Source organism: Pseudomonas sp. RGM 3321, from assembly GCF_022836805.1.
Taxonomy (GTDB): Bacteria; Pseudomonadota; Gammaproteobacteria; order Pseudomonadales; family Pseudomonadaceae; genus Aquipseudomonas.
In genome coordinates, this window is sequence record NZ_JALHBH010000115.1 from 1 (window position 1) to 57,671 (window position 57,671).

Below are 57,671 nucleotides of genomic sequence, written 5' to 3' on the forward strand. Positions count from 1 at the left end.
CAACCTGGTCTACGACCGATAATTTAAAGGCTAGCGTGTAATCGCGTTGGCTGCGCCTTTTACCCGAATCCATTAAGTCCTCCTGAGGAAAGGTCAGAAGGTGTAAACCTTATTCAGGACGGGACACTGAAAATAAAAAAGCCTGTTCCCGATCAGGTTCGGGAACAGGCTTCAGGGCTCAATACTTATCGCACCTTGAATTCAGGCGACCTGAGAGTGTGCCTGCAGACGGCTCTTTTGCCATTCGCCTTTCAGCGCCTGCAGCGTATTTTCCACATACGTGCGGTCGGCCGCCGCTTTTTTGCCGACATAACCCTGACCGCGGCGAAACATCTTCAGCGCAGTGCGCATCTGTGGATGAGCGTCACGGAATTCGTCTTCCTGGGTGAATGGCGACATGGCGTCGACATGGACTTCACCCGAATCGGCAATCCATACGATGTGGTTGTCCAGCGTGTCTTTGCATACTGCAAACAGACGAGCCAGTTCATCAATAGTCGGTTGCTTGTTGATATTCATGTTGATGCTCCTTCGCTCGTAGACCGTTCAATAATTGATACATCAAGTTCATGCGCCAGAGCGTCGTCAATGCAACACACGTAAGTGTTGGTCGAATGTCGCTCCAGCCCCTCAAGGACATGCAGGTAGCCTTGATGAAGAGCCGCTACACCGCGGCATCAGCGCAGAGAGAAGAAGTCACGAAACCCAAAGACCTGGCCCAGGATCGGCAATCGATCCATTACAAGCATCATGAGGACGTTTCGCCAGCTTCTCGCCCTTATCGACGACAAATGCCAGTTCAGCTCCATCAATCTGCCTTGTGGGCAGCCTACATCCGGGAACATCTCGACGGCTTGCCGAGCCTGTTCATCACACCTTTTGCAGTGCTCCCGATCAGGGAGACAGCTGCATAATGCAAGGGCAAATGGAGTGCGTCAACGATTATGTAGTGATTATTTTTAGTCACTACATAATCGTAAGCGGGACGTGGGGTTACGTGAAAAGGTGACTGAAGGGTCATGGCTGACGGACTATCGATGGTGATCAGAGACCGCGGCACGACAGTGTCCGCAGACCAACAAAAAGGCCTGAAAACTTTCGCTTCCAGGCCTTTTCACAACACACAAACAGCTTACTGTCAGCTCACCTTGAAGCGACCGACCAGCCCCTGCTGGTGCTCCGCCAGACGCGCGAGTTCGCGACTGGTGACGGCGGTCTGCTCGGCACCTGCACTCACCTGGATGACCAGCGAGTTGATGTCGTCGACGTTGCGGTGGATCTCTTCGGCCACCAGGCTTTGCTCTTCAGCGGCCGACGCGACCTGGATGTTGCGGTCGCTGATGGTCGCGATGCCTTCGGCGATCTCTTCCAGCAGTTCACCAGCGCGTACGACGTTGCTGGCACCCTCCTGCGCCTTGCCCAGGGTTTCCTGCATCGACGCGGCAGCGCGTTCCGAGCCGGACTGCAGGTTGGCGATCATTTTCTGGATGCTGACCGTGGAGTCCTGAGTCTTCTTGGCCAGATTGCGCACTTCGTCGGCAACCACCGCGAAACCACGGCCCTGCTCGCCCGCGCGGGCGGCTTCGATGGCGGCGTTGAGGGCCAGCAGGTTGGTCTGGTCAGCGACGCCTCGAATGACATCGAGCACCGAGGAAATGGCGTTGCTCTCGCCCTTGAGTTCGTCAATGATTCGTGAAGTCTCTTCAGCCTGGACCGAGAGCCCTTGAATCAGGCCGATGGTGTTGTCGATCTCGGTCTTGCCCTGCACGGTACTGTTGTTGACGCGTTGCGACATCTCGGCCGCGTCGGTGGTGCTGCGCGCGACGTCCTTGACGGTGGCGCTCATCTCGCTGATGGCCGTGGCGACCTGATCGGTGCCCTGGCGCTGCTGCGCGACGTTCTGGCTGGTCTGCAAAGCCACCGCAGAAGACTGCTCGGCGGCGGTGGCGACTTGTGCGGTAGCGCTGCCGATTTCGCGGATGACCTCGCTGATCTGTTGCGCCATGTTGTCCAGATTGCGCGAGATCTCGCCAAATTCATCCTTGCCGATATAGCGGGTTCGCGCGGTCAGGTCGCGGGTAGAAAGTGCCATCAATGTACGGTTAACATCGACAACCGCAATCTTGATATTGCGGATGATCACCGAAGCCAGCCACAGCACTACGATCAGCATCAGGACGACAGTGGCAACCGCCACGTACAGACTGCTTTGAGCGGAGCTACGCGCATCCGTTGCCACGCCGACGACGTTCTGGCCGAGCTCTGCTTCTACCTGAGCCATCATGTCGATACGCACGGTTGCAAGGTTGAACCAGTCTTCCGGCTTGACGTTGAGCGGATCACCCATCGGTGTATCGAAACCCAGGCGTTGCAAGCGCGCTACTTCCAATGAACCCGGCTGCTGCATGACGTCATTGAGTTTGGCCTTGAATACTTCAGGGGACCAGCGCTGAAACGCTTCGAGGTAACCGGAGAACTCTCCCAGGTTACGACTGAAGCGCGATAACAGTGGCGCATCAAAGCGGTTCTGGTTGAATGCCTGAACGAGCAGTACGCGCTCGCGACCGGCACGCTCCTTCATATCCACGAACTGGTTGAGCGAACTCAAGCCACGCAGTATTTCCGGATCTTCGATACTCGCTTCCAGCGAATAGGAGAACCCGACGAGTGTTTTGATAACGTCGGTGAACCGCGTAGAAGACTCGGTGTTGCTGATCCCCAGCGTATCGATCTTGAGGCGCAGCGCGGTCAGGTCATCCAGTGCGCGGTAGACTTTGTCCGGACCGGGAATACCGTCGGTCGACTGGGCGCGCATCTCGCTTATCGCCTTGTCGGTTTCCTGACGGAAGGTCTTCAATTTGTCCTGCATGGACTTGCCGCCGCTGCCCAGAAACACGCCGCTGGCGCCGCGCTCACGCTGGATGGTGGTGACCACGTTACTCAGTTTCTGTGCAACCGCGGTGGCCGTCACTGCGCGCCTCATGTCACCGAGGTTTTCGCTTTTGTCAGCGACGAACAGACCTGCAAAGGCCAGGAAGCCCAATAGGGGGAATATTAAAATAAGCAGCAGTTTCATACTCAAAGGAGCATTTCTAAGCATTGCAGACCTCATGACGTGCAGACTTTTCTATAAAGAATATCCAGGGCGTAACGTTCTGTAGCGTCGACGTTTTTTTGTCGCCAGGGACTGTTCGGTAATCAGCCTGCCGTAGCCGGTCTTGCTTCCGTAACACTGTCTCGGCTGTCTGCCGTGAAGCTTTACCCACTATTTGAATTTGTTAGTTCAAATAGCGAACTCTATAAAGCACAGGGTGCGAGAAGTTTGGATCCACAAAGAAATGACCGCCTTGGGCAGTCATCGTGAGAAAAGAAATATAGAGACACCGAGATTATCACCTGTAACAGCGGTGACAATCTCGGCGAATAGAAGTTGCAACTTTTTCTATTCGCCCCATACGTTTTTATAATGTATTAACGCAGGTTGGTTTTGGCCAGTTCCACCACTTCACTGCCGCGCCCGCTCATGATCGCGCGCATCATGTACAGGCTGAAGCCCTTGGCCTGGGCGAGCTTGATTTTCGGCGGGATGCCCAGCTCCTGCTTGGCAGTGACAACGTCGATCAGCACCGGACCGGGATGATCGAACGCCTTGCGCAACGCCGCTGGCAGCTCTTCGGCGTTCTCCACGCGCAAGCCGAGAATGCCTGCGCCCAAGGCAATACCGGCGAAGTTGGTTTCATGTAGGTCGGTGCCGTGCGGCACATAGCCGCTGGCTTTCATTTCCATGTCGACAAAGCCCAGCGAGCTGTTGTTGAACACCACCATTTTGATCGGCAGGTTCAGTTGGCGGATGCTCAGCAGGTCGCCCAGCAGCATCGACAGACCTCCATCGCCACACAACGCCACCACCTGCCGATCAGGGTGCTCGGCCTTCGCGCCCAGTGCCTGAGGCAAGGCGTTGGCCATCGAACCGTGGTTGAACGAGCCCAGCAGGCTGCGTTTGCCGTTCATGTGCAGGTAGCGCGCTGCCCACAGCGTAGGCGTGCCTACATCGACGGTAAAGATCGCATCAGCGTCCGCTTGCTCGTCGACCAATCGGGTGAGGTATTGCGGGTGGATAGGCGTACCGTCTGGCGTAGGTGTGGCCAGTTCGTCCAGCTCTTCGCGGGCCTTGGCGTAGTGCTTGAGGGCCTTGTCGAGGAAGCGGCGGTCGGCGTGCGGCTTGAGTTTTGACTGCAATGCGTCGAGGGTTTCCCGTACCCCGCCGACCAGACCGAGCGCCACAGGCGTGCGACGGCCCAACTGCGTAGGGTCGAGGTCGATCTGAATAATATCGGCTTTCTCGGGGTAGAAATTGCGGTACGGAAAGCTGCTGCCGAGAATCACCAGCGTGTCGCAGGACAGCATGGCGTGATAGCCGGAGCTGAAGCCGATAAGGCCGGTCATGCCGACGTCGAACGGGTTGTCGTACTCAACGTGCTGCTTGCCGCGCAAGGCATGAACAATGGGGGCGCCCAGCGTGTCGGCCAGTGCGAGGATCTGCTCGTGAGCACCCGCACAGCCTGCACCGCACAGCAAGGTCACGGCTTTCGAGTCGTTGAGCATGTCGGCCATCGACTGCAAGTCGTTGTCCGCTGGAACGACAGTGGGCGGCGTGGCCTCGATCCATTTCGCAGCTACATCAGGGGATTCGCTGAGCGCCACATCGCCGGGCAAGACGATAACCGCCACACCTTTCTGGCTGATCGCCGCGCGCATGGCACGTTCCAGCACACGGGGGAATTGCTCGGGGTTGCTGACCAGTTCGACGAAGTGGCTGCACTCCTTGAACAGCTCCTGCGGGTGGGTTTCCTGAAAGTAATCCAGGCCGATTTCCGAGGAAGGGATGTGCGCAGCAATCGCCAGCACCGGCACGCGGTTGCGATGGCAGTCGTACAGGCCATTGATCAGGTGCAGGTTGCCGGGTCCGCAGCTGCCTGCACAGACCGCAAGCTTGCCGCTGGATGCCGCCTGGGCACCGGCGGCGAAGGCTGCGACTTCTTCATGACGGGTGTGCATCCAGCGAATCGAATCGGTGCGTTCCAGGCTGTCGGTCAGGCCGTTGAGGCTGTCACCGGACACCCCCCAGATGTGGGAAACACCTGCCGCTGCGAGGGTTTGCGCAAGATGGTCGGCGATGGTCTTGGACATTAGGGGTTCCTTGTCGTGTCGAGGCAATAATGAATTCGGTAAAACGCGCGCAGCGCTCTGCCACGCCTGTTGTGGTCGACCCGATGAATTCTCGACAGTTCAGAAAACCTGAGCCCTGTTCAGGGCTCGGTCAGACAGTTTGCATTGGCAAACAACTCATGCGTGCGGGTTGCCCGGCGCCTTGGCAGGGACTGCGTATTGCGGTTTGAGCTTGCCCTCGCTGTCGAGCAGCCAGGCATCGAGAATTTCCCGGACCACAGGGCCCGCGACTCGACCGCCCGCCTCGCCGTTCTCGATGGTCACCGACACCACGATCTTCGGGTGATCGGCTGGCGCGAAGCCGACGAACAAAGCGTTGTCACGGTTACGCTCCAGGGTCTTCAGACGGTTGTAACGCTCACCCTGCTTGATCGCCACCACCTGCGCCGTACCGCTTTTGCCAGCGATGCGGTACTGCACGCCTTTGGCGGCATCGCGCGCAATGCCGCGCGGGTCGTGCATGACCATCTGCATGCCGGTGTTGACCTGATTCCATTCGTTGGGGTCGCGCAGCACGATGTTTGGCATCGGGTGCTCATCAAGCGGCACGTCGTGGCCTACTTCCATCGCCAGGTGCGGCCGATGCCAGACACCTTTGCTGGCAATCAGTGACGTGGCCTGGGCCAGTTGCAAGGGCGTGACCTGCATGTAGCCCTGGCCAATGCCGAGAATCACCGTTTCGCCCGGGAACCAAGCCTGGCGGCGTGTAGCGCGTTTCCATTCGCGGGACGGCATCAGCCCGGCCGATTCCTCGAACATGTCCAGCGAGACCTTTTGGCCGATGCCGAACATGGTCATGTAGTCGTGCAGGCGGTCGATGCCGAGCTTGTGCGCGACGGTGTAGAAGTAGGTGTCATTGGACCGCATGATCGCCGTGTCCATGTCCACCCAGCCATCGCCGCTGTGGTTCCAGTTGCGGTATTTGTGGTCAAAGTCCGGCAGCTGGAAGTAACCGGGGTCGAAGACCTTGGTCGAGGCCGTGACAACACCGCTGTCGAGACCGGCAATCGCCACTTCCGGCTTGACCGTCGAGCCCGGCGCGTAAAGGCCACGCAGCACCCGGTTGAACAGCGGCCGGTCAATGGAATCGCGCAGCGCAGCGTACTGCTTGAAGCTGATGCCGGTGACGAACAGGTTGGGGTCGAAGCTTGGTTTGCTGACCATCGCCAGCACTTCGCCGGTTTCCGGGTCCAGCGCAACCACCGAACCACGTCGATCACCCAGAGCGTTTTCCGCTGCGGCCTGCAAATGCGCGTCCAGCGTGAGGGTGATGTTCTTGCCCGGCACCGGGTCAGTATGTTTCAGCACCCGCAGCACGCGGCCCTGGGCGTTGGTTTCAACCTCTTCGTAGCCTACGTGGCCGTGCAGCTCGGATTCGTAGAAGCGCTCGATACCGGTCTTGCCGATGGATTGAGTGCCGCGATATTCGTTGTCGAGGTGCGACGCTTCTTTTTCGTTGATACGCCCGACATAGCCAATCGAATGGGCAAAGTGCGCGCCCAGCGGGTAGTGACGAACGAACTGCGCTGCCACATCCACGCCCGGTAGCAGGTACTGATTGACCGCGAGTGTGGCGATCTGCTCTTCGGTCAGCTCATACAGCAGGGTCGCAGGCTCGAACGGGTGACGAACCTGTTTCAGTTCCTTGTCGAACAGAATCCGGTCTTCGTCGGGCAACTCCAGCAGGGTCATCAGTTCATCGATCACCTTGTGCCAGTCACCGGCGCGTTCACGGGTCAGGGTCAGATTGAAACTGGGGCGATTGTCAGCGAGCACTTCGCCATTGCGGTCAAAGATCAAACCGCGCTCGGGCGGGATCGGCAACACGTGCACGCGGTTGTTTTCGGAAATGGTCGAGTGGTAATCGAACTCGGTGACTTGCAGGAAGTACATCCGCGCGACCAGGCAGGCGGCCAGCAGCGCGACCAGCACAGCGCAGGCAATCAGGCGCTGATTGACCAGCCGCGTCTCTTTTTCGTGGTCTTTCAGGGGGATTGGATTGGGCATTTCTACAGCTTCTCGATGAAGGGCGAACGGCGCAACTGAACATGTAAATGAAGATTTCGGCGCGCACCATACCAAGAAGCGGCTGATTGCAGGCGATTGAGCCGACAATCGCAGGATGAAAAATCTGTCAGAAACAGCTCATTAAAGCGTGGTCTGCGCCCTGTTCGCGGCCTCGCGGGCCTGCATGATGCGCGGCAGATTGGTCTCGATCCAGGTGGCGAGCGTTTCAACCTGCAAGGCGACTTCTTCGCCCATCGGGGTCAGTCGGTATTGAACATGCGGCGGCACCACCGGCAGTGACTTGCGGCTGACGAAGCCGTCCTGCTCCAGGTGCTGCAAGGTTTGCGCGAGCATTTTCTCGCTGACCCCGCCAATCTTGCGCCGTACCTCGCTGAAGCGATGCATGCCGCCGCGCAAAACCACCAGCACCAGCACGCCCCAACGGCTGCAAACATGGTTGAGCACCACTCGTGAAGGGCAGTCAGTGGCCAGTACCTGCCCCTGACGAACGAAGGCCAGCATAGACTCGACCGTTTCAGACTGTGGATGCGAGGCAGATTCACTCATAACACTTACCTTTTTGTACGTACTTACGAAAGGTGAGCATCATGACTATGCTGGCGCTTCCTATCAACCTGATTCAAGGAATCCTTCCATGATCGTTGTCACCGGTGCCACTGGCCAGCTTGGCCGTATCGTCATTGAACAGCTGCTCACTCGTGTACCTGCAGAGCAGATCATTGCCGCAGTCCGCAGCCCGGAAAAGGCCAGTGACCTCTCGGCAAAGGGCGTTCAAGTGCGTCACGCCGACTATTCGCAGCCGTCGACGCTGGACAGCGCGTTTGCCGGTGCAGATAAGGTGCTGCTGATTTCTTCCAGCGAAGTGGGCCAGCGCCTGCCGCAGCACAAGGCCGTGATTGATGCGGCAAAACGCGTCGGGGTCAAACTGCTGGCTTACACCAGTGTTCTGCATGCAGACGCCTCGGCTCTGGGCCTGGCCAGAGAGCACCGCGAAACCGAAGATTATCTGCGCGCCAGCGGGCTGCCTTGTGTCCTGCTGCGCAATGGCTGGTACACCGAAAACTACACGGCAGGCATTCCAGGCGCTCTGGGCCATGGCGCGGTCATGGGCAGTGCCGACGAGGGCCGCATCAGCTCGGCTTCGCGCCTCGATTACGCTGAAGCGGCGGCGGTGCTGCTGAGCTCCGGCGAGGATCAGAGCGGTCGCGTTTACGAGCTGGCTGGTGACGATTCCTACACGCTTGCCGAGTTCGCTGCCGAGCTTTCAAAGCAGGCCGGCAAGGCTCTGCCTTACGTCAACCTGCCGCAAGCCGAGTTCGAAGCCGCGCTGATTCAGGCAGGCTTGCCAGACTTCGTTGCGCAGTTGCTGGCCGATTCCGACGCGGCAGCAGCCAAAGGCGCGCTGTTCGATGACAGTCACCAGTTGAGCGCGCTGATCGGCCGCCCCACCACCAGGCTCTCTGCAACCATCGCCAAGACCCTGCAAGGCTAAGGCGCGGCAAACCCGATCGAATGATTTGCAGCCATGAAGGTCCCAGTTATTACGAGGCATTAAGCCATCGCCTGATACCAAAGACTGGGAGTTTTTACATGAATAGCAAATCGTTGATCGCCTGCATGACCTTGCTCGGCTGCTTCTCCGCCGTCACCCTGCCCGCTCACGCAGCAGAGACGGCGGACCCGAAAGTCAGCGAATCCAAAGACAATATGCACGAACTGGAAATCGGTTCCCGCGTGCCAGAAAAATATCGCCGCAGCGATCTGGAAGTAAAAGACTGGAAAAGCAAAGGCCTGGAAGCACCGGCCAAGGAAAGCGAATGGGTGAAGATCAATGACAAATACGTACGCTTTCAGAAGGTCAACGGCAACATCATGGATATCGTGCCGGTGAAGAAGTAAGTATCAACAAGTAAGCACAGCGCTGTGGAGCACAAGCCTGGCGTTAGTGATTCATATATAGGCTCATCGCAACTAAGCCCGGTGCCAATGCCACGCATTGGCACGCATTGGCACGCATTGGCACGCATTGGCACGCATTGGCACGCATTGGCACGCATTGGCACGCTGCACTGCGGGCATAGCTTGTCGCAAATAGCCCCGCCACCAACCAAAACCATTGCTTTTTTGTCCGCTTGCCTTACAAATGCGGTGTTGCCAGCCGGTAACATCACTGCCACCTTCTCTGCGAGCCTGCTCCATGTCCAGAACCGTCGCCATTGCCTTCGCCTGCCTGCTTTCATCAACAGCCCAGGCCGCCTGCCCTGCTGCGACCCCGGTCGATACAGCGCGCTGGGTCTACGAAAAGCATCAGGACTTCTACCTGAGTGGCAAAGGCTCGGCTGATTACCTGTCCAAACCTTTACTGGGCTTGCTGAGAAAAGACTGGGCCTGTCAGAACGGTGACCAGTGCGCAGTCAGCGCCAACCCCTGGACCGACGCGCAGGATGGCGATGTGCAGAAGCCCATCGACTGGAAGCTGGTGTCCAACTCCGACAAGCAGGCGGTGGTCGAGATGACCTACAACCTGGGCTACAAAGACGCCCCACAGCAGCCGGTCACCAGCCAGACCACTCGTCTGCTGCTGACTAAAAATGCCAGCAGTTGCTGGGTGCTGGACAATCTTCAAGGGCCGCAGGGTGTCGCACTGATGCAGACTCTGGAGGAATTTCCCTACGAAGGTGATTGATCGGCCTTGAAACAATCCGTCATTCTCGGTATCACAGGCACTTGAATTTCACGAGCGAGCACCATGAATACCTTTGAGCAATCGATTATTGAGGCTGCGCAGGCCGCCACGCCCAATAACACCGATGCCGAACGCGAAGCTGCAAGAGTTGCCGCCACGCAGGCAGTGGCCGAAATCATGTCCAGCCGCAGCGGGCTGGACCGTACCCTGGCATTGGCCGAGTTGCTGGATTCCTACTCGGAACATGACGATCAGGAAGACGATTAGGCCGGGCCGCAGCAGGCAAAAATTTATTAGCTGTTTATTTACCTGCGACGTTAAAGAAAGCTACTCTAGCGGCCGATAATTCGATTGAGTGATTTCATCACAGCCACCCAGTCATTTAGTCATTTAGTGCGCTCGGATGCGACCTATAGGGGAACCGTCCGTGCAAGTCGAACAACTGAAAGACATCCAGGCCTACGTCAGGCGCACCGCCGACGACCTTGAACGCGTCTCGGCCAATCTTGCCGGACATCTTTTGTACCTGGAACGTACCTCTCGCCCGCATGAAGCGCAGGAAGTCAACGAGCGAATCCTGGGCTTGCGTGCATCAGTCGATGGTCTTCGTGGTGTATTCCGGTAACTGACCCTCTACCTTTCCCCAGCCTGCGACAGCGGCCTCGCTACTTCTTCCAGAGACTTGCGTTCGGCAGCCGCGCCCCATATCGACTGCACCAGCGCCGCGAACAGCATCAACCCTGCCCCGATCAGATAGCCGATCAGCACATTGCTGCGTTCGCCGGTTTCTATCAACTCACCAAACAACGTCGGGCCTATCATCCCGCCCAGCCCCGTACCGAAGGCGTAGAACACCGCAATCGCCAATGCGCGGATTTCCAGCGGAAAGGTTTCGGCCACTGTCAGGTAGGCCGAGCTGGCCGCCGCCGAAGCAAAGAAGAAAATCACCATCCAGGCAATTGCCTGCTGAGTCACGTCAAGCAGACCTTGCTCAAACATATAGCCACTGATCGCCAACAGCACGCCTGATACACCGTAGGTCAGGCTGATCATGACCCGCCGCCCCACCACGTCAAACAACCTGCCCAGCAGCAGCGGACCGCAGAAATTGCCCAGCGCCAGCGGCAACACGTACCAGCCGACGCGCTCGGCCGGCACGCCATAGAAGTCGGTCAATACCAGTGCGTAAGTGAAAAAAATCGCATTGTAGAAAAATGCTTGGGCCGTCAACAGCGTCAGGCCAACCAGTGAACGCTGGCGAAACGTCACCAGCAACGTTCTGGCAACCTCCCCCAGTGGCGTGTGGTCGCGCACGTGCAGGCGCAAGGGTCTGCCCTGCACCGCGGGCAGCACATGGCCCTGGCGCTGCAAATCGGCCTCTATCTGCTCAACGATCTTCTTCGCCTGCGCGGCCTGGCCGTGAATCAACAGCCAGCGTGGGCTTTCCGGTAGCCACAGACGCATCAGCAGCACCAGCAGGCCCAATACCGCACCAATCCCGAAACACAGGCGCCAGCCCAGTTCGGCACCTACCCATTGCGGGTCGAGCAACACAATCGAGCCAATCGCGCCCAGCGCAGCACCCAACCAAAACGTGCCATTGATGGTCAGGTCGACCCAGCCCCGGTAACGCGCCGGGGTAAATTCCTGAATGGTCGAATTGATTGCGGTGTACTCGCCACCGATACCCATGCCGGTCAGAAAGCGGAACAGCATGAAGCTCCAGACACTGAATGAAAACGCCGTGGCGGCCGTGGCACCGACGTACAGCAGCAAGGTGATGAAGAACAGTTTGCGACGCCCGAGACGGTCCGCCAGCCAGCCAAAAAATAACGCGCCGAGTACGGCACCGGCGATATACGCGGCACCCGCCAGGCCCACGTCACTGTTGGTCAGGTTGAGCGATGGACTGGCTTTCAGGGCGCCAGCCACCGAGCCTGCAAGGGTCACCTCCAGGCCATCGAGCAACCAGGTGATACCCAGCGCCACAACCAGCAAGGTGTGAAACCGCCCCCAGGGCAAGCGGTCCAGACGGGCCGGCAAATCGGTTTCGAACACTGCACCCTTTTCATCGGTTGTGGTCATTTCCGGCTCCCTGACAGCGAACATTGGTGTCAGGTTTGAGAGTGGCTTGCGGCGATCAAGTTCAGCTCACCCAGAACCACAGCAACGTCAGATTGGCGGCAGAGATCAGACCGAACAGTCCCCAGGCGGCAAACTTGACCAGTCGACTGTTGACGAACGGCCCCATCAGCTGCGGATCACTGGTAAAGCGAATCAGCGGCCAGAGCGCAAACGGCAGTTGCAGGCTCAGCACCACCTGGCTGAGCACCAACATCTTGCCGACCGAACTGTCACCCAGCCAGATCACCCCGATCAGCGCCGGAATCAGTGCCAGTGCGCGAGTAATCAAGCGGCGCTGCCAGCAGGGAATTTTGGCCTGCAGAAAGCCTTCGAGCACCACTTGCCCGGCGATGGTCCCGGTGAACGTCGAACTCTGCCCTGCCGCCAGCAAGGCGACGCCGAACAGCACACTGGCAATGGCACCGCCGACCAATGGATCAAGCAAGTGATAAGCGTCCTGAATCTCGACCACTTCGGTATGTCCGGTCTTGTGAAACGCCGCAGCCGCGAGGATCAGAATCGCCGCATTGATCAGCAACGCTAGGCTCAGCGAACCGATGGTGTCCAGCCGGGCGTAGCGAATGGCAGTGGCCTTGCTGGCCAGGTCAGCACCATTGACCCGGGTTTGCACCACCGACGAATGCAGATAAAGGTTATGCGGCATGACCGTGGCACCCAGAATACCGATGGCGATATACAGCGGCTCCTGGCTGCTCAGTACATCCCAGCTCGGTTTCAGGCCCGCCACCATATCCGGCCAGAATGGCTTGATGAGAAACAGCTCGACGGCAAAACAACTGGCAATGGTTGCAATCAACCCCAGCACGATAGCTTCCAGGCGCCGGAAATTGGCACCCTGCAAGGCCAGCACGATCAGGGTATCGAAAGCGGTCAGCGCTACACCGGTGGTTATCGACACGCCCAGCAACAGATGAAACGCTAACGCCGCCCCCAGTACCTCTGCCAGATCGGTGGCGATGATCGACAGCTCTGCCAGCAGCCACTGGCCTTTGGCGACATTACGGCTGTAGCGGGCAGCAGACAGCTGCGCCAGATCACGCCCGGTGGCGATGCCAAGGCGGGAACAGAGGTTTTGCAAGACCATTCCCGACAGACTGGCCAGCACCACTACAAACAACAATGAATAGCCGAAGCGCGACCCGGCCTCGATAGCCGTCGCCCAGTTGCCGGGGTCCATGTAACCGATGGAAACCAGCAGGCCGGGTCCCACGAACAGCATCATCTTGCGCAGCAAGGACGCATTCGGCGGGATGGTCACGCTGTCAGTGGTCGCCGAGGGGCAGAAAGGGGCTGTTGCAGTGGTGGGCAGTTTGTACGTCACGGGAATCCGACAGGCAGAAAATCAAGACCTTCATCCTAAGGTTTTGCGACACATGTTGATACATCCTTGGAGGCTTCGTGCCTGCTGTTTTGGCGCTTGCCGGTCTTCGACGCTAGCGCTGCATTGCTGATCGCGAGTTATTTCGACGGTGCACAGCCTGACCCAACCGGTATAAACACTCAAAAACCGTACCAACTAAACAATTATTAATCTTTAAAGGACCATTGACCGCATTAAAAGACCATTCATTACAAATTGTAAAGAGTACCATTCAGGCCTCTACAAGAATCCAGGATTGCCTTCAATGAACTCATCACCTCGCACAGGTGCACCCAAGGGCGAACAGCTGCGGGCAGCGTATATCTCGGCACGCATTGATCGACTGCCTGCGGTTGCTACTATCTGGAAACTGGTTGCCCTGCTGTCTATCGCCGGTTTTTTCGAGCTTTACGACCTGTTTCAGACGGCCTACATCAGCCCCGGTCTGATTCGCGACGGGATCTTTGCCACGGGAAGCCAGGGCCTGTTCGGCTTTTCCGATCAGGCAGCCTTTGCCTCGGCAACCTTTCTGGGCCTGTTTTTCGGTGCCAGTCTGGTCAGCCCGATTGCCGACCGTTACGGTCGCCGCGCAATTTTTACCTTCGCGCTGATCTGGTACACCATTGCCACGGTGATCATGGGTCTGCAGACCTCTGCTCTGGGCGTGATAGGCATGCGCTTTGTGGTAGGCATCGGTCTGGGCGTCGAGCTGGTGACCATCGACACCTACCTGTCGGAACTGGTGCCCAAACGCATACGCAGTTCAGCGTTCGCCTTCGCATTTTTCATCCAGTTTCTGTCAGTTCCCAGCGTGGCGCTGATGTCGTGGTGGCTGGTGCCCCAGGCACCCTTCGGCTTTTCCGGATGGCGCTGGGTGGTGATTGGCAGCGCGGTATTTGCGCTGTTTGTCTGGTGGCTGCGTTCAGCCCTGCCGGAATCACCACGCTGGCTGGCGCAGCAAGGGCGTTTCGACGAAGCCGAGCTGATCATGGACGGAATCGAAGCACGTTGTATCAAAGACCAGGGCAAGCCACTGGATGAACCTGAACCGGAGAAAGTCGCGCTGTCAGGCAACGGCCGCTTCGCCGATATGTGGCAACCGCCTTACCGTCGTCGCGCACTGATGCTGATCGTATTTCACGTCTTCCAGGCCATTGGCTTTTTCGGCTTCGGCAACTGGCTGCCCGCTCTGCTTTCCGGCCAGGGCCTGAGTGTCACACACAGCCTGGGGTATGCGTTCGTGATCACGCTGGCCTATCCGCTCGGTCCGTTGCTGTTCGTGAAATTTGCCAATCGCTTCGAGAACAAATGGCAAATCGTCGGCTCAGCGTTGGGAGCGATGATCTTCGGCAGCCTGTTTGCCTTCCAGACAAGCGCAGCAGGCCTTATTTTCTGCGGAATCATGATCACATTCTGCAACGCATGGCTGAGCTTCAGTTATCACTCGTACCAGGGCGAGTTGTTTCCGACCAACATCCGCGCACGTGCCGTAGGTTTTTGCTATTCGTTCAGCCGCCTGTCAACGGTGTTCAGCAGCCTGCTGATCGGGGTTTTCCTCGACCACTTCGGCACACCGGGCGTACTGGCGTTCATTGTTGGCAGCATGCTGATCGTGATCATCACCATTGGCCGGTTCGGACCACGTACGCGCAATCTGGCGCTGGAGCAGATAGCCCACCGTTGAGTGGCCTGACCGTGGAGTGGGTTCAGGCCTGAGCCCACTCCACATTGGTCACACCAAAGTGTTCAGCATAAGGTTTGGACACTTTGGCGACTTTCTCCAAACGGTATTTCGGTATGCGCGCAAGGCCCGCGTCAACACTTGCACAGTGCCATGCTTCAGCGTTGTCCATATTCTCGGTGCGTATATAAAAACTCTTGAACGAACCGTTCAGCAGATAATCAATGCGGTAATGCTTTGGAAGTGCCATTGAAAGCCTGATCCTTTTTTCAGCAGTGGCTTGAAGTATAGGTGACTGCATTCACTGCAAAGAAATTCATTATTTTTTCAATGTCGGCGACCAACGAAGATCCCCATTCGGATATATCAGCGAATACCCAGGCGCCTGGCAAGTCGATTGAGATTGGCTCTGTCCACCGCTAAATCGCGCGCTACTTCTGCCCAACGGCCTTGATGTCGTTCAAGACAATCAACAATCAAGGAACGCTGAAAAGCATCCACCGACGCCTTCAGCCCTGCTCCCTGCACAGCCGCTGAAAGGGCTTTTCCGGCCGTAGGTAGCGGCGTGGCAGACGCCGAGCCGTCGAGACCCAGTGCTGGCCCTTCTACCGTCAGGATGCGCGGCTTTTGCGGATGGGCAGACAATGCCTTGAGCACCGCCCGGCTGATCAGGTGCTCCAGCTCACGAACGTTACCCGGCCAGTTGTGCGCAAGCAGCAGCCGCTGTGCCTCAGCGCTCAGACGCAGCCCACGCAGCCCCATGCGCACACGGTTTTCCTCGAGAAAATAGCCGGCCAGCAGCAACACATCCCGTCCGCGCTCGCGCAGTGCTGGCACGAGCAGCGGGTAGACGCTCAATCGATGATAGAGATCCGCCCGAAACCGGCCGGAGCGCACTTCCTCGGCCAGATCACGATTGGTGGCAGCGATGATGCGCACATCCACATGGTGTTCCTGATCAGAGCCGACCCGTTGCAACTGACCGCTTTGCAGCACACGCAACAGCTTGGACTGCACCGACAATGGCAGCTCACCCACCTCATCAAGGAACAGCGTACCGCCATCCGCCAGCTCGAACCTGCCGCTACGCCCGTTGACCGCTCCGGAAAAAGCGCCTTTGACATGCCCGAACAATTCGCTCTCGACCAGCATTTCAGGCAGCGCGGCGCAATTGAGACTGATCAGCGGCTTGTGTGCCCGCGGCGAGTGCAGATGGATGGACTCGGCCACCAACTCCTTGCCGACACCGGTTTCACCCGTGACCAGTACCGTCAGCGGGCTGTTGCCGACCAGTTCAATCTCCTGCTGCATACGCTGGTGAACCGCGCTCTGACCAATCAGCTCGCGAGGCGCTCGCCCTCCGGCAGCGCGCTTGTAGACCTCGGCCAACTGTCGCTGATCTTCAAAACCGCGCGCCAATTGGTTGATACGCTCGCCCGCCATGACCGTTGCCGCTGCGAGACTGGCAAAGGCCTGCAGGTTATCCAGATCGACGCTGCCAAAGCTGGAAGGGTCCAGCGAATCCAGCGTAATAAGCCCCCAGGGCCGCCCTTGAACAGCCAGCACACAGCCCAGGCAGTCATGCACTTCGAGCGCGCCATGACCGTCGACCAGACCGTCATAAGGGTCCGGTAAATCGCAATCGGCAGCAAAGCGCAGCGGCCCGTCGCTCGTAAGCAACGCCTCGAAGCGTGGATGCTCGCTGACCCGGAAGCGGCGGCCGAGCGTGTCCGGACTGAGGCCGTCGACCGCCAGCGGAATCAGCACATCACCCTCAAGCCTGAGCAGTGCAGTAGCGTCGCAAGGCAACCAGTGGCGCAGCGAGCACAGCAGACGCCGATAACGCTCTTCGTCCGGCAGTTCTCTGGACAGGTTGGACACCAACGGTATCAGCTCACGCAACAGGGGATGGGTCATTACGACTCCGGCAGGCTGTCAACAAAGGGGTCATTATGACTCGCCAGGCCGAACAAGTGGTCACCGCGATGATTATCCAGGCTCGCCCGTTCTGCCACTTTATGTCGAACCCCTTGTATCAACGCGCGAATAGAGTCCTCCGGGTTAATCAGCTATTTGAAATGACTCATTAACTTTACAGTTTCCGCACCAGATTCCGTGAGTTGATCAATCAATGAATCAATAGCGTTCATGCAGTCATAGTTGCCCGACCCTTAATTTTTCTGACGCCACAGGCACGGCTGAATGATGGATATCGTTTAATTTTATTGATGTGGCGATTGTCCGGCTTTGTTCCATAGTGCGCTCACTTTTACAGGAGCAACTGTCCATGCCCGGCACTCAAGGAAGAGCTCTTGAGGTTGATACACCTCTGGTTGTCGACCTCGATGGAACGCTGCTGCGTTCAGATTTGCTGTTTGAAACTGCGGTGGCCTTTATCCGCAGCCGACCACTGCAGGTATTCAGGCTTTTTACCTGGCTGTTACAAGGCAAGGCGCTCCTCAAGCAAGGGCTGGCTCTGGGCACCGACATCGACGTTGCGTTACTGCCCTACGACGCTGCGGTCATTGCTTATATCCAGGCCGGGCGGCAGCACGGGCGCAGGGTGATCCTGGCAACGGCCTCTCACGTAACCCTTGCCAACCAGATCGCAGCGCACCTGCAAATGTTTGATCAGGTCTGGGCTTCGGACGGTAAGACCAATCTTTCTGCCCATCGCAAACGCGATTTGCTGGTCAGCCATTATGGTGAGGGCGGTTTTGATTACATCGGTAATTCCCGGGACGACCTGTGCATCTGGAAAGTATCACGCAAGGCCATCGTCGCCAGCCCGCTCGCAGGTGTGGAACGCGAGGCGCGGGCACAAGGAAACGTCGAACAGGTGATCAAATCCACATCGTCCCGACGCAGTGCGTGGCACAAGGCGTTACGCCTCCACCAATGGCTGAAAAACACACTGCTTTTTGTGCCCCTGCTCGCAGCTCACCAAGTCCAGAGCACGCAATTGCTGCTCGACGGATTACTGGCATTTTTGTGTTTCGGGCTGTGCGCATCAAGCGTCTACCTGCTCAATGACCTGCTTGATCTGGCAGATGACCGCCACCATCGCAGCAAACGCGAACGCCCGTTCGCCAGCGGTCAGTTGCCGATCGAGTCCGGCCTGCTGGTGATCCCGCTGTTGCTCGCAGCAGCCTTCGCCCTGGCGGCAATCATGTTGCCATGGCAATTTGCGGCGGTGCTGGCTGCCTATTACCTGCTGACGCTGGTCTACTCGCTTTACCTCAAGCGCCACATGGCAGTCGATGTCATTGTTCTGGCGATGCTCTACACCACGCGCATCCTGGCCGGTGCGGCGGCGTTTCAGTTGCCGCTGACGTTCTGGATTCTGGCGTTCTCAATGTTTCTGTTTCTCAGCCTTGCGCTGGTCAAGCGCTATGCCGAACTGCGCGACGCGAGGCTGTGCGATGTGACCGGCAAGACACGCGGCCGCGGTTACTACCCGGGCGATCTGGACATGATCGCCTCCTTGGGTGCATCGTCGGGCAATCTGGCGGTAATGGTCCTGGCGCTCTACATCCATGAGGGCGCAACGGTAGCCCTTTATCAGCATCCGCATGTAATCTGGCTGGCCTGTCCGTTGCTGTTGTTCTGGATCACGCGGGTCTGGATGCTCACCCATCGCGGCCAGATGAACGAGGACCCGGTAGTTTTCGCAATCCGCGACCGGATCAGCCAAGGGATCGGTTTTCTGTTCCTGCTGGTGTTCTGGATCGCCGCATGAGCGCGCCTCTCTACTCCTGGGGGCGCTACCCGCAGGTTGCCCAGCAAGGTCATGACTGTGAGGCGATAAACCGCTTGCCGGCGCACCTCTCAGAGACACTGGCGCACCATCAAACCAGCCTGCCGTTCGGTAATGGCCGTAGCTACGGCGACAGTTGTCTGGCCAGCAGTGGTCACGTACTGGACATGCGCAAGCTGGATCGCTTCATCGCCGCCGACTGGCAGCACGGCGTGGTGCAACTGGAAGCAGGCATGACCCTGTCGCAACTGCTGGCGGCGGCGATCCCGCGCGGCTGGTTTCTACCGGTCACACCGGGCACGCAGTTTGTGACGATAGGCGGCGCGCTTGCCAACGACGTGCACGGCAAGAATCATCATCTGCGCGGCACCTTCGGCTGTCATGTCATACGCTTCGAATTGATCCGTCATGGCGAGCCGCCGATGGTCTGTTCGGCCATGGAAAACCCTTTATTTTTCGCTGCCACCATCGGCGGCCTGGGCTTGACCGGCGTTATCAGTCGGGTCGAGCTGCAATTGATGCCCATCCGTACCAGTCAGATCAACAGCATGGTGGTGCGCTTCGCCAATCTGGCAGAATTTTTTACCCTGTCGCACGAGCTGGACGCGCAGCACGAATACAGCGTGGCCTGGATTGATTGCCTGGCGCGAGGCAGTAATAGCGGCCGTGGCGTGTACATCGTCGGCGACCACGCTCGTTACGGGTCGCTGGCGGTCGATGCGCCCAAGCGTCTGAGCATACCGTTCATTCCCCCGCGTTCGCTGGTCAACCATCTGTCCTTGCGTGCATTCAATTCGATCTACTGGCACGCCCATCCACAACAGGCCAAGGCCCGCCGCAGCTCTTGTGAAGCGTTCTTCTACCCGCTGGATCGCATCCTGCACTGGAACCGTCTTTATGGCCGCAAAGGGTTTCAGCAATACCAGTGCGTGATCCCCGAGCATTGCGCGCCCAAGGCCATGCAACTGCTGCTCGATGCGATTGCTGCCTCGGGCCGGGGTTCATTCCTTGCGGTACTCAAGCGCTGCGGCGATATCGCTTCGCCGGGGGTGCTGTCCTTCCCGATGCCGGGTACTTCGCTGGCACTGGATTTTTCGCAGACGCGCGAGCTGGCCAAAACACTGTTCCCACGCCTGGATGCCATTGTCCGTGACGCGGGTGGACGGTTGTATCCGGCAAAAGATGCGCATATGACCGGGAGCGATTTCCGCCAGGCCTATCCAGCCTGGGAGCAACTGGAAGCACTGCGTGACCCTTCCTTGATGTCCCGCTTCTGGAAACGAGTGATGCCATGAAAAAAATTCTGATCATCGGCGCGACATCAGCCATCGCCCACGCCTGTGCCCGACTCTGGGCTGCGCAGGGCTGTGATTTCTTTCTGGTGGCGCGCGACGTGGAGAAGCTCGACAGCAATGCAGCCGATCTCAAGGCGCGCGGTGCCGGACGTATCGACACTCACCGTCTGGACGTTACGCACTTTTCAGAGCACCCGGCGATGCTGGCCGACTGTCTGGCTGCATTGGGGCAGATCGATATCGTACTGGTGGCTCACGGCACCCTGCCCGACCAGAAGGCCTGCGAGCAATACGCAGGCCTGGCCATACAGGAATTCATCACCAACGGTGCAGCGGTTATTGCCTTGCTGACCCTGCTGGCCAGGCATTTTGAAGTGCAGCGCTGCGGCACACTGGCGGTGCTTTCCTCCGTCGCAGGTGATCGAGGACGCCCTTCCAATTACCTGTACGGCTCGGCCAAGGCTGCCGTCTCGACGTTCTGCGACGGGTTGCAGGCGCGGATGTTCAAGCTCGGCGTACACGTAGTGACCATCAAGCCAGGCTTTGTCGACACGCCTATGACCCACGGTTTGCCGTTGCCTGCCTTGCTGGTGGCGCAACCGGAAGCTGTTGCCGAGCGCATCGTCAAGGGCATCGCGCGCCGGTCTACAAGCCTTTATGCGCCGGGCTTCTGGGCATGGATCATGTGGGTGATTCGCGCGATTCCACAGCCATTATTCAAAAGGCTCGACCTTTGAGCGACATGTCGCTGCTGTCAGGCTGGCGCTATCGGGCGGCGCTGCTGTCGGTCGTCCTCTCGGCGCTGGGCTATCTGGGTTTTTCCCTGTGGGGCGGCTGGCAGGCAGTCAGCGCAGCAACCGGCAAGGTCGGGGCGCAGGGCATTGGCTTGGTCTTGCTGATGTCGGCAATCAATTACGCGCTGCGCTTCGGACGCTGGCAGCTTTACCTTGAGGTGCTGGGGCATCCGCTTGCCTGGCGGCAAAGCCTGCGCATCTACCTCGCCGGCTTTGCTCTGACAACCACGCCCGGCAAGGCAGGCGAAGCATTGCGTGGCGTATTGCTCAGGCCGCTGGGCGTACCGTACCCACGAAGTTTTGCTGCATTTTTCAGCGAACGCCTGTCCGACCTGCTGGCTATCGTGCTGCTGACGCTGTTTGGTTTGTCATGGTACCCGCAGGCGCAACCCATGATCTTTATAGGCCTGGCGCTGGTTCTGGCGGGGCTGCTGGTGCTGTCTCAGGGGCGTTTACTGAAGCACATGCAAGGTGCGCCGCCAACCGAAAAGAGCACACGACTGCGCAGGCTGTGGCGGCAGCTGTTCGACATCCTGCTCGCCGCCCGTCAATGCCTGCATGGGAGAGTGTTGCTGACCGCCAGCCTGCTCAGCCTGCTTGCCTGGAGCGCCGAGGCATTGGCGTTTTACTGGATGCTTGGCTGGATGGGCGCGCAGATCCCACTGACGTTTGCCGTGTTCACCTACGCCCTGGCAATGCTCGCCGGAGCGTTGAGCTTCATGCCGGGTGGACTGGGCAGTGCCGAAGCAGTGATGGTCGGGCTGCTGATGTTCAAAGGCATGCCCGGTGCTGACGCGATTGCCGCCACGCTGCTGATACGTCTGGCGACCCTGTGGTTCGCGGTGGCGATCGGTGCCGTGATGCTTTCCCGGTTCAACGCTGCACCACCGGGGCGTCAGCCTTGAGGCAGTAAAACAGGCACCCGCCACCTTTTGTTCACCTCACGGAGGAGCTGTTCAATGCCACCCGATTCGCGCACCTCGATTGCCATGCCCCTGTTTCTGCTAGGTGCTGCCATCGCCGCAAGTTTTCTGGCCTCCAGCGGGCCGGTGCAATGGATGGACAATGGCATGTTTCTGGCCAACGCCCGCGAGGGCCATTATTTCAGCCAGTCGCTCGGACCGCTGGAGCATCCGCTTTATCAACTGCTCAACTCGGTATTCTTCACACTGTTCGGCTCGCGCGCGCTCAGCCTGTTGAATTCGTTACTGCTCCTGCCGTTGGCATGGATCGTCTATCGACTGGCGCAAAGCCTCGGCGCCGGGCCACGTCAGGCTGTACTCGCTGGCGCAGCAACGGTATTGGCGCACGGGATATTCTGGGTGTCGACCAAAGCAGAGGTTTACCTGCTGCACACGCTGTTCGTACTGCTGGCTTATACACTGCAGTTCAATGACAGCAAGCGTCTGACGCCGCTGAAAAAGCTGTTCATGATTGGCGTGCTGACTGGAATGGCGGCCTCGACTCATCAACTGACCTTCGTGGTCCTGCTGCCGCTGTACCTGCATGTGCTTTACCTGCATAAGGCGCGCGTTTTGATCACCCTGCCCGGCTTCATGCTCGGCTTCGCGGCAGCCGCTGTTGCGGTGTTCAATGACCTGAACAGCGGAATGGGCCTGCTGGATATTGCGCGACGTTACCTGACCGGTGCCTCCGCAACCGTTGCGGGGCCGGAGTGGGAAGGCAGCCTGTTGCGTTTCGACGAACTTCTGGAGGAAAAGAACGCAGCCATACTGTTGCTGCTGTCGCTGATAGGGCCGCAGTTGGCGGGGCTGCTGCTGTTTCCCAAGGAGAGTCGGCTGCGTTTGTTGTGGAGCGCGGCGCTGTTGAATCTGGTTTTTGCCATTTCCTATAACGTGACCGACCGTTTCACCTTTTTTCTGCCCGGCGTGGCGATGATGAGCATTATCGGCATGATCCACCTGCGGCGGGTTTTGCCACGCAATTCGACACGCGGCATCTTGCTCAATCTCTCGGTATTGTCCTCGCCGACGGTGATTCTGTTGGCGTATTCACTGTACGCAAACGGGGTCATACATTTTCCTGAGCATAAGGAGAAGCTGCCCTATCGCGACGATATCCGTTATTTCATGGTGCCTTACCTGCGCGACCGCTCTGCCGAGCAGTTCGTACGCGCGTATGAGCAGGTCGTGCCCAAAGATGCGTTGATCATCGCCGACTGGACACCGATGGGCGCAATGCGCTCCGGGCAAGCTGTCGGGCTGCTTGCCGGTCGCAGGCTGGCCATGTGCGACGACAACGTCGCCATTCGCGCGGTATTGAGCAGCGATGGCGTCTATCTGCCACGGTTGAGCTATTGCGGGACACTTACGCAGCACTACCGGCTGGAAGAACAGCCGGTAGGGTATTCATTGCAGGCGAACTGATCATGAATGAACCTCTGACTCTCATTCATGATCAGTTCGCGCACACTCTCAAGGCTGCCAGAGCGCCTGCCCGCCGCCCAGTTTGCGGTCCAGAAAACTGGCCGCACTGATCAACGCCAGATGACTCAGGGCCTGCGGTGTGTTACCGAGATGATGAGCATGCGCGTCGAATTCTTCGGCGTACAAACCCAGCGGGTTGGCGTAACGCAGCAATTGTTCGAACTCCAGATACGCCTGCTCGACCCGACCGGCGCGGGCCAGACATTCGACGTACCAGAACGAACAGGCGACGAATGCGCCCTCTTCGCCTGCCAGACCGTCATCGTGATCATCATCGTTGCGATAGCGGAACACCATCCCGTCACGCACCAGTGCTGCTTCGATGGCATCCAGCGTCGCCAGCCACTTCGGGTCATTGGCACCGACAAAGCGCACCAGCGGCATCAGCAACATCGAGGCGTCCAGATTGCGGCTGCCCTTGTGCTGCACGAAGTGGCCCAGGTCTTCACTCCAGAAGTTTTCCCAGATGTCGTTGTGGATCTCTTCGCGTACTTTGGTCCAGCGCTCGAAGGGCCCCGACAGCGAGCGTTTGAATGCCAGGCGCAATGCCCGGTCCAGTGCCACCCAGCACATCAGACGCGAATGCAGAAAATGCTGGTCGCCACCGCGCATTTCCCAGATGCCTACGTCGCGATCGTTCCAGTGTTCGCACACGTAGTCGACCTGACGCACAACATGTTGCCAGCCATCATGGGAAATAGCGTCGCCATACTTGTTGGCCAGGTACACGGCGTCCATCAGTTCGCCATAGATATCCAGCTGAACCTGCTTGTAGGCTTCATTACCGATGCGTACCGGCTGAGCGCCGCCGTAGCCGGACAAATGATCGAGATTGTCTTCCGGCAGTTCTGCGTGGCCATCGAGGGCATACAGAATGCCGAGTTTCTCGGTCTGCTCACAGCAGTCGTCGAGCCGCCCGCGCACCCACCCCATGAACGCATTGGCCTCGTCGGTATAGCCCAGGCGCATGAAGGCATACACCGTGAACGAAGCGTCGCGGATCCAGGTATAACGGTAGTCCCAGTTGCGCTCGCCGCCCTCGGTTTCGGGCAGACCGAACGTCGCGGCTGCGACAATGCCGCCATGCTTGCGCGAGGTCAGCAGTTTGAGCGCCAGCGCCGAGCGGGTGACCATTTCACGCCAGCGGCCCTTGTATTGCGATTGCCCGGCCCAGCGCCGCCAGAATTTCAGCGTGTCGTCGAAATAGCGCGAGCATTTGCCTGCGGCCACGTTCGGGTCATCGATACCGCCAAGAATGAACTCGATGGTCTGGCCTTTGTGCATGTGAAACTCGGCCACAGCGTCCTGCTGCTCCAACTGTAGCGGCGTAGCGGCCGACAAGCGCATGCCCGGCTGCCCTTCGGCCTCGAAACAGATGTCCTGGCCATCAATACGCGCGCTGGTTTCTGCTCGGCTGTAGTCCATGCGTACCCGGCAGCGCATGCGAATCGTAGCCTCGCCAAAACGCACTTGAACCCTGCGCACGATGCGCGGCAGATCGTCCTGATCTTCACCAATAGGCATCAGGTCGGTGACTTCCACCACGGCCTGCCCGGAAATCCAGCGGGTCTGCAAGACGTTGGTGTCCGGCAGGTAAATCTGCAATCTTCTGGCATCCGGCAAGTCAGGTGCCAGTTGAAAGATCCCGGCATCGGGCGTATCCAGCAGCGCGGTGAAAATCGACGGACTGTCGAAATCCGGCCAGCAGCAGAAATCAATGCTGCCGGTGTCGGCGATCAACGCGGCGCTGCGCATATCGCCAATGATGCCGTGGTCTTCAATATGGTTTTGCGCTTCCAGGGGAAAATCAGCCATTGCCACGGAACTCCGGATAAAGGGTCATCCCGCCGTCGATGTACAGGGTGGTGCCGTGCACATAGTCCGAGGCATCGGAGGCCAGCCAGAGCACGGCATTGGCGACGTCTTCGGGCTCACCGATACGGCCATAAGGGATCAGTTTGAGCATTTCTTTCTCGGCGTCGCCCTTGCGCGCGTCGGCATTGATCGGAGTGCGAATAGCACCCGGCGCGACGCTGTTGACGCGAATTTTCAGCTCGCCGACTTCCTGAGCAATGCTGCGCATCAACAGATCGACGCCGCCTTTGGATGCAGCGTAATTGACATGCCCGGCCCACGGGATCAACTGGTGCACCGAACTCATGTGAATGATCTTGCCCATCGCCCGGGACACATCAGGGCGCATGCCTTGCTTGATGAACTGGCGCAACGCAGCGCGGGCGCAAAGAAATTGCCCGGTCAGGTTGACGTTGATGACGGTGTTCCAGTCTTCCAGGCTCATGTCGACGATGGCTGCGTCTTTTTGCAGGCCCGAGTTGGCGACCAGGATGTCCAATGCGCCAAAGTGCTCGATGGTCTGCGCAAACAGGCGCTCGACGTCTGCTTCTTTCGACACGTCGGCCCCGACAGCGAGGGCACGACCGCCCGCTGCACGAATCTCTTCAGCCAGCTTCTCGGCAGGTTCAGCCTTGGAGTTGTAATTGATCACCACCGCTGCACCGGCGTCTGCCAGCGCTCGCGCGGCACCTGCGCCCAGACCGGAACTGGCGCCGGTAACGATTGCGACTTGTTGCTTGAGTGAGATGTGCATCGAATTTCAGCCTCGGAGTAAGCGTACTAGTGCTGACTGACGAGGCTGAAAGTAAGTTCAGTTCGGCTTAGGGGGCCGGGTTGGGCTGAGCGGTATGAATGGCTTCGATACCGGCGATGACCTCATCGGACAGCGTGACGTCGATGCTCTCCAGATTGATCTTCAGTTGATCCAGTTTCGTGGCACCAATGATATTGCTGGTTACGAACGGACGGCTGGTGACGTAGGCCAGCGCCATCTGCGACGGGTCCAGGCCGTGTTCGCGGGCCAGCGCGACGTATTTGGCGGTGGCGCTGACCGCCTGCGGGTTGTTGTAGCGCTGGAAACGCTCGAACAGGGTCAGGCGGCCATCGGCCGGACGTGCGCCGTCCAGATACTTGCCAGCCAACACACCGAACGCCAGTGGCGAATAGGCCAGCAAGCCGATCTGTTCGCGAATGGCGATCTCCGCCAGACCGACCTCAAAGGTGCGATTAAGCAGGTTGTAGGGGTTCTGTATCGAGACGGCACGCGGCAGATCGAGGGTTTCGGCCAGGTGCAGAAAGCGCTGGGTGCCCCACGGCGTTTCATTGGAGAGGCCAAAGTGGCGAATCTTGCCCGCCTTGACCAGATCGCCCAGTACCGACAGGGTTTCTTCGATTTCGACAGCCTGATCATCCGGGTCGTGGGTGTAACCCAGCACGCCGAAGAAGTTGGTCTTGCGATCCGGCCAGTGCAGCTGGTACAGGTCCAGATAATCGGTATTAAGACGCTTGAGGCTGGCTTCCAGCGCCGCAGTGATGTTCTTGCGGTCAAGCCGCGGATTGCCATCGCGGATATGATCCATGCGACCTGGACCGACGACCTTGCTGGCCAGCACCCAGTCATTGCGGTCAGCGTACTTCTTGAAGTACTCGCCGATGATGCTTTCGGTCTTGGTATACGTCTCGCCACGCGGCGGCACCGGGTACATTTCTGCCGTGTCGAGGAAGTTGACCTTGGCATCCTTGGCCATACGAATCTGTTCGAATGCTTCATCCTGGGTGTTCTGCTCGCCCCAGGTCATGGTGCCCAGACAGATCGCGCTGACCGACAGATCGGTTTTGCCCAATTTACGAAATTGCATCGATGTCTCCGTTTGATTCAAAAAGATACAGCTTGAAACAGGGCTCCCATAAAACGCCGACTGGTCATTCACTGCAACACTTTTTATCTAGCGATAGCCTTGCGCCTGCAGATCGAACAGCGCGGCGTAGCGCCCTGCGGCGGCAATCAGGCTGTCGTGATCACCGCGCTCCAGCACCCGCCCATGCTCCAGCACGACGATATGTTCGGCGTTGCGCACACTGGAAAAACGGTGGGAAATCAGCAGCGTCATGCGTCCCTTGGCGTACTCCCGAAAATGCTCGAATACCGCAGCTTCTGCCCCGGCATCCAGCGCGGCAGTGGGCTCATCGAGAATCAGAATATCGGCATCGCGACGCATGTAGGCGCGTGACAGCGCGATTTTCTGCCACTGCCCGCCGGACAGCTCCTGACCGCCTGCGAACCAGCGACCCAATTGTGTAGCGTAACCCTTGTCGAGCTGTTCGATAAACTGCGCTGCCATGCCTTGCGCAGCGGCTTCGCGCCAGCGGGTTTCGTCGTGAAAGGCCTGGGTGTCGCCGACCCCGAGGTTTTCACCGACCAGAAACTGATAGCGAATGAAGTCCTGAAAAATCACGCCGATGCGTGAACGAAGGGCGTCTTCGTCCCACTCCTGCAGATCGCTACCATCCAGCAGAATGCGGCCTTGGTCGGGCTGATAAAGGCGCGTCAGCAACTTGATCAGGGTGGTCTTCCCCGAGCCGTTCTCGCCCACCAGCGCCACGCTACGACCCGGTGCAAGATGCAGATCGATGTTTTCCAGTGCCGCACGGCTGGTGCCCGGATAAGTGAAGCTTACGTTCTCGAAACGCATGCCATCGCCGGGCAGTGCACCCTGGGTCAGGCTGCCGGCAGACGGCGTGACCGGCTGGCCGAGGTAAATGTACAGGTCGGCGAGGTACAGCCCATCCTCGTACAAACCACTGATCGCACTCAGGCTGCTGCTCACAGCGGCCTGCCCCTGCTTGAACAGCACCAGGTACATGGTCATCTGCCCCAAGGTAATGCGCCCATGCACCGCATCGACCACCACCCAGGCGTACGCCAGATAGAACGAAGCAGTGCCCAGCAAGCCGAGCAGAAAGCCCCAGCCATCCCGGCGCACGGTCAGACGGCGGTCTTCGGCGTACAACCGTTCAAAGGTGTCGCGATAACGTTTGAGCAGCAGCGGCGCGAAGCCGAACAGCTTGACCTCCTTGATATAGCCTTCGTGAGAAAGCAGCGTTTCGATGTAATTCTGCCGCCGGGTTTCCGGAGCACGGCGAGTGAATAGCCGAAATGCATCCCCGGAGAAATGCGCCTCGGCAAAAAACACCGGCAATGCCCCTACCACCAGAATCAGCAGCGCCCAGGGCGAGAAATGCACCAGCAACACGGCGAAACTGATCAGGGAAATGAGGTTTTGCATCAGGCCCAGTGACTTGGTCACCAGCGCCAGCGGCCGGGTCGAGGCTTCGCGCCGGACTCGTACCAGCTTGTCGTAGAACTCCGAATCCTCGAACTGCGACAGTGACAGGGTCTGGGCTTTCTCCAGAATCAGGGTATTGACCTTCTGCCCCAGCAACACCCGCAACAGTGCCTGCTGCACTGAGAGCCCGCGCTGTGCCGCTGCCAGCAGGGCCAGCACTCCGGCATCCAGCGATACATAACGCAACACCGGCCATAGAGGCGCCTCGCCAGTGCTGGCATGCAGTTGCATGGCACTGACCACCGCATCGACAATCCGCTGCCCCAGCCAGGCGGCCAGCGCGGGCAGCAAGCCTGCCACCAGCGTGGCAACGATCAGGCCGATGGACAGCGCTCGGGAGGTGGTCCAGACCAGATGCATCGCGCGCAAGGCCTGCTGCATAAACGACGAGAAGCGTTTGAAAACCGGCATACGCTTAAAAAAGTCCTGAAGAGCTTGAATAAAGGGCCGAAACCACCAGATGTCTCACCGCGCAGCCCTCTCAAGAGCGGACGCAGAGCGTCCAGAACTGCATTCCCACGCTGGAGCGTACGGAACGATAACCGTAACTATCGTGCAACGCTCCGCGTCGGCACGCCTTTCTGAGCGGCTTTTTAGAACTCACCCTCACTTCGGTGCGCGCTGTACGCAGCGTTCGCGGCGGTCGTCGACGCGCTCGGCGAACCAGGCGGTGGTCAGGTTGCGGGTGATTTTCGGGCTTTTCAGGGTGATGCCGGGCAGGATGGCTCTTGGCAAGGGCTTGCCCGCTGCCTTGTCCGCCAGTGCGAACACCTTGCTGTACAGATCGGTCTCTTCGAACTCCAGGGTATCGCCCTGCTTGAGCTGGTTCCATATCTGTGACTTGTTCATGCCCAGCCGATCAGCCAGGGTTCGCACTGCCAACTCGGTGGCGCCTGGCGAGGTGGAGTCGAAACGAATCAGATCGCCATCAAGCGCCAGCTCGATGCCGGTCGCACGACTCACCGCGTTCTGAAACGCGGCATTGCGACTGGCGTACCAGCCAGCATTGAAGTCGGCAAAGCGATACAGGGACTGGGTGTAGTTCACCGGGTAACCCAACAGATGAGCGATACCGAAATACATGCCACCACGACGAGTAAAGACTTCACGTCGGATCGAGCCATCCACCGTGTAGGGATAATCTTCCGCATGCTTCTCGGCAAAGGCGATGCTGACCTGCATCGGGCCGCCGGTCTTGACCGGGTTGAAATTGCCGAACAGTGTCTGGCCCAGCGGCACCATGCCGATGAAATCATCAAAGATCGCGCTGAGGTCTTTCTCTGTACGGGCTGAATCGAGCCGCTTGCCGTAGGTCTTGCCATCGGGTGAACGTACGCGCAATGCAGTAGCTATCAACGCATTGGGGATATGCAGGCGCGCGGCGCGGCGGTTTATTTCGGCACGGGCAATGCGGCCCATGTCCGGCACCGCAGGATCGACCTGAAAGGTTGACTCCTGTTCGGTCACGGCCAATACCGAGCACAGATTTTCGGTGGTCATCGGAATTTTCTGCGCGGCAAATGCGGCATGGATATCCGTTGCCCACGCCTGCCGATCCGTGGCATTGGCAGGCATCAGGCGCACGATCTGCGCACGCGCCTGTTCCGGGCTCAGTTCGGGTTCCTGCACACGCTGGGTGCCACAACCTGCCAGCACCAGCAGCCCGACGCTGAGCATGAGCGATTTGCTTAGCCTTCGATTCAATCCATGACTCCTGCCAGGTTCGCGCTTTACAGCACCGTTCGCTTCAGAAGGCTTTAAAACACCGACCAGTCGATCCTCGCGCTGAGTTTTTCCAGCGCAGCCATACCGACAAGGGAATTGCCCGCCGCGTTCAACTCCGGGGACCACACACAGACCGAAGCGCGCTCCGGCACAATCGCAACGATACCACCCCCAACTCCGCTCTTGCCCGGCAGGCCGACGCGATAGGCAAAGTTGCCGGCTTCGTCGTAAAGACCGCTGGTAGCCATGATCGAATTGACCTGAGTGGCCTGGCGTGCGGTGAGTATCTGCTCGCCGCTGTGAGTGCAGAAGCCCTGATTGGCCAGAAAACCGAATGCCTTGGCCAGATCAATGCAATTCATGCTCAGCGCGCAATGGTGGAAATAGCTGCGCAGCACGTCTTCCACATCACCATGAAAATTGTCGAAGGACTTCATCAGATAGGCCGCCGCGGCGTTGCGCGAACGGTGCTGGTATTCGGATTCCGCAACTTTGGAATCGGAGGTGATCGCCCGGTTGCCGCACAAGCGTCGAACGAAGTCACGCATTGACAGCGACGGTGCCGCAAACCGTGCCTGATTGATGTCGCAGATCACCAGCGCGCCGGCGTTGATGAACGGGTTGCGCGGCCTGCCCCGTTCGAATTCCAGCTGCACCAGCGAGTTGAACGGCTGGCCGGAGGGCTCGTGCCCCAGGCGCTGCCAGATGTCCTCACCGGAGTGCCCGATGGCCTGCACCAGGCTGAACACCTTGGAAATACTCTGTATCGAAAACTGCGTTTCAGCATCACCGGCGCTAAACACCTGGCCGTCGTTGCCGTACACCGCAATACCCAGTTGATCAGGCCGAACCCCGCCCAGTGCCGGAATGTAATCGGCCACCTTGCCTTGACCAAGCAAGGGTCTTACTTCATCGAGGATTTCGTTCAGCAGGTCTTGCATGTGTGCGCCCCTTGTTTTGGCTGCGCACACTACACCAACCCCAAGCGCCTCGCATCACTGTGTTGCAGGCTCAGTCCCGGTAATCGGTGCCGCTACGCTCCAGCTCTCGGATCAGCGCATTCCAGTGTCGGGCGACACCCGGACCATGGCCGTCCTTGATGGCCTTGGCCTGCTCTTCCACTTTGGCGATGACCTCCCGGGGCGGAAACACCAGCTCAACGTTGCCGGCAGACTGCGCTGCAATCTGAATATTGCAGGCGTACTCGAGGGCATGCAGTTGCTGGAACGCGTGCTCTACACTCACACCGCCGGTGAGCAAGCCGTGATTGCGCAGGATCATCACGCTCTTGTCACCCAGATCCGCGACCAGTCGTTCACGCTCGCTCAGGTCCAGCGCAATGCCTTCGTAACCGTGATAGGCCACGCGCCCGGAGAAGGCAATAGAGTGCTGGGAGATCGGCAGCAGCCCGTCCTTTTGCGCCGACACTGCGATACCGTCACGGGTGTGGGTGTGCAGCACCGCTTGCAGGTCATGCCGCGCAGCGTGAATGGCACTGTGAATCACGTAACCGGCGTAGTTGATACCCAGCCCTGTCGGGTCATCGACAATCGTGCCGTCGATGTCGACCTTGACCAGATTGGATGCGGTAATTTCATCGAACAGCAGGCCAAACGCGTTGATCAGAAAGTGCTCGTCCGGCCCCGGCACCCGCGCCGAGAAGTGTGTATAGATATGGTCGGTCCAGCGCTTGAGCGCGGCCAGCCGATAGGCCGCCGCCAACTTGACCCGGACTTCCCATTCTTGCGGCGAAACCCTGTCACGCACACTGCCGCCACCCGACGGCGTACCTGGCTGGAGTGGCAAAGCGCTGACGTTGCTCATAATGTTGCTCCTTGGTGACTGCTGACTGGCCAGCCAGACTAGGCGCATTACAAATCAATTAAAAATCACATTTACTTCTAAGCTAATTATAAAAAATAAGAATATTAAGAACGACTGGTGTACAGGCTTCCCAAGCGCATCAGGCGGTCTATTCATATTCATTAAGGTTATTTAAATAAATTCTTATATAGCGATATGCTCCATAAAATTCCGTTTTCGCTTTGGAGCCATGTATGTCAAAACCTGCCCCCTTTCTACCCCGTTTCAGCCGCCTCGCAGCGGCCATCGGGCTTGGTGCTGCGCTGTTGACCGGAACGCTGATTGCGCCCGCCAGTGCACAGGCTGAAGGCGAAATTCGCATTGCCGAGCAGTTCGGCATCGTCTACCTGCTGCTAAACGTGGTGCGCGATCAACAATTGATCGAGAAACACGGCAAGCAAGACGGCCTGGAGATCAAGGTGGACTGGACCCAATTGTCCGGAGGTTCGGCGGTCAACGATGCGCTGCTGTCGGGCTCCATCGATGTAGCCGGTGCCGGGGTCGGCCCGTTGCTGACCATCTGGGACCGCACCAAGGACAGGCAGAACGTCAAGGCGGTCGCGTCGCTGGGCAACTTCCCGTATTACCTGGTGAGCAATAACCCCAACGTCAAAACCATCGCCGACTTCACCGAAAAGGACCGCATCGCGGTGCCGGCAGTCAGTGTTTCAGTGCAGTCACGCTACCTGCAGTTCGCCGCCGCGAAACTCTGGGGCGACAAGGAATACGCACGCCTGGACAAGTACACCCTGAGCTTGCCGCACCCGGACGCCGCCGCCAGCCTGATCGCTGGCGGCACCGAGTTGACCGGGCACTTTTCCAACCCGCCTTATCAGGATCAGGAACTGAAAAACCCCAACGTGCATGTAGTGCTCAATACCTATGACCTGCTGGGGCCTAACTCTCCCACCGTACTGTTCGCCACCGAGAAATTTCGCAACGAAAACCCGAAAACCTACAAGGCCTTCATCGAAGCGCTGGCCGAGGCAGAAGCTTTCGTTAGTAAAGACATCGGTGCCGCAGCCGACATCTACCTGCGCGTCACCAAAGCGAAGATCGACCGTGCCGAACTGTTGAAGATCATTGATCAGCCGGAGTTTCAGTTCACCATCACGCCGAAGAACACTTACCCGCTGGCCGAGTTTCTGTACCGCGTCGGCGCGATCAAGAACAAGCCAGCGTCGTGGAAGGATTACTTCTTTCAGGATGCCACCCCGTTGCAGGGCAGTTGAGTTCTCGCACTGATCCTTATACGCAACAGTCGCTCGGCGCATAGACAAGTCCGGATGACGGGCTTCTGCCCGGAGGGCGTGGGAGCGTCGCCCGGTCCGCTCCCACGGCCTTCGGCCAGAATCAAGAGCGGACTTATGCATAACGCGAAGCATTGGGACGACAATCAGCAACAAATCAAATTACCAGTTGTACGTCACCTTGCCGTAGTAAAACGCCCCGCTATACCCGTAAGGCGAGAACGTGCTGTAAGCCAGGTTGCCGCCGCTGGACGAGAAGTCGTTGAGCTTTTCGGGGTACTTGTCGGTGACGTTATCACCGCCCAGGGTGAAGACCCAGTTCTTGAGTTTGTAGTCTACTGCGAGGTCCAGCAGCCACGCAGCGCTGAAGGTCTGGTCGTTGACCTTGTCGGCCTGGTAGCTGGTGAACTCGCCGTAGCGAACCAGATTGGAATGCAGTGCCCAGTTACCGAAAGTCAGATCATTGCCCAGCGTCAGTTTGTGCTGCGGGGTGGTATCTCCCAGCAGACCGATGCGCTCCCTGCGATCCACCCGAACCAGATTCACCCCTAACTGATCGAGAATCGCCGGGTTGGCTTTCACGTCGGTGACTTTGGTGTGGTTGTAGTTGTAGCCCACTGTGCTGTTCCAGCTCACGCCGTTATCGAACTGGTAACGATAATTGGCGACCAGATCGACACCGTCGGTACTGGTGTCTGTGGCGTTGGTGAAATAGCGCGCGCTGGTGTAGTTGATATCACCCACGCCATTGCTGCGCAGGTAGTTGATGGCCGTGTCGTTGAGCACCAGGTTAGAGGACAGCGAGATACGGTCCTGAATGTCTATGCGGTAGACGTCGGCCGTTACAGTCAGGCTGTCCAGTGGCTGGAGCACCAGGCCCAGGCTGTAGTTGCGCGACTTTTCGGGCTTGAGGTCTTCGGCCCCCAACAGTTGCGCAACGTTACTGCCGGCCGGGAACGTGCCCGCTTCCTGGACAGTGTTGCCAATCAGTTGTGACGAGGTGAAGGTGAAATTCTGCTGCGCCAGTGAAGGTGCGCGGAAGCCCGTCGATACGCTGCCTCGCAAGGCCACCTGCGGGGTGAAGTCATAACGTGCCGAGAGCGAGCCGCTGACGTTGGAGCCAAAATCGCTGTAGTCCTCGTGGCGAACGGCAGCCGACACACCGAGCTTCTCGGTCAGGTTGGTTTCCACATCCAGATACTGGGCGAAATTGTGTCGCGAGTAGCTGCCTGCATCGGCGGCGCGGAAACCGCCCAGCCCGGAACTCCCGGTCTGAAAATACGACTCGGCCTGCCCCGCTTCGATCTGATAACCCTGACGCAGGTATTCCGCGCCAAACGCAACCGATACCGGATAAGGCAACCACGCCGCGCTGAACTCCCGCGACAGGTCGAAGCTAAGTTGCTTCTGATCGTTGGTCAGCGTGCCGTTATCGAACGAGCGCGGCGTGTTCAGTCCCAGTGACGTATTGATGGTTTTAGTGCGCAGTTCATAGGTGTTTTTCCCGTAGTTGGCAGACACGTCGTAGTGCCAGTCATCCGCCAGTTCGCCGCGTAACCCCGCTACCAGAGAAGTGTCCTCCAGCGTGCCGTTAATCAGTGGCAGATAACCGTTGGGGTAAATCGCAGCGATATTGTTGGAGGCGTTGCTCGGTCGATAAAACGCGGCAGTTTCACCACGGCGCTTGCTGTAGCCACCGAAGCTGTAGAACTCCGCCGCATCGTTGAAGCTGTACTCGGCGTTGTATTGCAACTTGCCTTCGCGGGTTTGCGGCTCCCCCTGACGGAACACCTGCTGACCGTAAGTCGTGGAGCCTATGCTGGAAGTACGAAGATCATCGCCGGCACGGTTGGTGTAGTCGTTGTTGGAGCCTTCACCCGACAGGTTCAACGTGCCGTTGTCGCCCAGCGCGAAACCGGTGTTACCGGACACCTGACGCTGAATCCCGTCGCCCTTCTTGTACTGACCGTATTTGCTGGAAATCGACCCGCCATGATCGGCGCTCTTGAGGATGATGTTGATTACCCCGGCAATCGCATCGGAACCGTAACGCGCTGAAGCACCGTCGCGCAGCACTTCGATGTGGTCGATGGCGGACAGCGGAATGGCGTTCAGGTCGGCAGGTGCCGAACCGCGTCCGACCGCCCCGCCCAGGTTAACGAAGGCCGATGTGTGGCGACGCTTGCCATTGACCAGCACCAGCACCTGATCCGGCGACAGGCCGCGCAATTGCGCCGGTCGGGTCAGCTCGGCACCGTCCACCAGGCTGGGCCTCGGAAAATTGATCGAAGGGATCAAGCGCGCCAGCACCGTGCCCAATTCGCTGGAGCCGGAACTGCGCAGGCTGTCACCGGAAATTACATCGATGGGCGACAGCGAGGCACTGGCTGTGCGCTCCTGCGCCCGTGTGCCGGTAACGATTACCGTGCCCAGGGTGGATGCGCTTTGGTTGTTTTGTTCATCTGTTGCCTGTGCAGCCTGGGCGCTTGCACTGATGCCTGCGACGCTCAGCAAATTGGCTGAAAAAATCGCCGTGGCCAATACACTGCGTTTGAAATTCCCCATACCACTACCCCTTGAAAATCCTTGATCCAGAAACTCTGTTCTGGTTACAACGAGCGATCCGTGCGGCGGACGGTGGCGATCATTACAGTGTCTGATTGGTGTTCCGGAGGTCCGATGTTTTATAGCTTAATGACATTGATTTAAATTTTTAAATACCAATAAAGAATAAGAATCTATCTTTGTGTCCAGGCTGAAAAATGCCTGAAACGCGGACAAAAAAAGGCCGCACCTGCCTGAGGATGCGGCCCAAAACTGATGAAGCTGATGGACGAAAAAGCGCTTATTTGGCAGTAATTACCGACAGTTTGGTGATGCCTGCGCGTTCGATGGAAGCCATGGCTCGTGCCACTTCGCCGTAATTCACGCCATTGTCCGCCTGCAACTGCACGCGCACGTCAGGGGCCTTGTCCTTGGCCGCCTTGAGGCTGGTTTCCAACAGATCTGGTTGAATTTCATCCTTGTTGATGAACAGCTTGCCCTGCCCGTCGATACTCACCACCAGTGGGTCTTTCTGCTCCACTGGCGCAACCGATTCGGTCTTGGGCAGGTTGATCGGGATCGAGTTGGTCAGCAGCGGCGCGGTCACGATGAACACCACCAGCAGTACCAGCATCACGTCCACCAGCGGCGTGACGTTGATCTCGCTCAGCACTTCATCGGTGTCTTGTGTGGAAAAAGCCATCTCAGGACGCCTCCTTCACTTTCTGCCCGGCCTGCCCGCCTGTAGCACCAGATCTCAGGACCGGATGCAGCAGCACGCGGAATGCACTCTTCTGCGCCAGGCTGTAGAAGTCATGGGCGAAGTCATCCAGGTCCGCAGCGGTCAGTTTCAGACGCCGCAGGAAGTAGTTGTAGACCAGCACCGCAGGCACGGCGACGGCGATGCCGACACCGGTTGCCACCAGCGCTGCGCCGATCGGACCGGCAACGGTTTCCAGGCTTGCGGAACCGGCAGCACTGATGCCCTTGAGCGCCGACATAATGCCCCAGACCGTACCGAACAGGCCGATAAAGGGCGAGGTGCTGCCAATACTGGCGAGAATCGCCAGGCCGGTTTCCAGCGAGCGACGCTCCCGAACGATCTGCTGACGCAGGGCACGCTCAAGGCGGTCCTGATGATTGATGGACTGACTGAGGTCGTTGGCCTGCGCGCCGTCCGGCACTTGAATGGCGGCGTAACCGGCCAGCGCAACACGAGCCGCAGCGCCGGGCTGTTCCTGAGCCAGCTGCGCGGCCGAATCCAGGCTCGATGCAGCCCAGAATTGCTTGTGGAACTTGCGGTCCTGGGACTTCAGGCGCGAGAACTGCACGCCCTTGAGCAAAGCAAGACCCCAGGTGGCAACGGAGAAGATCACCAGCAGCCAGATGACCGCGTGTTCGATGGATTCAAAAGGCGAAGCAAGTAGGTTCATGGCGCAGCTCTCTCTGAACAAAGTCTGGACAAGGCATGGAGTGTGTAGCGACGCGCCTTTGGTTCAGGTAGCTCGCAAGGTCAATCGAATAGCGGGTTGTTTGGTCTTAAAGCCTTATTTGATCCTGAAAACTCATTTGATCTTGAAATCAATGGGCACGCTGACCCAGCCGTCCTGAGCGACATCGCCCTGCTTGGCGGGCACAAAGCTCCAGCGTTTCACCGCTGCAAGCGCTGCGTCATCCAATTGATCGCGGCCGCTGCTTTTCTGTATCTGAATCTCGCCAGGCTTGCCGCTGGCCAATACATGAACGCGCAGCAGAACAGTGCCTTCCCAGCCGCGACGCATGGCCAGCGACGGGTATTCCGGTGCCGGGTTGCGCAGGTAGCCAGCGCTGGCAGAAGCCGGAGTTACCGGTTTTGGCGCGGGCGGTGCGGGAGCGGCGGGCGCAGCGACCGGTGGCGCGGGCACGGGTGGTGCGGGTTGCTCGACCGGTTTCGCCACTGGCTTGACGACCGGTTTGACCACCGGCCTGGGCGGCTGCGGCTTGGGTTTGGGAATCGGTTTGGGTGGTGGCGGCTTGACTGCCAGTTCATCTTCGACCGGGGGCGGCGGCTCGACCACCGGCTGCACGACAGGCTCGGGCGGTGGCGGCGGTGTTTCCACGACCGGCGGCGCGGGCTGAGAGAACTCGATGGTCATCGGTGGAATTTCCGGCGGCACGACCGGCAATGCGGGTGTCGGGTTCTGGCTCAACCAGTAGATGACCGCGCCATGAAATACCAGCGCCAGTGCACCGAGCAGAATGGCTTCGCGTCGTCCGAGTATGGGTTTTGGGGTGCTTTGCAACCGCGATAACGCCAGAGGCGCACGGAAAGGACGCCCCAGATCGACCAGGTCGCCACTCGGCGTCTGGCGCCAAGGCACATCATGTGCGCTGGCTGCGGTCTGGACATTGCCCATTGATACACTCCTGCATTTTCATGATAAAAATCCAGGTTCTGTTGGTATCAGTCACCTTTCCAAAGTTGATGTGGCAAGGCAATCATCGCTGAAAGAAGCTTGTTCCTGAAAAGAATATTTGGTTCGCTGGTTAGACTTTAAGTGAATATATAAATCAGCGCAGACCTGTGATGCGAGAGCGTGAGTAACGATAACCTCAACTATCGTGCGACGCTTCGCGTCGCATGCCGTTCTGGACGCTCTGCGTCCGCTCTTGAATTGCAGTGCGGCGCAGAGTTGTGACGCGGAGCGTCACGAGAGGCATTCCCACGCCCGAGCGTGAGGAACGATAGCCGTCAGGTAGATCAGGCTCAATGACCGCTGTGATCACCATGCCCGCTGTGCTCGTCGCTGGTCAGTGACTTTGCAACAGCGGTGACCTGAATCGACTCTTTCACGCCCTTGGCATCTTCCACGGTCAGGGTCAGAGGCACCTGATCACCCTCTTTGACCTGCGCGGCCAAGCCCATGAACATCACATGGTAGCCGTCGGAATCGAGCATCACCGGTTTGCCGGCCGGCAGGTCGACCGAGTTGACGCGCTGCATGCTCATCACTTCGCCTTTCATGCTCATCTCATGGATCTGCACGGTTTTCGCAACGGGTGATGCAACGTCGACCAGCTTGCTGTCCGTGTCCGAGGTGATGCGCATGAACGCACCCGTGGCTGACTGGCCCGGCACGGTGGCGCGCACCCAGACGTCATCGACTTTGGTTTCGGCCAGCGCCTGAGCGCTCAGGCCCAGCAGCGAAAGGGTCAGCAACAGCGGCTTTGCGACGTTACGAATCAGAACGGTCATCAGCATACTTCCATCAAAGTGAGCAGATCTTCAGTGCATTGTTGTGCGGACAGCCTGTGCGACAAGCCCAGGCGCAGCACGCCGCGGGTGTCGTAAACATAACTGGTGGCGGTATGCGAGATCGTGTAGGTGTCACCCAGCGGGACCTTCTCGAAGAATACGCCGAACTCCTTGGCCGTTGCGGCCGTTTCTTCAAGCGTACCGGACAGGGCGACAAAGGTCGGATCGAAAGCTTTCACATAGGCGTCGATCACCTCGGGCGTATCACGCTCCGGGTCGAGGGTAATGAACACTACCTGGAGGGTCTTGCCCTCTTCGCCCATCAGCTTTCTGATCTGTGCAGCTCGCGCCAGTGCCGTCGGGCAAATGGCCGGGCATTGGGTGAAGCCGAAGAAGATCATCGGCATCAGGCCACGAAAACTCGACAGGGTCTGAACGTTGCCTTGCGAATCCTTGAGTCGGAAGTTGCGGCCAACTATCTCGTTGCTCATGTCTTTGCCGTGCTTGAACGGCAATGCATTGGAATTGCCGCAGCCAGCCAGCAGGCCGAGGCTCAGCAACGAGAGGCCTGTGACCACCTCGCGGCGGGTCGGTTGGTACGTCATGTCTTGCGTCCCCTGAAGGGTTATGCGCGTGGGTTCTGACACATTCAAAGGCGGCGAATTTACCACTCAAGGACAATGGGGAATACCGCCAATCCTGTTTCAAACCATGAGCAGGCGTGCAAACGTCGGCCTCATGGGCTGCAATACGTCGTGCGACAAAACAGCACAGACAGCTTTATCACCCTCAAGCGCCGTTATCGACCACCCGTGCGCAAATCTTTAAATGCATATAAAACATATAATAAATATATATAATTCAATATTTTTACAATTAACATATAACCAAAAGGCCTTTCACAGGCTCGTTTCATAACTCTATATTCGCCAGCAAACCGACCCTTGCCTTGTGGAGGTGCCCAGAACTCTCTCAGCATTACCCAAGGATCACTCCGTCATGGTCTTACCCGCTCACGCTCCCCGCCACGCCCTGCGCAATCCGTTGATCAAAAGCATAGCGCTTGTCGGCTTTGGCCTGATGAACCCGGTTCAGGCCGCCGATGAAACCCTCGACGATGACGCCCGTCTGGAAAAGGTTACGGTGATTTCCACCGGAGTTCGCGGCACTCAGCGCACAGTGACTGAAAGCCCGGCTCCGATTGATATCGTAACCAGCGACCAGCTACTGAAAACCGGTCGCGCCGACCTGACCGAAGCCATCGCCAAACTGCTGCCTTCGTTCAACTATGGGACCAACGTCGCGGGCTATAACTCGACCATCCGCCCATTGTCTAACCGCAGCCTGGCACCGGCCTATACGCTGGTGCTGGTCAATGGCAAACGCCGCCATAACAGCGCCCTGCCCGCCAATGGCTCGACTGACAGCAGCGGTGCGAACTCGGTGGACATCGACATGATCCCGATCAGCGCAGTGGAGCGCATCGAGGTGCTCAAGGACAGTGCCGCTGCGCAATACGGCTCGGATGCGATTGCCGGGGTGATCAACGTAATTCTCAAATCCAGCGCCGAGGGCGGCCATCTGGGGGTGACGTACGGCAAGCTGTACAGCGGTGAAGGCGAAGTGACCAAGTTCGAAGGGGACACCGGCTTCGAACTTGGTGACGGCGGCTTTCTGCATCTTTCGGCTGACGCCCGCAAGCGTGGCGATGCCAGCTGGAACGAAAAAGCCACCAATAACGCCTACTTTCCTGGCGACCCTCGAGAGGCGACGTGGGATCGGGTCGGCGTGAAGAATGGCGACCCGCAGATCAAGGCGTTCAACCTGGCCTACAACGCCGAACTGCCCCTGGATGACCAGACCACGCTGTATTCCTACGGCACCTATGGACAACGCGACGCCGTCATCAACAACTACTTCCGCTACCCCAACAGCAACGCCAACGTTCCCGAACTGTTTGCCGACGGCTACTACCCGCTGAACAATCTGGACGATACCGACTATCAGTACCTGATTGGCGCCAAGGGTGAAGCGCTGGGCTGGAACTGGGACCTGAGCACTACATACGGGCGCAACAACAATCATCAGTACAGCGACCTGACCATCAACCCTTCGCTGGGACCGGCCTCGCCGACGTCGTTCGACGATCTGGCAACCTACCGATTCGAGCAATGGGTCAACAACGTCGACATCACCCGTGCGTTCGACGGGCTGTTTGGCGTGCCGCTGCAAGTGTCCGCAGGGCTTGAACATCGCTGGGAGCGGTTCCGGACGTTTTCCGGCGATGCGCAGGCCTATCAGGTAGGCGGCTATCGCTTTCCGGCCACCCTGCCCAATGGCCAGGCCAACCCGCTGGCCGGGCAACTGGCGTCGATTGCCGCTCAGGCTGCGGCGGTCATCTCGCCGCAGGATGCCACCAGCCTGCAACGCAACAATTACGCAGCTTACGTCGATTTCGGCATTACCCCGATCGAACCGCTGTTTGTCGACCTGGCGCTGCGTGCAGAGCATTTCGACGATGACTCGGGCAATACGGTCAGTGCCAAGCTCAACTCGCGTTACGAATTTACCGACACCTTCGCCGTACGCGGCACCGTCGGCACGGGCTTTCGTGCGCCCTCGCTGACCCAGGTCGGCTACAGCATCTCGGACAACCGGGTCGGTGCTGCGCCGGATGGCACCATCGTGCCCGCCGTGACGCGCATCGCGCCGGTCAACTCGGCGCTGGCCCAGGCGCTCGGCGCGACCACCCTGGACCCGGAAAAATCGCGCAACCTGGGCTTCGGCGTTACCTGGCAACCGGCACCACGCACCAGCCTGACCGCCGACGCCTACTGGATCGAGATCGCCGACCGCATCGCTCGTACCGAAAGCCTGTACGGCCCCGCGCTGGCGCCCATTCTCACGGTCCAAGGTGTGGACACCAGCACCTGGACTTCGTATTACGCCAACGCCTTCGACACCCGCACGCGCGGTCTGGATATCGTCCTCGATCACTCCAGCCAGTATGGTGCATGGGGCGATGTGCGCTGGAGCGCCGGGTTCAATTACAACAAGACTGTCATCACTGACGTCAAGGATGCACCCGCGGCTCTGCAAGGCCTGGGCAGCAACCCCGGTGGCAGCCTTACCTGGGTAGGCCGCGCCCGCGAAGGCGATCTGACCGACGCGCAACCGAAGACCAAGTGGGTGCTGGGTGGCAAATGGACGCTGGGCGATCTGGGCGTAAACCTGCAAACCACCCGCTACGGCAAGGTCAAGACCCTCCAGCAGCTGGAGAGCGGGGATCGCAGCTTCGGGGCCAAGTGGATCACCGACCTGGATGTGTCCTACACCCTCTACGACAACATCACCCTCAGCCTTGGCGGCACCAACATCTTCGATGTGCGTCCGGACAAGCACGCAATCCCTTCAGCCGTCGGACTCAACCTGTATGGCAACTCACCGTTCTATCCAGGCGGAGGGTTCTGGTACAGCAAAATTGCCTATGATTTCTGACGCGTCGGTGTGGCCACCGCGAGGTCGTGAGTATTTTCCACGGCCATCGCGCTGAAATGCAGCGGGTTTACGCCGTAATAGCGGCGAAACACCTTGGCAAAGTGGCTGGCGCTGGAATAACCCACCGCCGCCGCCACTTCACTGACCGCTCCCTGTCGCCGTAACAGTTGCGCCGCCCGCTCGATGCGGACTTTCTGCAGATAGCTGTAGACGCCACTGTCGTAGCTCTGACGAAACCCCTGTTTGAGCTTTTTGGTGTTGAGCTCCACCGACTGGGCCAGCGATTCGATGGTCCAGTCCTGCTCCGGGTGTGTTTCCAGCAGTTTGCGCGCCCGCTCGACGCGCATCAGGTCACGGCCTCCCGCGTTAAGCCCGGTGAAATGTGCCAGGTCCTGGATATGAGCAGTCAATTGGCCAAGCATTTCGTAGGCCTTGCCACGCAGCAGCAGGTCCCTGGCGACACCCTCAAGCTTGCAACCCAGCATCTCCTGGCCGATCCGCCTTACCACCTGCGGCGCCGGGAACTGTACAAGCCGTGCCGTGCGGTCCTTGGAGCGGGTGTTTTCCCAAGGCCCCTGATAATCGAACAGTTGCCCGGCCAGATCGAGCATGCCCAGCCGGTGCGCGGCAAAGCTGATATTCACGCCGCGCCAGCAGGTACCACCGGGCACGAAACCCTCGCCCCTGACAGGTACCGTCGAATGGAACAGGCAGCAGTGATCTTCACGCCAGCTCAGCGGCGAGGTATCGGCGAAATAGCGCCAGCCGGAGCAGTTGGCGTGGTACGACACTGTCAGTGACGCCTCGCAGAAGGCGTCCAGATGCCGGTCTTCGTCGACCTGCCAGTCAATGAGTCGGATATCGAGCTCGTCATCCACATCATCCGTCAGGACCTTGGGCAGCTCATAGTCAGCGCAATAATGATTGAGGCTCATCGGGATGCACTCGTTTGGGAATCAGACTCAAATGATAACACTTATCAACTAAAGTACCGATTGCGCGCATTTCGACCCTGATCGCACGCGCAATGAAACGGTTAAGTCCAGAGAATGCGCTCATTCCCTCTCACCCGAGTCTATTCATGCAACGTTCTCTACTCAGCCTGGCAGTCATGCTTGCAGTTTCCCATCAGGCGCTGGCCGACGACGTCATGACCTTGCCGGAAATGCAGGTTACCGCTGGCAAGCGCGTGCAATCCCAGGACCAGACCGACCTGGCGCTTTCGGTGGCAGAGCAGGCGGATCTGGAGCGTGCCAATGTCTACAACAGCGGCGACCTCGAGAGAGTATTTCCGGAACTGCTGATTCGCAGCACGGGTGCCGGTGTATTTCCCAGCCTGAGTCTGCGCGGCGTGTCCTCATCGGACCCCTACAATGCGCCCGTAGGCATTTATGTGGACGGAGTGCCGCAATACCTGGGCACCTTCAATCAGCAATTGCTCAACATTGAACACATCGAGCTGTTGAAAGGCCCGCAAGGCACGCTCTACGGCCGTAATGCCCATGCAGGGGCACTCAATATCCTCACCCGTCAACCAGACAACACGCCGACCGCGACGCTGCAAAGCCGCTTCAGCAATCTGCACCAACAAGTGTCGGCGACGGGTTCGACGCCGCTGGTGGACGACACGTTATTCATTCAAGGCACCGTGTATCACGACGATACCGACGGCGAGCTGACCCGCAGCGAGCACCATGGTGACAGCGACAACGGCGGCGGCAATGTCGGCCTTACCTTCAAACCCAATGAAGACTTCAGCCTCAAGCTGGCTTATGCCCGTGATCGCCTGACCTCCTACAACGAGCAATACCTGGCAGACGCCACGTATGAAAAACGCCGGGCGAGCGTACCGTTGATGGAGTCGATCTACGTGCGGCGCGTTGAAACAAGCAGTGCAACCCTGGACTGGAACCTCAGCGACGCACTGAAACTGACCTCTATCACTTCTCTACAGAACTATCGCCATGAGCGGGTGTACGGCGATCTGGGTTTTCAGTGGCCCGAAAGCCAGCGCACCGTCAGCCAGGAACTGCGTCTTTCCACCCAGGACGACGACCGTGCCTGGGATGCGGTGGGTGGTTTGTACTGGCAGAAAAGCCGCAGTCACTCAGAGCGCGAACCGGACCGCAGCGCCCCGCTGTTCGGGGTTTATGGCGTGGCCGACAGCCGCATCGAAAGCACCGAGAAAGCCGTGTTCGGCGAATTTACCTGGCACCTGGCGCCGCGCTGGGACCTGACGCTGGGCGCGCGCCACAGCGTTGAGAAAGCCGAAACCGACTACACCCAGATCGACGCAGCCTTTACGCCAGGCTTTGTCTACAGTGGCAACGACACGTTTACCAGCACCACCCCCAAGATTGCCCTGGGCTTCCAGGCCACCCCGGAAACGCGCTTGTACGCATCGGTCAGCAAGGGCTACAAGGCGGGTGGTTACAACCGCATCGGTGCCATCACACCTGATGCCGTGGCGTATTCGCCGGAGAAGTCGTTGAACACCGAAATAGGCGTCAAATCCAGCCTTCTGGACAAGCGCCTGTGGCTCAACGCCGCGCTGTATCGCATCGATATCGACGATGTACAGCAATTCATCGGCGCAGCGGGCACCGGCACCCAGTCGCTGAGCAACATCGGCAAGGCCCGCAGTGAAGGCGCCGAGCTGTCCATGAACTGGCACGCGGATGAAGCGACCCTGATTCGGCTGGCGGGAACCGTCAACCGCAACCGTATGCTCGATTCCGACCGTCAGGGCAACAGGCTGACGAACACGCCGGGACGGACCTTGCGCGCATCGGCCGAACGCAGCTTCTACTTTGACGGGCTGCTGGGAGAAGTGCGGCCCAGTGTCGGGATCAGTTACACCGGCAAACACTATTTCGACGTCGACAACGAGGTATCGCAGGGCGGCTACAGCCTGGTGGATGCTCGACTGGCGTGGCTGCCCAAGCCTGATCTGGAGCTTGCGCTGTATGGCAACAACCTCGGCGACAAGGACTACCGCACCTACTCCTACCTGTCCGGAGGCGCACAGTTCAGCCAGCCAGGGCAAGGCCGGGAACTGGGCTTGAGTACCAAAATCACCTTTTGACCCGACCCCCCTGGCCAGGCTCGCGCGCGATTGCACATGAGCCGGGCTCGAGAAAACCACCGGCTCCATTCATCGGCAACAACGCCGGTCGCCCACCGGGCGTCCGTCAGCCGCTGCATGGCGATATGACAGGTACGGACACCCAAGGAGTGCCGAATGACCCGCGATCATGATGCTGTCGACCCGAGCACAACCCGGCCACTCAGCCACACCGGACTGCTAAAGCTGGCTCCGGGGATGTTTGCCCTGGCAATCAGTTGTGCTGTGGTTTCCACGTTGCTGAGCCTTGTGCCACTGTGGTGCGTCTACAAGATCGCGCAGGTTTTGCTGAGCCCCGTGCCTGATGCACATGCCGCGTTGGTCTGGGGCCTTTGGGCATTGGCGGCGGTGCTGCTGCGCTGGCTGCTTATGACCCTCAGTCACGTTACCGCGCACCTGGCAGCGTTCGCACTGCTGCGTCGGCTGCGCAGCCGGATTGCCCGGCATCTGGGTGAGGTGCCGCTGAGTTTTTTCAGCCAGCACAGCAGCACCGACCTGCGCCGCACATTGAATGACGATGTCGCTTCGCTTGAAGGGTTTTTTGCGCACTCGCTGCCTGATTCGATCTCAGCCGCAGTCATGCCGCCACTGACACTGCTTGTCCTGTTGATCGTTGACTGGCGGCTGGCGCTTGCCTGTGTCGCCCCGCTGCCGCTGGCGTTTCTTGCACAGATGCTGATGGTGAAAGGCTCGGCTGCGCGCATGGCGCAATGGCAAAGTCTGCAACAACGTATTTCACAAAGTTTCAGCGAGTACCTGCAAGGCATTCAGGTGGTCAAAAGCTTCGGCCTGACCAGCCTGCGCTTTGGCTCTCTGAGCAGCGATATACGTGGCGCAGCAGAGTGGGTAGCCGGCTTTGCCCGCAAGAGTTCACTGTTCTGGGTGGTGTTCTCGGGACTGCTGAGCGCCGGCCTGATGGTCGTAGCGCCGTTGGGGGCGTGGTTGCTGCTGGATGGCGACATCACGCTGGACACTCTGCTGCTGTTCCTGTTGCTTGCACCCGCTGCCCTTTTGCCACTGCTGCGCCTGACGTACATGCTCGGCGATCAGGTACAGCGCAACGCGGCGCTGGCAAGGATCAACAATGTGCTGCTCACCTCGCCACTGAGCGACAACGCCGGGGTGCAGATTCCCGACACACCGCTGGACCTGCGGCTGGAAAACGTCTGCCATGCCTACGGCGAAAGGCAGGCTCTGGATCAGGTCAGTTTCAGCGCTCAGGCGGGCCAGTTGACCGCGCTGGTCGGCCCCAGCGGTTCCGGTAAAAGCACCGTGGCGCAATTGGTCAGTCGCTTGTTCGACGCCGACAGCGGCAGCATTACGCTGGGCGGCACCGAGCTGCGCGACTGGCCATTGCAGGCGCTGCTCGATCGGGTCGCGACGGTGTTCCAGCGCGTTCATCTGTTTGCCGGGTCAGTGCTCGACAATCTGCGTCTGGCAAACCCCGACGCCGATCTGGCAAGTGTCGAGGCCGCAGCACGTGCGGCGTGCGCCCATGACTTTATCGAGCGCCTCCCGCAGGGCTACCACACGCCCATTGGCGAAGGCGGCGCGCAGTTGTCAGGGGGTGAGCGTCAGCGCCTGTCGATTGCCAGAGCCCTGCTGAAGAACGCACCGGTGCTGATTCTCGATGAAGCCACGGCCTACGCAGACAGCGAAAACGAGGTACTGATCCAGCAGGCACTGGCCAATCTGTGCCGCGGCCGAACCGTCCTGATGATTGCCCATCGCTTGCACACCGTCATCACCGCACACCACATCGTGGTCCTCGATCAGGGGCAAGTACTCGGCACCGGTCGCCATGAGCAATTGCTCGAAAGCTGCGAGTTGTATCAGCAACTCTGGAAGGACCACACCCGCATCCGCCAATGGCAACTGAGCAGTGGAGAACCCGCATGATTTACAGTCTGATGCGCGCGGGCGAACGCCTGGCAGGGCAACGCGATCCACGCCTGAATCAAGGGCTGCGCCTGGCGGTCGTAGAGGGCCTGTTGAGCGCCGCTCCTTATCTGCTGTTGTACTGGCTGCTGGCAAGCCTGTTCGAGGATAGGCTTCAGGGTTGGGACGTAATCTGGCTGACACTGGGCATGCTTGCCTGTCTGGCCGCACGAATCGCGGTTGGAGCCCTCGGCACACCGCTGATATTTACCGGTGCCTACGCGATGATGGCCAATGCCCGTCTGCGTCTGGTCGACCATTTGCAGAAACTGCCGCTCGGCTGGTTCGCGACTGCCAACAGCGGCGAAATCAGCGCGCAGGTCACCAGTGATCTGGCCATGGTCGAACACCTGTGGTCGCACTTCCTCGGGGTGTTCGCCCTGTCGCTAGCCGAACTGACGTTTATTCTGATTCTGCTGTTCTGGCTGGAACCCTTCCTTGCCTGCGCGGTGCTGGCCATGTTGCCGCTGGCCGCGCTGACGATCTATGTGGCGATACGTAAAGCGCTGCTCCACGCCGACCAACTGCTGGCCACCAGCAACCGCACTCAGTCAGCGTTACTGGAATACATTCAGGGCATTGCGGTGATTCGCAGCTTCGGCCGTTTCGGCAGCGCTTTGCAGCGTCTGAATAAAGTCCTGGACGAGCAACACCAGGCCATGGTCAGCATCGAACTGAAACCGGCTGTGTGGGTCGGCCTGTTCGGCCTGGTCATCGAAGCCGGTTTCATCCTCATGGTGTTGCTGGGATGCAACCTGCTGCTCGACAGGCAGATGAGCATCCAGCACCTGATTATCTTCACCGTGCTGGCCTGGCCGCTGTATCGCAAGAGCATCGACCTGGGTTTCTCCGTTCTGCTGCTGCGCTTTGGCCACCGTGCGCTCATGCGCACCGAGCGATTGCTGGATCAGAAACCGATGCCAGAACCCATTCAGCCGCGCAAGCCCGCACACTTCGATATCGAACTCAGAGAAGTGCATTTCAGCTACGCCGAAGAGCAAGCGCCAGTTATCGATGGCCTTTCGTGTCGCCTTGCCGCCGGGACCCTAACTGCGCTGGTCGGCCCCAGCGGCGCGGGAAAAAGTACCCTGGCGCATCTGGTCGCCCGCCTGTGGGACATCGACAGCGGTGAGTTACGCATTGGCGGCATCGAGGCACGGGACATCGGCAGCGATTACCTGCAAAAGCAGATATCGATGGTCTTTCAGGACGTCACGCTGTTCTCCGGCACGGTGCTCGACAACCTGCTGGTCGGCAGACCCGACGCAACCGAGCAAGAGGTCATCCACGCTGCACGCCAGGCCCACGCCCACACATTCATCGAGGCGCTTCCCGAGGGCTATGCCACGCGCATTGGCGAGGGCGGCGGCTGGCTATCGGGCGGTGAACGGCAACGCCTTTCAATCGCTAGGGCGCTGCTCAAGAACAGCCCGATCCTGCTGCTCGACGAAGCCACCTCAAGCGTCGATCCGTCTTCGGAAGCCGCTATTCAACGGGGCCTGGACGCGCTAGTACGCGATCGTACAGTGCTGGTCATCGCCCATCGTCTGCACAACATCCAGCACGCCGACCAGATTCTGGTCATGGATCGCGGACGCATTGTGGAACAGGGCCGCCACGATGAGCTATTGGCGCGGCAAGGGCTCTACGCCCGCCTGTGGAACCGCCAGAGCCAGGCAAGGAACTGGCACTTGCACACCTGAAACCCCTGCGCCGCGCCACCTTGAGCGCGGCACGAGTACTTGTCTGGATGGAGTCTTACCATGTACACATCGACCAGAAAAGCCTCGACTGCTCGCGGTACGCCACCTGAAGCATTCGACCCCGCCCTGCTGGCAGAGGAAATCGCCAGGCAACTGCGTCTGTCTCCCGAACTGCTCGCTGAAGACGCCAACCTGTTGAAGCTGGGCATGGACTCGATGCACCTGATGGCCTGGCTCAATCGGTTTCGCCGCCAGGGTTTCAAAGTGACCCTCAAAGACCTCTATGACCAGCCGACGCTGCACGGCTGGCAGCAATTGCTGGGCACTGCGGCCATTCATAACGATACCGCCGAGACTGTTCGGCAAGATCAGGCACTGCCGCTCATGAGTGACGGCCAGCCCTTCGCGCTGACCAGCGTACAGCACGCCTATCTGGTAGGGCGCTCCAGCGAGCAGCCATTGGGGGGCGTCGGCTGCCATCTGTATCAGGAGTTCGATGGCTACGGCCTGACACCGCAGGTACTGGAAGCGGCGATCTATCGACTGATCGAACGTCACCCGATGCTCAAGACGCGCTTTCTGGCCAACGGTCGTCAACAATGGCAGGCGCGTTCGGCATGGCCGGGCCTCAAGGTTCATGATTTGCGTGACAAGGATGAAGCGTACCGCCAGCAAAAACTGTTGAAGCTGCGAGAACAGTTGGGGCATCGGCGTCTGAATGTCGAGAACGGCGAGACCTTCGATTTCCAGCTGTGCCTGTTGCCCGACGGGCGGAACAGACTGCTGGTCAACATTGACCTGCTGGTCGCTGATGCCGCCAGCTTCAATCAGTTGTTCGAAGAACTGATCGCGCTGATCGACGAACGCCCGCTTGCGCCCTCGCCCGTCGATTACGATTTTTGCAGTTACCTGGCACAGCTCGAACGCGATGGTCAGACGCGCGTCCAGCACGCCAGAGCCTGGTGGCTCGAGCGTCTGGACGACCTGCCCCTCGCACCGATCCTGCCACTTGCGCAGGACCCCGAGCGCATCGGACAGGTGCGCATCAGCCGCCGGCGCGGGCAGCTGAATGCCACGCAGTGGCAGGCGTTCAAAGACCACGCCGGAGCCGTCGGCGTTACCCCGACCATGGCGCTGGCCACACTATTCAGCGCGGTGCTGGGACGCTGGAGCGGGCAACAATCGCTGCTGCTCAACCTCACCCTGTTCGACCGTCAGCCTCTGAACCCTGCGGTCGCCGGCATGATCGCCGACTTCACCAATATCCTGACGCTGCCAGTGAACTGCTGCGGGCAAACCTTCGCTGAACTGGCGCGGGCCAATCAGCAGTCGTTTGCCGAGGTTTACGAACACAGCGCGTGGTCCGGGGTCGAGGTGCTGCGCGAGTTGAAGAAACGCCAGCGCCATCCGCACGGTGCGCCTATGGTGTTCACCAGCAACCTCGGCCGCCCGCTGTTTGGCGAAGCCACGGAGGACACGCTGGGTGCACCCGGCTGGGGCATTTCCCAGACCCCACAGGTGTGGATCGACCACCTCGCGTTCGAGCATCAGGAGCAGGTCTATCTGCAGTGGGACAGCAATGACCAGCTGTTTCCCGAGGGGCTGACCGACACGCTGTTCGACGTCTACTTCGAGCAGGTAATGGCGCTGGTGACAACCCCCGCGCAGTGGTCACGACCTTTGCCGGAACTGATGCCCTCAGCCCAGCGGGCTGTCCGCGAACAAGCCAATGCTACCAGGCAGCCTCTTCCTGAAAATTTGTTGCACGACGCGATTTTCGCCCAGGCAGAACGTACCCCGCAGGCTACCGCACTGATTCAGGACCAGCGGCGGGTGAGCTTCGCCCAACTGGACGATCAAGCCAGCCGGCTGGCAGGCAGCCTGCAGGCCCTGGGCGTCGAAGCGGGCGAAACGGTTGCTGTCAGTATGGCCAAGGACATTGGTCAGATTATCTGCGTACTGGGCATTCTCAAGGCGGGTGCGATCTATGTGCCGGTGCCACCGGACCAGCCATTGGCGAGGCGCATCGGTATCTATGAAGGGGCCGGGGTGAGGTGCGTGCTGACCAGCGCCGATGAGCCCGAGGAGCGCGACATCGGCAATGCCCTGACCTGGCAGCAGGCAATCCGCAGCGAGCCGCTTCGGCATCAGGTGCCGGTCAGCGCACAACAGCCGGCCTACATCATCTACACCTCGGGTTCGACAGGCGAACCCAAGGGCGTGGTGATCAGCCACCAAAGTGCATTGAACACCTGCGTGGACATCAGCCAGCGACATGGCGTCGGCCCCGAAGACTGCGTGCTGGCCCTGTCGGCGCTGCACTTTGACCTTTCGGTCTATGACATCTTCGGTGTACTCGGCGCAGGCGCTTCACTGGTGCTGGTCAACGAACAGCAACGTCGCGACCCGGCGCTGTGGTGCAGGCTGATTGATCAGCATCGCATTACCCTGTGGAACAGTGTGCCCGCCCTGCTGGACATGTTGCTGACCTACAGTGAAGGCTTCGATCTGCACAGTCCGGCGAGCCTGAGGCTGGTCATGCTGTCCGGCGACTGGATCGGACTGGACTTGCCGGAACGCTATCACCGGTACCGCGACGATGGCCGGTTTGTCGCCATGGGCGGAGCGACGGAAGCGGCGATCTGGTCCAATACCTGCACGGTGAATCGGGTAGAGCCACACTGGCGCTCGATTCCCTACGGCCAGCCGTTGGCCAACCAGCACTATCGCGTGGTCGACGAACTGGGACGAGACTGCCCGGACTGGGTAGCTGGCGAGCTGTGGATAGGCGGTGTGGGTGTTGCCCAGGGTTATTTCAATGACGCTGAACGCAGCGCCCGTCAGTTCGTCGACGTGGCCGGTGAGCGCTGGTATCGCACGGGCGACATGGGGTGTTACTGGCCGGACGGTACGCTGGAATTCCTTGGCCGTCGCGACAAGCAGGTCAAGGTCGGTGGCTACCGCATCGAACTGGGTGAAATCGATGCAGCGTTCAACCGGCTCGAAGGCGTCAAGGCAGCCGTCAGCATGGCACCGGGCGAACGGGAAAGGAGTCTGGTGGCCTTCGTCGTGCCGCACGGTGCCAGCCTTTGCAGCGCCGTGGAAGCCGACCCGCTCACACCGTCCAGTTACGCTGACTGGCTGAGGCCCGAAACCGCAGCGACGGATGCCACGGAGGGTCTGCTGGCTAATTTTCTGGTCCGGCACCTGGCACTTAATGGCGTACACCTCAACGACCCTGTCAGCACCGCGACGGTGGTGCAGTCCTACGGTTGCCAGGCACACTGGCAACCGTTGCTGAACCGCTGGCTGGAGTGGCTGGCCGCACAAGGCCACCTGCAGCGCGATGCCGAAGGCGCGTTGCGACTCAGCCACTCCAGTACGAACACAACGCCGCACGACGATTCTGCCTATGCGCTAACAGAAGCCCTGCATGCGCACCACGACACATTGCGCGACATACTCCATGGCAAGCGCAGTGCTCAGACCCTGCTTGAGCATCCTTACTGGGCTCCCGAGCAATTGCTGATGCATGCGTCCGGCAGTCGCGAAGCCCTCGACGCGCTGGCAATGTCGCTGGCCGATCTGAGTCGTCGCCTGCAACGCCCGGTACGGCTGATCGAAGCCAGCGCCCGCAGCGCCGTGACAGGGCTGTTCTTGCTGGAGCGACTCGATGCATCGCAGGTGCAGTACACCGCCCTCGATGCGTCACAGGCAATGGTCCTCAAGGCAGGCGAACGTCTCGCAGGATTCGCGCATGGCAGTGCTCTCCGAGACACCGACAGTGCGCGTCAGACGCTTGTCCACAGCGCCGACGTGCTGCTGATCAACAATCAACTGCATCGCATTGAAACGCCGCAAGCAGCGCTCGCCCGATGGATACGACTCTGTGCACCTGGTGCTGCGATCTGCGTGCTGGAACTGGCTCATCCCTCGGCGCTGAGCTTGATCAGCGCCGACCTGCTCAACCACGGTCACAGTGCAGCAGAACAGTTGCGCGACCACGAACATTGGCAAGCGTTACTGACCCAGGCCGGACTGACCCCGGACGGAATGCACAGACTGGGCGCCATGCAGCGCCTGATCCTGCGCGCACCCGAAGCGCTGTATCGCCCTGACCCTGCCCGACTGGCCCAGGCGCTGGCCAACGAACTGCCCGGTTACATGATCCCGCAACGCCTGCACTTTCTCGACGCACTGCCACTCACCGCCAACGGCAAGATCGACCATCAGGCACTGGGGCAGCTGTGCAAACCAGCCAGTGCACATCCCGATCAGTATCAAGCGCCCGAGACCGCTCGCGAACAGGTGGTGGCGCAGCTCTGGCAGGACCTGCTGCAAACCGGCGCACTGCATCGCCACAGCCACTTCTTTCAGCTTGGCGGCGACAGCCTCCTGGCAACCCGACTGATCGGTGAACTGGGCAGCCACGGCTACCGCGCCCGGCTCGATGATCTGTTCAACTTTCCCGACCTGCACGCCTTTGCCGCGACATTGGTGGAAGAGTCGCTGCCCACGGCCAGACTTGAGCATGACCCGACAGGCCGCTACGAGCCGTTTGCCCTGAGTGAAATACAACAAGCCTATCTGGTCGGGCGTCAGTCAGGGTTTGTGCTGGGTGGTGTGGGCGCGCATTTCTTTGTCGAGTTCAGCGTCGAACGGCTTGATATCCCGTTGTTTGAAAATGCCTGGCAGCGGCTCATCGAGCGTCACGACATACTGCGTGCCGTGGTGCGTGACGGCATGTTGCAGGTTCTGCGGCAGGTGCCGGCGTTCATTCCTCGACGTCACCAGGTAGCGACGCTGGATGGCAGCGAAGCAATCGCACTGCGCGAACGACTGTCCCATCAGGTGCTCGATGCCGGGCAGTGGCCGCTGTTCGATGCGCAAATAGTCGAAGACGGCAGCTCGCGCAGCCGGATTTTTATCAGCCTCGACAACCTGCTGCTGGACGGGATGAGCATGCAGATCCTGCTGGCCGAGCTCGAGACGTTGTACCTGCATCCCGAGCAAGTGCTGGCCCCTGTCGATATCGGCTTCCGCGACTATCAGCGCCTGCGCGCCAGCCTGCCGCCCTCACCCGGTGCTCAGGCGTACTGGCAACGACGTCTCGATGATCTGCCGCCAGCACCGCGTCTGCCGCTGCGTTGCGCGCCGGGCGACGTCGGTACGCCACACTTTGTGCGGCTGGCCGAGCGTCTGCCCGCCGCCTGCTGGGAACGTCTGAAAGATCAGGCCCATCGGCATCAGTTGACGCCTTCGGGGCTACTGCTCAGCGCTTTTTCCGCAGTGCTGTCGGCATGGAGCAGCCAGCGAGAGCTGAGTCTCAACCTGACCCTGTTCGACCGTCAACCGCTGCATCCGCATATCGACCGGGTGCTGGGTGACTTCACCTCGCTGTTGCTCCTGGCCTGGCAGCCTGCCGCCGACTGGATAGGCAGTGCTCAGCGCCTGCAGCAGCGGCTGTGGCGCGATCTCGCCCAGCGCGATCACTCTGCGATCCGTGTCATGCGTGAACTGGCCAGTCGCCACGGCATGGCTGCGGCGCAAATGCCGGTGGTCTTTACCAGCGCACTGGGGTTCGACAAGGGCCGTTTCATGGCCCAATCGTCATGGCTCAAGCCGGTCTGGGGTATTTCGCAGACCCCGCAAGTCTGGCTGGATCATCAGGTATACGAGTCCGAAGGCGATCTGTGCCTGAACTGGGACGCGGTCGAGGCACTGTTCGAACCGAGCGTCCTGCGCAGCATGTTCGATCAGTACCTTGCCCTGCTCAACCGCCTGGCCAATGAACCCCAGGCCTGGGCTCTGTCATTGGAACAATTGGTTACCCCCGGACAGCCTGATGCGGGTGTGGCGATGTTGCCACGCATCCAGCCGCTGCCTCATGAGCCTGAGCAACAGGCTGATGAACAGATTGTCGAACAGATCCGGCATGCCTTTCAGGAGGTGGTCGGTCTGAAGTTGCATGACTGCCGACAAAACTTCTTCGACGCAGGTGCCAGTTCGCTCAAGCTGGTGCAACTGCATGTGAAGCTGACCCAGCAGGGCCATCGGCATTTGCAGGCCACCGATCTGTTCGGCTACCCCAACGCCCGTGCGCTGGCGCGGCACCTGAGCCGGACGCAACCGGCAAACGATGCGCGGGAACAACCCCGGCACGCCCAATTGACGCAGAGAAACGCCAGAAGGTTGCGGCGCACCGGAGGCGGGTCATGAGCCGCTACCTGCCCTATTGGTGCTACTACCTGCACCAAGGCATGCTCACCGCACTGATGTTGCAGGGTGTGGTCGGTTATTTCCGCCATCAGGGGCTGGATCTGGCCAGCCTCAGCCTACTGTCACTGACGTTCCTGCCCTGGATAGCCAAGTTTCTCTGGGCGCCCTGGTGCGAGCGTCATAGCCTGGCACTGCGTGGCAATCACTACCTGGGCAGCCTGGTGCTGTTGCAACTGGCTATGGCGTTGACGCTGTTGGGGATAAGCTTTCTGGCCCCGGAGCGCTCACTCTATCCGATCATGGCCGGGCTGATGCTGCTGGCGCTATTGTCCGCCAGTCATGATATCTACGCAGATGGCATCACGATCACGACCTGCGACGCCGCCAGCCGTCCGTTTGCCAACACCGCGCAAGTGGGCGGCAGTTACCTCGGCATAGTGTTCGGTTCATTTGTGTTCCTGTTTCTGGCCGAGCGCTGGGGGTGGCGCATCGGTTTCATCGGCATGTCGATGGTCTCGCTGCTGTTGTTGCTGCCGACGGGATTGCTGCCGGCCAGCAATAGCATTGAAAAGCCGGCGGTCAAGCCAAGGCTGGATCGCAGCAGCTTCACTGCGCTGTGGCCGGCCTTGTGCCTGACAGCCATTTACTACCTGGCAATGCGCGGACTGATGGCGATTCAGACCGTGCTGTTGATGGACAATGGCCTGGGCCTCGCCGAGCTGGGTATGGCTTCGACGCTGTACAGCACAGTCGCCAGTGCCATCGGCGTATTGCTCGGCGGCTGGATGGCGAGGCGCTTCGGTGCCTGGCGGTGCCTGCTGCCAGCCATGTTGCTGCACGCGCTCATTGCTCTCGCGGCAGCACTTGGCGCACGTGTCTACGACCTTGCCGCATGGCTGACGCTGTTCAGTCTGGTCAATATCGCCGCCGCGATTGGCTTCGTCACCCTCTACAACCTGCTGATGGGCTTGGTCCGCACACACCAGCCGGCCTCCGATTACGCCCTGCTGCAGTCGGTCGATGCTGCAATTGCCATGCTGGCATCGATCGCAGCTCTGCAGTCGGCTCATTACCTGGGCTATCCGCCACTGCTCGCGATACTGGCGAGCATTGCCTTCATCTGCCTGTGGCCTGCCCGGCACCTGTGTCGCCGCCTTGAACGCAGCACGCCTGCCAGCCCGTCTTCCACGCCTGCACACGAGGTCCTCCATGCCCACCTTTGAAGAAACCTACGGCACCAGCGAGCCCATTGCGGTCATCGGCCTGGCCTGCCGTTTTCCCGAAGCCCGCGACAGTGCCCAGTACTGGCAGAACCTGCTGACCGGTCGCGAGTGCAGCCGCCACTTCAGCCGTGAAGAGCTGCTCGCCGCAGGAATGTCCGCGGAACTGATCGATAACCCGGACTTTGTCAATGTCGCAGCGGTGATTGACGACGCAGACCGCTTCGACGCCGCGCTATTCGGCTACTCGCGTCAGGAGGCGGAATCCATCGATCCGCAGCAGCGGCTGTTCCTGCAAATCGTCTGGCATGCCTTGGAACACGCCGGTTTCGCACCCCGCGAAGTCGCGCATAAAACAGGCGTATTTGCCTCGGGACGCATGAGTACATACCCGGGCCGAGACGCTATTCGCGTCACCGAAGTCGCACAGGTGAAGGGCCTGCAGGCGCTGATGGGCAACGACAAGGATTACCTGGCCAGCCGCGCCGCCTACAAAATCAATTTGCGCGGCCCTGCGATGAGCGTGCAGACCGCGTGCTCAAGCTCGCTGGTCGCGGTGCATATGGCCTGCGAGAGTCTGCGCAGCGGCGAATGCGAAATGGCCGTGGCGGGTGGCGTAGCCGTGTCGTTTCCGCAACAGGCCGGCTACCTTTACCAGCCAGGGATGATTTTCTCGCCGGACGGCCGCTGCCGCCCTTTTGACGCGAGTGCCCAGGGCACCTTTGCCGG

General features: G+C 59.4%; 43 protein-coding genes (1 of these 43 running past the window's edge). 20 read left to right on the forward strand and 23 right to left on the reverse strand.

Annotated features, from left to right (window positions below; all coding sequences use genetic code 11):
- Window positions 1–201 precede the first annotated feature (201 nt).
- Complete coding sequence (locus tag RGM3321_RS18235) at window positions 202–519, reverse strand: hypothetical protein (RefSeq protein WP_005755789.1); 318 nt, start codon at window positions 517–519, stop codon at window positions 202–204.
- A gap of 134 nt (window positions 520–653) precedes the next feature.
- Here RGM3321_RS18235 and RGM3321_RS18240 point away from each other — a divergent pair, with 134 nt between their 5' ends.
- Window positions 654–914, forward strand: coding sequence for a hypothetical protein (locus tag RGM3321_RS18240; protein WP_244394257.1), 261 nt, complete (start codon window positions 654–656; stop codon window positions 912–914).
- A 224-nt stretch (window positions 915–1,138) separates the two neighbouring features.
- Here RGM3321_RS18240 and RGM3321_RS18245 read toward each other — a convergent pair whose 3' ends face one another.
- From RGM3321_RS18245 to RGM3321_RS18260, 4 genes are all read right to left on the reverse strand, one after another.
- Window positions 1,139–3,100: a methyl-accepting chemotaxis protein gene (locus RGM3321_RS18245; RefSeq protein WP_244394258.1), complete on the reverse strand. Its 1,962-nt coding sequence runs from the start codon at window positions 3,098–3,100 to the stop codon at window positions 1,139–1,141.
- Window positions 3,101–3,471: 371 nt separating this feature from the next.
- On the reverse strand, window positions 3,472–5,190 hold the full coding sequence (poxB, locus tag RGM3321_RS18250) for a ubiquinone-dependent pyruvate dehydrogenase (protein ID WP_244394259.1): 1,719 nt from the start codon (window positions 5,188–5,190) through the stop codon (window positions 3,472–3,474).
- Between the two features lie 156 nt (window positions 5,191–5,346).
- Window positions 5,347–7,236 carry a penicillin-binding protein 2 gene (gene mrdA / locus RGM3321_RS18255; RefSeq protein WP_244394260.1) on the reverse strand — a complete coding sequence of 630 codons (1,890 nt, stop codon included), beginning with the start codon at window positions 7,234–7,236 and terminating at the stop codon, window positions 5,347–5,349.
- Window positions 7,237–7,377: 141 nt separating this feature from the next.
- Window positions 7,378–7,803: a helix-turn-helix domain-containing protein gene (locus tag RGM3321_RS18260; RefSeq protein WP_244394261.1), complete on the reverse strand. Its 426-nt coding sequence runs from the start codon at window positions 7,801–7,803 to the stop codon at window positions 7,378–7,380.
- A gap of 88 nt (window positions 7,804–7,891) precedes the next feature.
- Here RGM3321_RS18260 and RGM3321_RS18265 point away from each other — a divergent pair, with 88 nt between their 5' ends.
- The 5 genes from RGM3321_RS18265 to RGM3321_RS18285 all read left to right on the forward strand — a co-directional run bounded on the left by RGM3321_RS18265 (window position 7,892) and on the right by RGM3321_RS18285 (window position 10,568).
- On the forward strand, window positions 7,892–8,749 hold the full coding sequence (locus RGM3321_RS18265; RefSeq protein WP_244394262.1) for an SDR family oxidoreductase: 858 nt from the start codon (window positions 7,892–7,894) through the stop codon (window positions 8,747–8,749).
- A gap of 98 nt (window positions 8,750–8,847) precedes the next feature.
- Complete coding sequence (locus RGM3321_RS18270) at window positions 8,848–9,156, forward strand: RcnB family protein (protein ID WP_244394263.1); 309 nt, start codon at window positions 8,848–8,850, stop codon at window positions 9,154–9,156.
- Between the two features lie 298 nt (window positions 9,157–9,454).
- Entirely contained in the window at window positions 9,455–9,943 is a 489-nt protein-coding gene (locus RGM3321_RS18275; protein ID WP_244394264.1) for a DUF3828 domain-containing protein, read from the forward strand.
- 63 nt (window positions 9,944–10,006) lie between these two features.
- Complete coding sequence (locus RGM3321_RS18280) at window positions 10,007–10,210, forward strand: hypothetical protein (RefSeq protein ID WP_244394265.1); 204 nt, start codon at window positions 10,007–10,009, stop codon at window positions 10,208–10,210.
- A gap of 160 nt (window positions 10,211–10,370) precedes the next feature.
- Entirely contained in the window at window positions 10,371–10,568 is a 198-nt protein-coding gene (locus tag RGM3321_RS18285) for a hypothetical protein (RefSeq protein WP_058401135.1), read from the forward strand.
- An 8-nt stretch (window positions 10,569–10,576) separates the two neighbouring features.
- Here RGM3321_RS18285 and RGM3321_RS18290 read toward each other — a convergent pair whose 3' ends face one another.
- Window positions 10,577–12,028, reverse strand: coding sequence for an MFS transporter (locus RGM3321_RS18290; protein ID WP_244394266.1), 1,452 nt, complete (start codon window positions 12,026–12,028; stop codon window positions 10,577–10,579).
- Window positions 12,029–12,089: 61 nt separating this feature from the next.
- The gene (locus RGM3321_RS18295; protein ID WP_279614067.1) at window positions 12,090–13,397 is read right to left on the reverse strand and encodes an Nramp family divalent metal transporter; all 1,308 of its coding nucleotides are present in this window, start codon (window positions 13,395–13,397) and stop codon (window positions 12,090–12,092) included.
- 316 nt (window positions 13,398–13,713) lie between these two features.
- On the opposite strand from RGM3321_RS18295, the gene RGM3321_RS18300 reads away from it, so the two are divergent.
- Entirely contained in the window at window positions 13,714–15,132 is a 1,419-nt protein-coding gene (locus tag RGM3321_RS18300; RefSeq protein ID WP_244394267.1) for an MFS transporter, read from the forward strand.
- A 22-nt stretch (window positions 15,133–15,154) separates the two neighbouring features.
- Here the strand turns inward: RGM3321_RS18300 and RGM3321_RS18305 are convergent, their stop codons facing one another.
- Both RGM3321_RS18305 and norR read right to left on the reverse strand, forming a co-directional pair.
- The gene (locus tag RGM3321_RS18305; RefSeq protein WP_004658504.1) at window positions 15,155–15,379 is read right to left on the reverse strand and encodes a DUF6555 family protein; all 225 of its coding nucleotides are present in this window, start codon (window positions 15,377–15,379) and stop codon (window positions 15,155–15,157) included.
- Window positions 15,380–15,495: 116 nt separating this feature from the next.
- Window positions 15,496–17,046 carry a nitric oxide reductase transcriptional regulator NorR gene (norR, locus tag RGM3321_RS18310; RefSeq protein ID WP_244394268.1) on the reverse strand — a complete coding sequence of 517 codons (1,551 nt, stop codon included), beginning with the start codon at window positions 17,044–17,046 and terminating at the stop codon, window positions 15,496–15,498.
- Window positions 17,047–17,416: 370 nt separating this feature from the next.
- Between norR and RGM3321_RS18315 the strand changes: the two genes are divergently transcribed.
- Genes RGM3321_RS18315 through RGM3321_RS18335 form a run of 5 tightly spaced genes read left to right on the forward strand, consistent with a single transcriptional unit; the run spans window position 17,417 to window position 23,362 of the window.
- The gene (locus RGM3321_RS18315) at window positions 17,417–18,868 is read left to right on the forward strand and encodes a UbiA family prenyltransferase (RefSeq protein WP_244394269.1); all 1,452 of its coding nucleotides are present in this window, start codon (window positions 17,417–17,419) and stop codon (window positions 18,866–18,868) included.
- Window positions 18,865–20,181, forward strand: coding sequence for an FAD-binding oxidoreductase (locus RGM3321_RS18320; RefSeq protein WP_244394270.1), 1,317 nt, complete (start codon window positions 18,865–18,867; stop codon window positions 20,179–20,181). Before RGM3321_RS18315 ends, RGM3321_RS18320 begins: the two co-directional genes overlap by 4 nt.
- The gene (locus RGM3321_RS18325) at window positions 20,178–20,918 is read left to right on the forward strand and encodes an SDR family oxidoreductase (RefSeq protein WP_244394271.1); all 741 of its coding nucleotides are present in this window, start codon (window positions 20,178–20,180) and stop codon (window positions 20,916–20,918) included. Before RGM3321_RS18320 ends, RGM3321_RS18325 begins: the two co-directional genes overlap by 4 nt.
- Window positions 20,915–21,880 carry a lysylphosphatidylglycerol synthase transmembrane domain-containing protein gene (locus tag RGM3321_RS18330; RefSeq protein ID WP_244394272.1) on the forward strand — a complete coding sequence of 322 codons (966 nt, stop codon included), beginning with the start codon at window positions 20,915–20,917 and terminating at the stop codon, window positions 21,878–21,880. The genes RGM3321_RS18325 and RGM3321_RS18330 overlap by 4 nt, the downstream gene beginning before the upstream one ends.
- 54 nt (window positions 21,881–21,934) lie before the next feature.
- Entirely contained in the window at window positions 21,935–23,362 is a 1,428-nt protein-coding gene (locus tag RGM3321_RS18335) for a DUF2723 domain-containing protein (protein ID WP_244394273.1), read from the forward strand.
- Between the two features lie 48 nt (window positions 23,363–23,410).
- Here the strand turns inward: RGM3321_RS18335 and RGM3321_RS18340 are convergent, their stop codons facing one another.
- From RGM3321_RS18340 to RGM3321_RS18370, 7 genes are all read right to left on the reverse strand, one after another.
- Entirely contained in the window at window positions 23,411–25,237 is a 1,827-nt protein-coding gene (locus RGM3321_RS18340; protein WP_244394274.1) for a glycoside hydrolase family 15 protein, read from the reverse strand.
- Window positions 25,230–26,030 carry an SDR family oxidoreductase gene (locus tag RGM3321_RS18345; protein ID WP_005733527.1) on the reverse strand — a complete coding sequence of 267 codons (801 nt, stop codon included), beginning with the start codon at window positions 26,028–26,030 and terminating at the stop codon, window positions 25,230–25,232. Before RGM3321_RS18345 ends, RGM3321_RS18340 begins: the two co-directional genes overlap by 8 nt.
- Window positions 26,031–26,097: 67 nt before the next feature.
- Entirely contained in the window at window positions 26,098–27,135 is a 1,038-nt protein-coding gene (locus RGM3321_RS18350) for an NADP(H)-dependent aldo-keto reductase (protein WP_244394275.1), read from the reverse strand.
- Between the two features lie 87 nt (window positions 27,136–27,222).
- Window positions 27,223–29,034 (reverse strand): ABC transporter ATP-binding protein, encoded by a 1,812-nt coding sequence (locus tag RGM3321_RS18355; protein ID WP_244394276.1) that lies wholly within the window; start codon window positions 29,032–29,034, stop codon window positions 27,223–27,225.
- 195 nt (window positions 29,035–29,229) lie between these two features.
- Complete coding sequence (locus RGM3321_RS18360; RefSeq protein ID WP_244394386.1) at window positions 29,230–30,300, reverse strand: DUF1615 domain-containing protein; 1,071 nt, start codon at window positions 30,298–30,300, stop codon at window positions 29,230–29,232.
- 80 nt (window positions 30,301–30,380) lie between these two features.
- Window positions 30,381–31,289 carry a glutaminase B gene (gene glsB / locus RGM3321_RS18365; protein ID WP_002553827.1) on the reverse strand — a complete coding sequence of 303 codons (909 nt, stop codon included), beginning with the start codon at window positions 31,287–31,289 and terminating at the stop codon, window positions 30,381–30,383.
- Between the two features lie 70 nt (window positions 31,290–31,359).
- Window positions 31,360–32,172 (reverse strand): class II aldolase/adducin family protein, encoded by an 813-nt coding sequence (locus tag RGM3321_RS18370; protein ID WP_244394277.1) that lies wholly within the window; start codon window positions 32,170–32,172, stop codon window positions 31,360–31,362.
- A 233-nt stretch (window positions 32,173–32,405) separates the two neighbouring features.
- On the opposite strand from RGM3321_RS18370, the gene RGM3321_RS18375 reads away from it, so the two are divergent.
- Complete coding sequence (locus RGM3321_RS18375) at window positions 32,406–33,443, forward strand: ABC transporter substrate-binding protein (RefSeq protein ID WP_057404673.1); 1,038 nt, start codon at window positions 32,406–32,408, stop codon at window positions 33,441–33,443.
- Window positions 33,444–33,623: 180 nt separating this feature from the next.
- On the opposite strand, the gene RGM3321_RS18380 is transcribed toward RGM3321_RS18375, so the two are convergent.
- The 6 genes from RGM3321_RS18380 to RGM3321_RS18405 all read right to left on the reverse strand — a co-directional run bounded on the left by RGM3321_RS18380 (window position 33,624) and on the right by RGM3321_RS18405 (window position 39,845).
- Window positions 33,624–36,026, reverse strand: a complete 2,403-nt coding sequence (locus tag RGM3321_RS18380) for a TonB-dependent receptor (protein WP_244394278.1) — start codon at window positions 36,024–36,026, stop codon at window positions 33,624–33,626.
- 280 nt (window positions 36,027–36,306) lie between these two features.
- Window positions 36,307–36,708 carry a biopolymer transporter ExbD gene (locus RGM3321_RS18385; RefSeq protein ID WP_002553831.1) on the reverse strand — a complete coding sequence of 134 codons (402 nt, stop codon included), beginning with the start codon at window positions 36,706–36,708 and terminating at the stop codon, window positions 36,307–36,309.
- 1 nt (window position 36,709) lies between these two features.
- Window positions 36,710–37,438 (reverse strand): MotA/TolQ/ExbB proton channel family protein, encoded by a 729-nt coding sequence (locus RGM3321_RS18390; protein ID WP_244394279.1) that lies wholly within the window; start codon window positions 37,436–37,438, stop codon window positions 36,710–36,712.
- A gap of 132 nt (window positions 37,439–37,570) precedes the next feature.
- Complete coding sequence (locus RGM3321_RS18395; RefSeq protein WP_058401118.1) at window positions 37,571–38,401, reverse strand: energy transducer TonB; 831 nt, start codon at window positions 38,399–38,401, stop codon at window positions 37,571–37,573.
- A 350-nt stretch (window positions 38,402–38,751) separates the two neighbouring features.
- Entirely contained in the window at window positions 38,752–39,246 is a 495-nt protein-coding gene (locus RGM3321_RS18400) for a copper chaperone PCu(A)C (protein WP_244394280.1), read from the reverse strand.
- Entirely contained in the window at window positions 39,240–39,845 is a 606-nt protein-coding gene (locus RGM3321_RS18405; protein WP_244394281.1) for an SCO family protein, read from the reverse strand. The genes RGM3321_RS18400 and RGM3321_RS18405 overlap by 7 nt, the downstream gene beginning before the upstream one ends.
- 394 nt (window positions 39,846–40,239) lie before the next feature.
- On the opposite strand from RGM3321_RS18405, the gene RGM3321_RS18410 reads away from it, so the two are divergent.
- Entirely contained in the window at window positions 40,240–42,738 is a 2,499-nt protein-coding gene (locus tag RGM3321_RS18410; RefSeq protein WP_244394282.1) for a TonB-dependent receptor, read from the forward strand.
- On the opposite strand, the gene RGM3321_RS18415 is transcribed toward RGM3321_RS18410, so the two are convergent.
- The gene (locus RGM3321_RS18415) at window positions 42,726–43,673 is read right to left on the reverse strand and encodes an AraC family transcriptional regulator (RefSeq protein ID WP_244394283.1); all 948 of its coding nucleotides are present in this window, start codon (window positions 43,671–43,673) and stop codon (window positions 42,726–42,728) included. The two genes, RGM3321_RS18410 and RGM3321_RS18415, sit on opposite strands and share 13 nt — an antisense overlap.
- Before the next feature lie 146 nt (window positions 43,674–43,819).
- Between RGM3321_RS18415 and RGM3321_RS18420 the strand changes: the two genes are divergently transcribed.
- The 6 genes from RGM3321_RS18420 to RGM3321_RS18445 all read left to right on the forward strand — a co-directional run.
- Window positions 43,820–45,823, forward strand: a complete 2,004-nt coding sequence (locus RGM3321_RS18420; RefSeq protein ID WP_244394284.1) for a TonB-dependent receptor — start codon at window positions 43,820–43,822, stop codon at window positions 45,821–45,823.
- 156 nt (window positions 45,824–45,979) lie between these two features.
- Window positions 45,980–47,761, forward strand: coding sequence for an ABC transporter ATP-binding protein (locus RGM3321_RS18425; protein ID WP_244394285.1), 1,782 nt, complete (start codon window positions 45,980–45,982; stop codon window positions 47,759–47,761).
- Window positions 47,758–49,503: an ABC transporter ATP-binding protein gene (locus tag RGM3321_RS18430; RefSeq protein ID WP_244394286.1), complete on the forward strand. Its 1,746-nt coding sequence runs from the start codon at window positions 47,758–47,760 to the stop codon at window positions 49,501–49,503. Before RGM3321_RS18425 ends, RGM3321_RS18430 begins: the two co-directional genes overlap by 4 nt.
- 60 nt (window positions 49,504–49,563) lie before the next feature.
- On the forward strand, window positions 49,564–55,722 hold the full coding sequence (locus RGM3321_RS18435; RefSeq protein ID WP_244394287.1) for a non-ribosomal peptide synthetase: 6,159 nt from the start codon (window positions 49,564–49,566) through the stop codon (window positions 55,720–55,722).
- On the forward strand, window positions 55,719–56,945 hold the full coding sequence (locus tag RGM3321_RS18440; protein ID WP_244394288.1) for an MFS transporter: 1,227 nt from the start codon (window positions 55,719–55,721) through the stop codon (window positions 56,943–56,945). Before RGM3321_RS18435 ends, RGM3321_RS18440 begins: the two co-directional genes overlap by 4 nt.
- Window positions 56,932–57,671: the start of a type I polyketide synthase gene (locus tag RGM3321_RS18445; protein WP_244394289.1), read on the forward strand. Its footprint extends 8,740 nt past the window's final position; 740 of the gene's 9,480 nt are visible here — the first part of the coding sequence; it begins with the start codon at window positions 56,932–56,934; its stop codon lies off the right edge, out of view. Before RGM3321_RS18440 ends, RGM3321_RS18445 begins: the two co-directional genes overlap by 14 nt.

Bases quoted from the DNA above. Each gene is read 5' to 3' on its own strand.
- RGM3321_RS18340 (WP_244394274.1), bottom strand. From the start codon at position 25,237: ATGGCTGATTTTCCCCTGGAAGCGCAAAACCATATTGAAGACCACGGC.
- mrdA (WP_244394260.1), bottom strand. From the start codon at position 7,236: ATGCCCAATCCAATCCCCCTGAAAGACCACGAAAAAGAGACGCGGCTG.
- RGM3321_RS18420 (WP_244394284.1), top strand. From the start codon at position 43,820: ATGCAACGTTCTCTACTCAGCCTGGCAGTCATGCTTGCAGTTTCCCAT.
- RGM3321_RS18395 (WP_058401118.1), bottom strand. From the start codon at position 38,401: ATGGGCAATGTCCAGACCGCAGCCAGCGCACATGATGTGCCTTGGCGC.
- RGM3321_RS18260 (WP_244394261.1), bottom strand. From the start codon at position 7,803: ATGAGTGAATCTGCCTCGCATCCACAGTCTGAAACGGTCGAGTCTATG.
- RGM3321_RS18355 (WP_244394276.1), bottom strand. From the start codon at position 29,034: ATGCCGGTTTTCAAACGCTTCTCGTCGTTTATGCAGCAGGCCTTGCGC.
- RGM3321_RS18380 (WP_244394278.1), bottom strand. From the start codon at position 36,026: ATGGGGAATTTCAAACGCAGTGTATTGGCCACGGCGATTTTTTCAGCC.
- RGM3321_RS18290 (WP_244394266.1), bottom strand. From the start codon at position 12,028: ATGACCACAACCGATGAAAAGGGTGCAGTGTTCGAAACCGATTTGCCG.
- RGM3321_RS18430 (WP_244394286.1), top strand. From the start codon at position 47,758: ATGATTTACAGTCTGATGCGCGCGGGCGAACGCCTGGCAGGGCAACGC.
- RGM3321_RS18320 (WP_244394270.1), top strand. From the start codon at position 18,865: ATGAGCGCGCCTCTCTACTCCTGGGGGCGCTACCCGCAGGTTGCCCAG.
- RGM3321_RS18280 (WP_244394265.1), top strand. From the start codon at position 10,007: ATGAATACCTTTGAGCAATCGATTATTGAGGCTGCGCAGGCCGCCACG.
- RGM3321_RS18300 (WP_244394267.1), top strand. From the start codon at position 13,714: ATGAACTCATCACCTCGCACAGGTGCACCCAAGGGCGAACAGCTGCGG.
- poxB (WP_244394259.1), bottom strand. From the start codon at position 5,190: ATGTCCAAGACCATCGCCGACCATCTTGCGCAAACCCTCGCAGCGGCA.
- RGM3321_RS18240 (WP_244394257.1), top strand. From the start codon at position 654: ATGAAGAGCCGCTACACCGCGGCATCAGCGCAGAGAGAAGAAGTCACG.
- RGM3321_RS18315 (WP_244394269.1), top strand. From the start codon at position 17,417: ATGCCCGGCACTCAAGGAAGAGCTCTTGAGGTTGATACACCTCTGGTT.
- RGM3321_RS18350 (WP_244394275.1), bottom strand. From the start codon at position 27,135: ATGCAATTTCGTAAATTGGGCAAAACCGATCTGTCGGTCAGCGCGATC.
- RGM3321_RS18400 (WP_244394280.1), bottom strand. From the start codon at position 39,246: ATGCTGATGACCGTTCTGATTCGTAACGTCGCAAAGCCGCTGTTGCTG.
- RGM3321_RS18275 (WP_244394264.1), top strand. From the start codon at position 9,455: ATGTCCAGAACCGTCGCCATTGCCTTCGCCTGCCTGCTTTCATCAACA.
- RGM3321_RS18390 (WP_244394279.1), bottom strand. From the start codon at position 37,438: ATGAACCTACTTGCTTCGCCTTTTGAATCCATCGAACACGCGGTCATC.
- RGM3321_RS18345 (WP_005733527.1), bottom strand. From the start codon at position 26,030: ATGCACATCTCACTCAAGCAACAAGTCGCAATCGTTACCGGCGCCAGT.
- RGM3321_RS18385 (WP_002553831.1), bottom strand. From the start codon at position 36,708: ATGGCTTTTTCCACACAAGACACCGATGAAGTGCTGAGCGAGATCAAC.
- RGM3321_RS18415 (WP_244394283.1), bottom strand. From the start codon at position 43,673: ATGAGCCTCAATCATTATTGCGCTGACTATGAGCTGCCCAAGGTCCTG.
- RGM3321_RS18440 (WP_244394288.1), top strand. From the start codon at position 55,719: ATGAGCCGCTACCTGCCCTATTGGTGCTACTACCTGCACCAAGGCATG.
- RGM3321_RS18370 (WP_244394277.1), bottom strand. From the start codon at position 32,172: ATGAGCAACGTCAGCGCTTTGCCACTCCAGCCAGGTACGCCGTCGGGT.
- RGM3321_RS18375 (WP_057404673.1), top strand. From the start codon at position 32,406: ATGTCAAAACCTGCCCCCTTTCTACCCCGTTTCAGCCGCCTCGCAGCG.
- RGM3321_RS18325 (WP_244394271.1), top strand. From the start codon at position 20,178: ATGAAAAAAATTCTGATCATCGGCGCGACATCAGCCATCGCCCACGCC.
- RGM3321_RS18270 (WP_244394263.1), top strand. From the start codon at position 8,848: ATGAATAGCAAATCGTTGATCGCCTGCATGACCTTGCTCGGCTGCTTC.
- RGM3321_RS18235 (WP_005755789.1), bottom strand. From the start codon at position 519: ATGAATATCAACAAGCAACCGACTATTGATGAACTGGCTCGTCTGTTT.
- RGM3321_RS18245 (WP_244394258.1), bottom strand. From the start codon at position 3,100: ATGCTTAGAAATGCTCCTTTGAGTATGAAACTGCTGCTTATTTTAATA.
- RGM3321_RS18335 (WP_244394273.1), top strand. From the start codon at position 21,935: ATGCCACCCGATTCGCGCACCTCGATTGCCATGCCCCTGTTTCTGCTA.
- RGM3321_RS18265 (WP_244394262.1), top strand. From the start codon at position 7,892: ATGATCGTTGTCACCGGTGCCACTGGCCAGCTTGGCCGTATCGTCATT.
- RGM3321_RS18435 (WP_244394287.1), top strand. From the start codon at position 49,564: ATGTACACATCGACCAGAAAAGCCTCGACTGCTCGCGGTACGCCACCT.
- glsB (WP_002553827.1), bottom strand. From the start codon at position 31,289: ATGCAAGACCTGCTGAACGAAATCCTCGATGAAGTAAGACCCTTGCTT.
- RGM3321_RS18405 (WP_244394281.1), bottom strand. From the start codon at position 39,845: ATGACGTACCAACCGACCCGCCGCGAGGTGGTCACAGGCCTCTCGTTG.
- RGM3321_RS18360 (WP_244394386.1), bottom strand. From the start codon at position 30,300: ATGCTCAGCGTCGGGCTGCTGGTGCTGGCAGGTTGTGGCACCCAGCGT.
- RGM3321_RS18425 (WP_244394285.1), top strand. From the start codon at position 45,980: ATGACCCGCGATCATGATGCTGTCGACCCGAGCACAACCCGGCCACTC.
- RGM3321_RS18305 (WP_004658504.1), bottom strand. From the start codon at position 15,379: ATGGCACTTCCAAAGCATTACCGCATTGATTATCTGCTGAACGGTTCG.
- norR (WP_244394268.1), bottom strand. From the start codon at position 17,046: ATGACCCATCCCCTGTTGCGTGAGCTGATACCGTTGGTGTCCAACCTG.
- RGM3321_RS18410 (WP_244394282.1), top strand. From the start codon at position 40,240: ATGGTCTTACCCGCTCACGCTCCCCGCCACGCCCTGCGCAATCCGTTG.